The sequence below is a fragment of the Mesorhizobium sp. WSM1497 genome, assembly GCF_001672455.2.
Lineage (GTDB): Bacteria > Pseudomonadota > Alphaproteobacteria > Rhizobiales > Rhizobiaceae > Mesorhizobium > Mesorhizobium ciceri.
This window is the reverse complement of the sequence record NZ_CP021070.1, coordinates 6112645-6169884: the sequence shown is the minus strand read 5'-3', so window position 1 is coordinate 6169884 and position 57240 is coordinate 6112645. Positions and strand designations below refer to the sequence as shown.

Sequence of the window (57240 nt, the reverse complement as noted above, 5' to 3'; positions counted from 1 at the left end):
CGGTGAGCACCCGGCTGAATATCAGCCCCGGAAGCCCCCAGCACCCCAAACCGATCGAAATCACCGGTATGCGGACAAGAAGCATCTGTGTATCACGCACGAACAGGGTCCGGGTCTGCCCCAGGCTGCAGCCCCATTCTGTCGGTGTCCTCTATGCCCAACTGCTCGGCACCGCGCCTGTCTCGCCATGGATGCGATCAAAGCTTCCTCGCGCTAGAACGGCGTGACTTGCGTGGGACCCGCCAACGCACCTCTCGCCAAGTCTCAGCACCACGGAGTTCCGGAATTTCCGGCCCGAGTCGCTGCTCGCGGACTTTGTCATCGCGTGTCTTCAATCGCGCGACCTCGTCTGGCCGCGAGCAGCACGCCACGCTGATTTTCGACATTTGCTGGAGCGTCCCGTTGCTTAAAGATAATCTTTGCGGATTCCGTTCAGCACCTCACCAAAGCGACTTTTCAAGCCGTCGAGCGAGCCATCGGGACTAAGCTGCGGTTCCCCGCGGCTGCTTCCCACAACCAGCTTGTGCACACCGCGCGGAAGCAGGCCCGAATTCAGGACCGTGCCGACGCCCACGAGCATTGTTTGTTGGTGCACCTCCCGGAATCCAGGCAACAGAAAGTCCCATAGCCAGAGATTGAGGTCGTCACCAAATTGCCGTGGCTCGATTCCCAATGATATGGAGTCATTTCGCCTCCGCAAACTTAGCTGTCCCGAGTTCCCTCAGTGTCAGCAGCAACTCAGGGTCACGCCACGCCCAACGCGCGAGCAGGCCGACGTTTGGCACTTTGCCGCGACGAAGAAGTCCGGCCTGGCTCCAAAGCGCCTGGCGACGCGCTCTGCCCTTGGAGGGTGGCGATTGACTCAACTTCCTCTGGCCGTCAGGCAAAGCAAGCTTCGAGCGCGTCGAGCGCTGCCCAGGTGTTGAATTGCTGCTGCAGGAAGCGGCGCGATGTGCGGTCGATGCGGTGAAAGATATTGACGCCCAAGCCGCGCACGACGCCCGGATCACCGCAGAGCAGGCTGCGCCGAGAGGCGAGGATTGTATCGCAGAAGAAAAGCACGTCCTCTGCGGCGCGCCGAAGAGTGGCGTCGAAACGGATTTTTTTGAAGATGGTACGGCCGATCACCATTCCAGAAAGATGGAGAAAGCTCCAGTCCTTCAGCATTGCGCTTGCAAGGTCAGGAACTTCGATGACAAGCGGCTGCTCCCCCAATCGAATCACCCGTCCGCCCCTGCAAGTTCGGATATTGCGAGGTGGTAATAGAACTCTTCGCTCGCTTGAATTGAGGCCCAGTAACAGTCCCCTCCGAAGCACAACATGCTCTCAAAAGCGTTGTGCAGATGATGTGGCAGCCAGGTGTCGTCTGAATCGAGGAAAGCGACGAGACGCGTCGAAGGCGAAACGTTCTCAAGCCCGGTGTTGCGAGCGCCACCAGGGCCGGCGTTGGCCTGCCTTATGACCGTGATGCGCGACCTCTGATCGGCGTCAAGCGCTTCCAGCTCGACCTCAGCCGGAAGAGGGGACTCATCGTCGATAACCAGAACCTCAAAGCCCGTATAAGTCTGCTCAAATACGCTCTGTAGCGAACGGCGAAGAATCCCCGCTTTTTTCTGATAAAAAGGGATGACGATTGTGAAAGAGGCCAATTCTCATCCATGCCTTCGGGAGGTCTGTGCGAGGCCCGAGTAACGCATTCGGCAATGGTTGGCCAAAGTGATTGTATGGATGATGATCATCCATGGCGTGGATAGGCCGTCTGCGGCGAGCGTGGCGTCATCTATGGCACCAATCAGCTCGGGTCTCGGGCGCACTCTCGTTTGCCCGTTCCCGTTGGCCCGGGGCGGCTGCTTCGACATGGCTAGCAGGCCAGCAGGAACACCGAATCCAGGGTTGAGCAAGCCGAACTACTGCCCCGGAACGTCGGCGGTGATCAGCCCCACTGGGTGGCGCGGGCATGGTCGGCGCAGTCGATCAGACCATGTTGCGGCGGTCAGTTTGTTACGACTTGATCGGACCCGGTTGAGCCACCATATACCGCCTCCGGCCGCTGGTCTTAGGTGCCTCATGCACCAGACCTCCAGGCTGAATTGAGTCAATTCATTTGACTGTCCGGGTCCAGAGGAACTCTCCCGAGGTGCCGGGCATCTTTGCTCTTCTTCGAGGTGTTTATGAAAGATTCACGCATTCCCGAGCCGGTGTTGACGGCCATGTCGGCGGGGACCCACATCACCCGTGCTTATCGTGAGCACCTTGGATATTCCGTCGAGGACCTGGCAGTGGCGTGCGGGCTTGCCGCTGAGGAAATCCTGAACATTGAGTCCGGTCTGAGATACAACAAGGGTTATAGGGACCGGATCGCAAAATCGCTGTCCCTACCCGCCGGAATTCTTGAGACGGAGGCGGACATATTGGACGCTGCCTGATCGGTGGAAGGCCGGTTTCCCGTTGGTTGCCGGGAAACAGGTCTCTCGTTTTCGCATTGTTGGAACCCAGCGTTTGCGCCACAGGTCCGTTTGCCCAGGATATCACCAACGCGAGCAGCAGGTGCCATACGCGCCCGGAGAGCCTAGCTCGGGCGCCGCTCGCGGCGCGTTCGGGGGGAATGCAGGATCACACATGCATTCCAGTCACGCTAACTGCCAAGCAGATGACCGGCATTTCGTAGGGCGGCGAGGAAGGGGCCGGCATGGACGGTGATATCGATCTTTGCCTGCGTTGAGAGGGGCATGCTTGTCCAGTTCTCCAAAGGCGCCATCAGATCTGAGAACGTGTCATTCACCATGCAATAGTGGGTAAGAAGGCCCTGCCTGTCCAACGCGACCACGCCAGTTTGTTCGCCTCGATACCGGATTGCCGCGATTCGCTGCACCTGCGGGTCATCGTCGACCCGCACGTCGAAAACCAATGTACCCTGGCTCCTCGCGGCTATCTCCGCGGCTCTTTCGCTGAAACTTGATGAGAGAGAGCGGACGCTTTCGACCGCCATCTGGAAAATCGCCCAATCCAGTTCCTGCGAGGCCATGTCGGCAATTGCGCGTAGTAGAGGGGTGATTGCAACGACGCATGCGGCTTGTTCACAGATGTCGGCTGACGACCGATCCTAACCGGGGTTCTGCCGCCCATCGTGCTGTCCGATTCGGACTGATGCTGAAGCGAGGGGGCACGCCCACTGAACTACCTCTCGGCACCACGCTCACTCCCTTGCTCTTGTTAGGCAGCGCGTGGCCTCCGCAGCCTCCGCTCTCCCACGAGTACGGGAATTCTTCCCAAGCCATATCGCGAGGCTTCGCATTTGTGATTCTAAGCGTATGCCCGGGTTTGAACATTGACCTAAGGAGGCTGCGCGGTGTCGCGACCCAGCCGCACCCTCGGCGAGTCAGCGCCACAGGGTTCACAAAGTTGACTGGCTGGGCTAGGGGGAGCGCAGAGAAATCTCCGGTCGCAGCCTTACCCGGTCAAAACAAGGATACCACGATGAAGACTCTCGTCATCTGCTCCGGCGGATTGGACTCCGTTTCCCTTGCCCACAAAGTGGCAGCGGAGCACGAACTTGTCGGGCTGCTGTCCTTCGACTACGGCCAGCGGCACAGCAAAGAACTGAAATTCGCCGCGATGTGCGCGCAGCGATTGGACATTGCGCATCAGATCATCGACATCCGCCAAATCGGCCGCGGCCTTTGCGGCTCCGCGCTCACCGATGGTGTCGACGTGCCGGACGGCCACTACGCCGAAGACACCATGAAGATCACGGTGGTGCCGAACCGAAACGCCATCATGCTGGCCATCGCCTTCGGACTCGCCGCCGCGCAGCAGCTCGAAGCAGTGGGGATGGCCGCTCACGGCGGAGACCATTTCATCTATCCAGACTGCCGTCCGGCCTTCATCGAGGCTTTCCAGACGATGCAGAACCGAGCGCTCGACGGAGACGCGCAGATCCGTCTTTATACGCCTTATGTGAACCTCACCAAGGCGGACATCGTCGGCGATGGAGCAAGGCACGGGACCCCATTTGCGCAGACCTGGTCCTGCTACAAGGGCGGCGAACGTCACTGCGGACGGTGCGGGACCTGCGTCGAGCGGCGCGAAGCGTTTCATCTGGCGCAGCACGCCGACCCGACCGACTATGAGGACACCGATTTCTGGCTTGAGGCGCTGCGGAGGCGGAGCGCCTGATGTTCCGCATTACCAAGGAATTCCACTTCTCGGCCTCGCATCAGCTCACCTCCTTGCCACCCGAGCACCAGTGCGCGCGACTGCACGGGCATAACTACATCGTCGTAGTGGAGCTCTCGGCCAAGGAGCTGAACTCGCACGGCTTTGTGCGCGACTATCACGATCTGGCGCCGCTCAAACACTATATCGACGAGAGCTTGGACCACCGGCACCTCAACGACGCGCTCGCGCATGAGCAGGTCACAGCGGAATACCTGGCCAGGCATTTCTATGAATGGTGCAAGGCACGGCTGCCGGAAACCGCCGCCGTGAGGGTGAGCGAAACCCCTAAAACCTGGGCGGAGTACCGGCCGTGACCGACACGCGGCCCGCAATCCGGGTCAGCGAGATATTCGGGCCGACGATCCAGGGCGAGGGCGTGCTCATCGGTTTGCCGACCGTCTTCATCAGAACCGGCGGGTGTGACTACCGCTGTTCCTGGTGCGACAGCCTCCATGCGGTTGACAACCAATTCCGCGATGAATGGAAGATGATGCCAGTGGACGCGGTGTGGCAAAACGTGGTTGCGCTTTCCGGCGCCCGGCCAGTTATGGTGTCCCTGTCGGGCGGCAACCCCGCCATTCAGCCCTTCGGCGGCCTGATCGAGCGGGGCCATGCTGAAGGTTACCGCTTCGCGCTGGAAACCCAAGCTTCGGTGGCCAAGGACTGGTTTGCCGAGCTTGACGTACTGGTCCTCAGCCCAAAGCCGCCGTCGAGCGAAATGAGGACCGATTGGGTTGCATTCGAGGCTTGCATCGAAGCGGCGCGGGAGAAGCCGCAAGTCGTGCTCAAGCTCGTCGTTTTCGACGAGAGTGACTACGCCTTCGCCAAAGACGCCGCCGCCCGATTTCCACGTCTCCCGGTCTATCTGCAACCCGGCAATCACACGCCACCGCGCCGTGGCGAGGAAGACGCAGCTGTCGACCTTGCCGGAATCATGAGGCGCATGGAGTGGCTGATCGAAAAGGTGACGCGAGACAGATGGTTCGAAGCCCGCGTATTGCCGCAGCTGCATGTTCTGCTCTGGGGTAACAAGAGGGCCGTCTAGGTCTCGCTCGCCGGTGTGGGAACTGCACCAATCTTATCCTCGGCCAGAATCTGGCGCCGTCAGCGCCGGACGGAACTAGAGCCCGTGCGCCTGTCGCGCCGCTGCTATGGCTTGGGTAAGCCCCCTCACGCCGACGTCAGCACCTTCTGGACCGCAGAAGGTGAACACCGGGCCTCTTTGGCTGCCTCACAGACCGTCCCTCGGCCTTCAGGGCCTTGATCAGGTCATGGTCTAGCGTCACCGGCCTGCCGGTCTTCCACGGCTCGCTTCAGCTATTTGACCGGGCCGCCTTGTGAGGCTGACGCGGCGCCAATCTTTACGGGCCTCTACGATGCGGCAGGCAACAAGGTCTACCGCTTAGTTGAGCGTCGGCCAGTTGGCTTTGTTTGGCGCACCCAGAGGTTGACCACTTTGTGCTACGCAAGCTCTGACGCCGCAACTTAACCTTTGGTTTTTCGTGGGTCTGCACCGTAGGTGCGTTCCTCGCGAATTGTTCCCTTTGCCTTGTGCAAAACCGCTTGGGCGAGGCCGCCAGCCTTATGAACAGCGCGACCTGCGGCCGTTGCGGCGGCCTCAGATGCTTTCTGGGTCTTGTGATCGGATACGGTGTTTCCGCCTTGCGTCACCTTCCAACCGCTCTTTGACGGCGACGAGTGAAATACAGTTCGTTTTGCCATTCGCATACTCCCATAGATGAACCGGCAAGCGCCGGAGTTTCGCGTGCGTAAACGTACGCACGCCAGAGCCGACTGCGGTGGAGTTATTTGTGGAAGACTAGTGTAAGAGGTTACTTCTTAGGTGGCTTGGGCGGTGGCGGCGGCGCAGGCTTGGGTGGCGGTGGCGGAGAAGGTCTGGGGGCCTCGTGCCTAACACCTTTGCGTTCTCCCGGCGGTTTCTCAGGTTGAAATTCGAAAGATGGAATCATGGCTTCCTCACTTAGTTCTCGCCTCGAAAAGGCAGACAACGATACGCTAAAGGAAATCTTGCGGGAAGCTGAGAGCCGACTTGATGCACAACTAACAATGGCTTTGGCAGCAGATTTGAGGGCGATGACGTTGCTCGGTTTCATGGTTGCGGTTGTCGCCGTAGTCGTCGCTGGCACGCTTGCTATCTATAAGTCCGAACACGTCGACATCTTCTTTGGTGCCGTTGGACTATTTGCGACGTTTGGGATGTCGGTTTCATCCTTTTACGCTTTTGAGGCGGCCAAGCCGATAGACTTTGATGCTGTGGGCAATTATCCCTCCGGCTGGGCATCTGATGCAGAAAGTGGGAAGCCGCTCCACATCGCCCTAGCTGAAGTCTGCGCCCATTACGATGAGATGCTGAAATCCAACAAGGCTGCCATGAAGAGCAGTAGCGAACACTTGCTGTGGTCCTCGCAAGTCGCACTAGGAACGATGTTTGTGTCCGCCTTTTTGGTGGCATGTCGTATCTTGCACCTGTTTCCCTACTGAAGGAGGGGAGGGCTGGGTACGATCTTGATGAACTAGATGCGACGAGAAGCGCGCAAGACCTAATCCGAAAGTTATGTTTGGAAAGGTAGGATCTGGCCCACGGTGTAGGGTGGTCGGATATCTAGGGCCGATGGTCCTAAGGACCGGTGGTGGCTGCAAAAAGCGTTGAGCAATTGCGGCTTTCCGGGACGCTTGCCAAGAATCCGGATACGTCAATCACTTCGAGCCGCCCGACGATCGGCCGATCGGTGAGCCATACGAATGGCTGTCGGCGCCAGGGCAAGCGGCCTGGAAAGAGATGGCGCCGACTTTGCTGCGGTATTGCCGCCGCGGGATTGTCGGTCTTACCGCGCTACTAGTTGGGAAAATGCGCAGCGGAGATCTGGGTGTTGCGGGCCTGAGAGCGCTCAACCAATGCCTGGGCTCACTTGGAGCCACGCCGGCGTCGTTCCCAAAGGTAGGTTGGGCGCCGCCTTCGGATGACCACGACGATTCTGCAGCCGAGTACTTTCGATAGGCGCGTTCAAGGGAGAATGTTCGGCGGCTCAACGTCAACGCAGCCATAGGCGCGGTCCGTCGCCAAGCCGCCTTCCTGCCTATATTCTGCCTTGAAGCAAAAGCGAAATGACTTCGGCTTCACGTCAGTTCTCCACCCACATCTAAAGGGTATGACCAGTTCATGCGGCACAGCGTTCATCCCGCATCCCTTCACACGGTGCGGGATTGCAAATTTCTTTGTTCGCCCGCCTTGTTTGACTGCCTCGATGATAGACCCAATCACACCGGTCAGGTCGTCATGATCGGTAAACACGATTACATCGTCCGGGTATTGAAACGACAACTCATGGACAAGCAACGCTCGTCTGTTGTGGTTCAGAATCTCGAATTTTAGGCTAGCCTGCCGTGAATACTCAACATACTCAGCCTGGTAGACGCCAAACGTAGGATTCACCTCACCAAGCACGGCGTCAGCTTGCCGTTTGGCTTGTGCGGCCGACAGCCATGCTAGCAGGGCGGAGATCAAAGAAACAGCGACCGCGACAGCGGCAATCCAATCAGAAGTCACCATGCCGAGGGCTTTCTCTATGCGGCTAACCGGGCGTTTTCTTAGGGTCGCGATCGCGGGGGAACGTTCTCTCCTCTTCATATCCGCCGCGCTTTTTCTCAATCCGGACAGAGCCGCCATCTTTCCCAATCGCGCTGGATAGAACGCCGCCAGCGGTGGCATCCGCTTTAGTTTCGAACCGCTTAGTAGCGCGGTCGGCACCATCTTTATGCAGTTTCCAGTCCTGTTTTTTCTTGTCAAACGACAGAGTGTATGTCGGCAGTTTGGTCATAGGATAATCTCCGAGAAGAAAGTGATGGCGGGCCGAAACCCGCCATCGTTAGAGCGTTACGGACACTCAGGAAGCGCCAGCAAATTATCGTTCCACTGGCCATCCGCGTGAGTGCGGACGTATTTCTCGTTGGGGCCATTGACCACAGCGACGTTGGCGCGCTTTCCGCCTACCGATGTGTAGAAAGTATGCGTGCCCGCTTCGATCCATTGGATCACTTGTGATCTCGACCATTTCCCGGTGGAGTTGCCGAGGTTTGTAATAGCCTCGTGCTTGTTCTCACGTGGGACTTTGTTGATGCAAGTTACCTGCACGTCTGCCATTGCAATTGCTCCTTTCGAGCGCTTTGCGGAGCAATTGGGAATGGCAGGGCTTGGGAGGATGTCTGACCATTACGTAGCTCCTGTGGCTTGTCAAAAACGCCTCAGGACGCTAGTTACCGACCTGCTATGGAGCGGACACGCGGTCTTGTTCGTCCACTCGGCACCACAAGACCGTGAGTACGCAACAGACAGAGGCAGACGGCGAATCACCGTCTGCCTCTTTTTTATGCAAAAATGGCATTCCAGTAAATGGCCAGTAACGTTTTGTTAACAATATAGTGACGCTGAGATAGTCAGCTTTGCTGTCGTATCGTCACTACCTCGTGGTCCGCCCAATCCTTTGAACGCGGCGCGCCATCATTTCCTTTTTACAGCAATCCGCAGATGTCAAAATACCCACCGCGCCCGGCGCGATCGACCGCCATGGAGTAAGCAATGGCTGCAAGTAGCGACGACCTGCTAATTAGCATTTCGACCGACCTCTCTACGCTGCAGGCGCGCATCAACGACATGGTCGGTATCGGTGCGAAGGGCCAGCAAGGAGCGGAACGGCGTCCTAGCGGACCAGGGGCGTGAGCTTGAGGCTCTGCGAACGAAATACAGCCCGCTGTTTGCCGCCCAGCAAACATACTTGGGAGTCTCAAAAACATTAAGATGGCGCAGGCGATCGGCGCAATTAGCGCGGATGAGTCCGCAGCTGCCATCGCGCGCGAGAAGGCTTCCTTTGCTGCGAACGTTGTTGCCATCAATACCGTGGCGAGCGCTCACCAAGCGCAATGCGCTCTCCCTTAACGCGTCCGCTGACAACTATCTCTTCTTGCATGCCGAGCTTGGCGTAGCGTTCGCCTTTAACGGTGGGACGGAACCATCGCTCCCGTGGATCGGCCCGTTCTCGGTCGCCAATGCCGTCGCAACCGGCGGCGTCAGCAGCATCGTGCAGGGGCGTTACGGTGCACAATACCAATCCGGCAATTCCGATCATCAAGCAACAGCCGTTCTTCTAGGCCTCCTTGGGCCATGCGCACATGATTTCGGTCCTCTCCCGCGTCCCACATCGGACTTGTATGCTGCACCGGCCGCCCAGTATTGTTGCGAAGGGGCGGGGCCACCGAAATGGAGCCTGAGGACGATCTGAAATCCCGTATCGAGGCTGCATTGGTTCGCGGCCACCTTAGCCAATGGCAGCGCCAGTTCCTCCTCGATATGCGTGACCGATTGGTGAAATACGGCCCGCGCACGCGGTTGAGCGCGAAGCAGTGGGCGAAGCTCTATGAGGCGATAGGACCCGCACATCCAGGCACCTACAAGCCCCCATCGCCGCGTTGGCGACCGCGCCGTTGGCGCAACCCACTCGTTCGGGAGGTTCGATACTTGGCAGGCAGGTTCGTCAGAACCTTTGGGATCGCTCTCGCATTGGTCGTCGGGTCCCTGATCTATTCGTTCGTTGTCAAGGGCGGCCAAATCACTTGGCCAAGCATGCCCTCCTTCGCGAGGTCAGACGCAGCAGGCTACAGGGTGCCACTTGCCAGAACCCAGTTCACCGTAACGGACGGAGATACCATTCGGCTCAACAGTTCCGCGAAGGGGACCCGGCTGGTTGGCTTCAACGCACCCGAAAGCATCGAGCCAAGGTGCGACTCTGAGGGAAACCTCGGGCGTCGAGCGAAGGCACGCCTCAAAGAGTTGGTTGCTGCGGCGAAGCTTGAGCTGAAGATGGTTCCATGTTCCTGCCCGGCAGGCACTGAGGGCACCGACAGGTGCAACTACGGGCGAAGTTGCGGCTCACTCTTTGCCGATGGCCAAGATGTGGGCGACATATTGGTGTCAGAGGGGCTGGCCGTCCCGTTCGCCTGCGGCTCTACAAGCTGTCCGCCAACGCCCCGCCCTTGGTGCGGATAGGATAAGACGCCTTCTCGCACAATGGTGTCCCAGCTCTGGCCCTTCCGCAGCATGTCCATGATCGCCTCGCTACGCTCGGCGTCTTCGGGACGGACCTTCATGTGACCCTCGGCCTTTGCCTTGGCGATCCCCTTGAGCCTGCCTGCGCGTCGGTCGTCATAGTACTTGCGGACAATGGCCGCGAGCATGTCGACCAGCATCCCGTTGATGGCGTCGAACATGGGTCCGGTGAAGGCGTCCTCGGTCTTCAGCATCATGTGCGAGGTCGGCAAGTCCAGCGCACCTTTGGAAACCCATCATTTGGCGTTGGCAATTTTTAGGAAACCCATGTGAATTACCCTGATCTTCCGTATCGTGGGCTCGGGGAGCGTATTTTTGGACAAGCTTCAAGTCATGCTATCGAAGGGCTACTTTCCAAAAGAGCTGCCGCCCCCTTTATAACCGAGGATTTCGGCGAGTATGCGCGGGAATTGTTGGCGATATGGGCCGCGAGCGGCCCGCTGAAGCCCAGCCATGCAAAGCATCAGAAATTTTGGGAGATAAGCGAGACTGAACCCGAACTCTACTCGACGCCAAAAGCGAAGAACGAGCGTCGACAACTGCACATTACAAACCCAGTGCCCCAGCTTCTGCTCGCTTCGGTTATGACAAGGAACTGGGCGACTATATCTCGCTGGCTGGACCGGCAGCGATTTAGCTTCTCCAGAACCATGATCTCATCCAAATCGTACAGGGCGATTGAGGAGCCCGACTTCAAGAGCAACGCGGTGCACAAACAACTCATTCGAGCTACCTACGATGTAGAGGTCAAATCAGACGTTCTTCGCTTCTATCCATCCATATACACCCACTCGGTGCTTTGGGCGGCCTATGGTAAGGAACGGGTCAAGAAAAACCGCAAGAAGTATAACGACAGCTTGGGTGATCGAATCGACGTACTTCTCCGTAAATGTAATCGAGGTCAGTCCGTGGGCATCCCGATAGGGCCCGATACATCCCGTATAGTCGCGGATATTCTCTCAGGCTACATCGACAGCAGACCGATGCTGAGGACCGGTCTTCAGCGCGGCGCAGCCGATCGCCTGCAGGATGATTGGGTAATAGGAACTGAAACTGTTGGTGATGCAGAACGACTGCTTTCTGCGTTACGGACGACCTACCTTGAGGTAGGTTTAGAAATTCACGGAGGAAAGACATCAGTTATCGGTAAGACCGTATGTCCGCTTCTGCCGGTGAGGTGGCTCACCCTACACTGCGCGTCCGAGGGTTGCTCGGGCGGTCCGAGCCGATCCTCATCACAGGAGGACGAGCCGTGGCAGATTATAGGGAAGCATTTGTCGGAATCGATGTCGCTAAGCTGAGGAACGCCATCGCGATTGCGGAAGCCGGCCGGGAGGGAGAGGTTCGGTTCTTCGGCGAGGTCGACGCATCGGATACGAGTATGCGCCGCGTTATCCAACGGATCGCTGCCAAGTTCGATCGCATCCACCTATGCTACGAGGCGGGCCCAACCGGCTATGGCCTTTACCGGCTGATCCGTTCCCTTGGCCATGAATGCACCGTGGTCGCGCCATCGCTGATTCCAAGGAAGCCTGGCGATCGGGTGAAAACGAACCGCCGGGATGCTCTTTCATTGGCAAGGCTGCTGCGCGCCGGCGAACTGACGGCGGTATGGGTTCCCGATGAAGATCACGAAGCCATGCGAGATCTCGTTCGCGCCCGGGCAGCCGCGGTCGAGACGCTGCGGGTCCATCGCCAGCAGGTGAGCGCTTTCATGCTCAAGCATGGTCGTGCCTATCCGCGCACGAAGAACTGGACCATGCGCTACCTGCGTTGGTTGCAGGAGCAGCGGTTCGATTATCCTGCACATCAGATCGCGCTCCAGGAAATGGTCGAAGCGGTGCGCGTCTCGAAAGAGCGTGTGGAACGGCTTGATCGCGTGATCGAAGAGTTCATCCCGAACTGGTCGCTGGCGCCGATCGTGCGAGCGCTCCAGACATTGCGTGGGGTCGATCTGATCGTCGCCGTGACGTTCGCCACCGAGGTCGGCGACGTAAGCCGTTTTGAGAGCCCTCGCCAGCTCATGGGCTATCTCGGCCTCGTTCCCGGCGAGCGGTCGACTGGAGAGACAATCAGGCGTGGCGGCATCACCAAGGCAGGCAATGGCCGCGTTCGCCACATGCTGGTTGAGAGCGCCTGGACCTATCGACATCCACCCCGGATCGGCAAGGCGAAGCTGTACCGGTTGGAGCAGGCACCGCCGAAAGTCCGTGAGATCGCATGGAAGGCTCAGGCCCGCCTGACGACCCGGTATCGAAAGCTGGTTGCGCGAGGCAAGCGAACGACGGTGGTCTGCACGGCGATCGCCCGCGAACTAGTCGGCTTCATGTGGGCCGTCGCCAGGGAGGCACGCTCCACCTGATCGCTCGCCGCGGCAGTCTACACCTCGCGCATGGGCGGAGGCGGGACCACGGCAGGGGAATGCCCGTCAGACGCTTTGTGGCCGGCAAATTGACCGACGCCCGCAGTAAGATAGGAACAGCCCCGGACGCACAATCGGGAATGCGGTAGCCAACCCGCGCATCAGAGCTTGATCACCGACGTCCTTCAGTTCCGCCTCCACCCATGCGCGCTCATCAGAATGAGCAGCCGTTCCTCGGATCGGGCGACCTTCTGCGTTCCAAACCTTGACAGCGGACATCAGAGCGATGTTCTCAGGCCACTGCGCTGAGTTCGTGAGCCTGGATGTAGGCCCATGGCAAGAGGTCGTCGATCTGGCTGTTCGGGTGGCCATTGACGATCCTGGTGAGGACATCGGCGAGATAGCCGAGGGGCTCGACGCCGTTGAGTTTGCAGGTTTCGATTAGCGAAGCGACGACGGCCCAGTGCTCGGCGCCGCCGTCCGATCCGGCAAAGAGTGCATTCTTGCGGTTTAGCGCGATAGGACGGATCGAGCGTTCAACAGTGTTGCTATCGATCTCGATGCGGCCATCATCGAGGAAGCGCGAGAGGCCTTCCCAACGCGACAGCGTGTAGCGGATTGCCTCGGCGAGCTTGGTCTTCTGGCTGATCAGCCCGAGCTTCTCGCGCAGCCAGGGCTCGAGAGCGACGGTGATCGGCAGGCTCTTTTCCTGGCGCACGGCACGACGCTGCTCCGCCGATCGTCCACGGATGTCGTCTTCGATGCGATAAAGTTCGGCGATCTGTCTCAGCGCCTCGCAGGCGATTGGCGCGGGACCGGCCGCGGCGAGTTCGTAGAAGCGCCGGCGCACGTGCGCCCAGCAGAAGGCGAGCGTCACGCCGCTCTTGTCGGCGAGCACGCGATAGCCGCCATAGCCGTCCACCTGCAGGATTCCTGTGAAGCCCGCGAGATGAGCGATCGGACGCTCAGCTTTGCGGTCGGGCGCGTAGACATAGGCGACGCCGCGCGGATCGGCTCCGTCCCATGGCCGATCATCGCGGGCATAGGCCCAGAGCTGGCCGGTCTTCGTTTTGCCGCGACCGGGATCGAGCACCGGCGCCGTGGTCTCGTCGGCGAAGAGCTTTGGCGAGGACTTCAGCTTCGCCAGCAGCCGTTCGTGAACCGGACGCAGGTGCCAGGCGGCACGGCCAACCCAGTCGGCGAGTGTCGAGCGGTCGAGATTGATGCCCTGCCGGGCGTAGATCTGCGCCTGGCGATACAGCGGCAGGTGGTCGGCATATTTGGAGACCAGAACCTGGGCAACCGTCGCCTCGGTCGGCAGGCCGCCTTCGATCAGCCGGGCGGGCGCGGGAGCCTGAACGATCACGTCTTCGCAGGCTCGGCAGGCATATTTGGGTCGGCGCACGACGATCACACGCAGCTGCGCCGGAACGATGTCGAGCCGCTCGCTTACGTCCTCGCCGATCCGATGCAAGTCATTGCGGCAGCACGGGCAGGCATGGTCCTCGATGTCGACCACCATATCCGTGCGTGGCAGATGGGGTGGCAACGCACCGCGGTTCGCCCGACGCTTGGTGACACGCGCCTGACGCTCCATGGGAGCAGCCTGTTCGTTCTCCTCCTCGCCGGCCGCCTCGATCTGCTCGGCTTCTTCAAGTCCCAGCAGCAGCTGGTCTTCCGGCAGCGTCTCAGCACGACGGCCGAAGCGGTGGCGCTGCAATTCCTTGATGATCTGGATCAACCGGGCGTTCTCGACGTCGCGCGCCAGCACCATCGCCTTCAGCGCATCCGGATCGTCGGGAAGCTGGTCCGCCGTCATCGCCATGAGTGGATCAGACCATATTCGTCGACAGCCCGCGACAGCGGAATCCAGGCTGATTCACTTGGTCGCGGGTCAGCCCGCCTGGGCTGGAACACGGGTCCGGCGCGCCTCGTGGACGCGCCGCCAGTCGAGTCCTTCGAGCAGCGCCGAGAACTGCGCCGCCGTCAGCTGCATCACGCCATCCTGAACCTTTGGCCAGCGGAACTCCCCGTCCTCCAAGCGCTTGGCATAGAGGCAGACGCCGGTGCCGTCCCAGAAGATCAGCTTGATCCGGTCAGTCCGCTTCGCCCGGAAGACGTAAACGGCCCCGCTGAACGGATCGGCCCCCATCGTCTCTCGCACCAGCGCCGCCAATCCCTCCGCACCCTTGCGGAAGTCGACCGGCTTCGTCGCCACCATGACCTTGACCGCACCCGTCGGCCCGATCACGACGTCGCCTTCAGCGCGCGGATCACCGCCGCCACCGTCTTGGCGTCGGCGCCACGGCCGACCCGCATGGCGACGCCGTCGATCTCCAACTCGATAACGCCGGCGTCGCGGGCAGCTTTCCGTTTGCGTTGTGGCTGTTGTTTCCCCGTCGGTTCCGGCTTCGGAGCCGGCACCACTGCCGGCACGAACAACGGTTCCGGTGCCAGCGCTTCCGCCAACGGCACACGAGCAGCCCGACGCCAGGCGAACAACTGCTGCGGGGACAATGCATACCGCCGGGCCACGGCACTCACGGTCTCGCCGGCATCGTAACTTTCAGCCACGATCCGGGCTTTCTCTTCCGGCAGCCATTCGCGCCGCCGACCGGAACCCGTGAACACCTCGAAACGGCGCGCGGGCTCAAGATTGCTGGATTTAAGCGTAAGCTCTGAAATCGTCATGTGTCGAAGCCCTCAAAGGCTCCGAACATCGTTCCTCACGACCACGCGCGAAAGGTGCCACCAGAACAGCGCTTACAGTTATCGGGATAGTCGACAACGTTGGAACACCTTGGGTTCACACCCTCCAGGTGGCGGCGCGAATAGGCCCCGAGCTGTCCGGCATTGCTTTGCAAAACTTCTGTGAGGTCGCTCTCGATCTACAAAAACAAAACCCTGTAGATCGACCTCTTCGCTACGCGCTGTCGTTGATACAGGGTTCTGAAATCAAGGTGCCCGACGCGTTATACCTGCAAAGTTTCCTGATGCGAGCCCTGATGGTCGATCCGAGAAACATCGACCTAGTGTCAGCGCTTCTGATCAACATGCGCCATGAGGGGCGGACGATACACGAAAGTCTCATCACCAAGCGCTTGACGTCGATTATAAAAGGCGGCTTGGAGCGCGGCGAGCACTATGAAGTTGCATGGGCGATCTTCCTCATGAAGGGCTTGGCACTGCCGCTGCAGTTGGGCGCCCAAGCTGCTCTTCTTGCGAAGATCGAATGTCCAGCGATCTGCTTGCTCATTCTCGACATGGCATCTCGCGGACTTGCTCCGGAGGCTCCAATCCGGGATTGGGAGCGCCGGGTGAAGGCCGTATCAGCCGACGGTCCCGACTGGTTGCTCGCCTACGAAGGAGTTCGGCATGGTTGGCTGGCAGACATCACTGGCGCTATCAGAGCCGATCCGATGTTGAAGCCCTTCTTTGACCGAAATATCGTCTTTTACGACGATAAGCGGAACGTGCCGACAACCAAGAAAGCGGTGAGAACGCGGCGCGCAAGATCGAAGAGGCTGACAACAGCAATGCTCTGGCGGATCATTACGTCCAAGTACATATAGATCCGACCACCCCGCCAGGGAAACCCAAAGACTGCATCAGGTCGATGCTGGGCTCACATTTTTCCGTCAGAAATTTGGCGCTCCGCATCAGAGTGGTGCGCCGAGTCATCTGGAGGGATGAGCGGTGAACCCGCTGCCTCGTGACCTCATGCAAAGGGAACTGTCGACTCAGCGCATACGGCGCTATGATACGTTGGGTCAGCTCAAAGACTTGCCGGAACCAAACAACCGTTAGCGTGAAGACGATGGACAAATTCAAGAGCTTATCCGACATCGCCACGGGCCAAAGTGATGGGCCGCTCGATCGACTGAGTCGCGGGCTAGAGCTGTCGACCCTCTCAACGGCCATCAGCAACCTTCCGGAATCGACCCTGTCGAAGGCGATCAGCGGGCTGGAGGTGTCGCCGTTCTCGCCGACCATTGCCGAGCTTCAGGCAAAGGGATCGGCCCTATCGCAGACCTTCGCCGAGCTGCAGGCAAGGGGATCGACCCTATCGCCGACCATCGCCGAGCTTCAGGCAAAGGGATCGGCCCTATCGCAGACCTTCGCCGAGCTGCAGGCAAGGGGATCGACCCTATCGCCGACCATTGCCGAGCTTCAGGCAAAGGGATCGGCCCTATCGCAGACCTTCGCCGAGCTGCAGGCAAGGGGATCGACCCTATCGCCGACCATTGCCGAGCTTCAGGCAAAGGGATCGGCCCTATCGCAGACCTTCGCCGAGCTGCAGGCAAGGGGATCGACCCTATCGCCGACCATCGCCGAGCTTCAGGCAAAGGGATCGGCCCTATCGCAGACCTTCGCCGAGCTGCAGGCAAGGGGATCGACCCTATCGCCGACCATTGCCGAGCTTCAGGCATCGCCTGGCATGGCATTGATTGCGCGCGCCACCCAGTGGGCAAGCCAACTCGCTAGCACGGGTACGCTCGCGGTGCACATGCCGACTGGCACGCCAAACAAAGAAATCGAGCTAATCCAGCGGGCCGCTACTGGCGTCTTGAGCCTCTCGGCTGAGGTAGGCCGCTTGCGTCTGAGCGCTCTGGGAGCGGAAACTCTGTCCGCTGGGCTGCAGACAACCCGGTTGAAGCTCTCCGCACTGGCTGGTGCTGGAGACGTGCTTGGCTTCGCGGCGAGATCAAGCTTCACAGCCTATGAGGAGCTATTCGGCAACTGGCACACGCGGTCTGATCTGCCAAACCGCTTCTGGAGCGATCCAGAAATGCGCCAACGACACTACCGCGAAGCCAAGGTTGACCCGGGTCTGATCGAGACCACGTCAACTGGTGCGATCGAGGTTGTCATAGAGAGCGGTTTCGCGGCCGGCGCTTCGGAAGCTGGTAGGTCCGTCGCGCTGCTGGACGTTGCGGGGCTGTCCGTTCAGATACGGTCGGCCAATCCCAGAAATGATGCCTTCAGCGCGATAGGCTTCTTTGAGCGCGCGTTGCGGTCCTTCATCTCGAAGAAGATGGAAGCGGTGGGCGGACCGCAGTGGTTCAAGCAGAGGGTTGGGGGCGAAATCCGTAACAAGGCGCGTGATCTTCGCGCGGCGGCGATGGCGAATGGCGAGCGGGATGAAGCGTTGCTTTCTTATCTCGATCTTGGCGACCTGATGGCGATCGTGCTTCGCGCGGATAACTGGAATCAAGCGTTCGGGTACGTCTTTCCAAACGAACAAAGGCTGCGGCTTGACCTACAGGCGCTTATCGCCACTCGCCGTCCGACGATGCATACGCGCGATGTCGATGCGGTGCGTCTCGTCGAGCTGATTTGCATTATCAGCCGCCTTAGCCAATTTATGACCGGCGACGGCGAATGGAAGCGCATCGCCGACTCCGAGGATTGAGGGCTGCTGTTCATCGGTTGGGCGTCCGCACTGTCTAGAGCAAACGTAGTTGGTCACCGGGTGTCGAGCCCAGCGGAAACTTGATCTGCGTGGCGGGCTTCTCGACAATCACCAAAGCGTCGTCCGGTGCCGGATACGGCTGCCAATGAAAGTAGTTGGTCTTGCGAATGTTGGTGGTCCCGTAATCGGCTTTGCCTGTCACTCGCTCCGAAGGTGACGGCATTCCCCTCAGGAGATAGGCCAACTCTCGCCCCCTTCGAGAGCGTTTCGGACCACGGGGCCGGGCCAGTTGGGATAGATGTCAATGGACGGCTCAAGGTTGCCCAAGATGTTCCGCAAGGTACCGGTCCACTGGCGGATGGCCTCTTGCGAAGTGGTGAGGTTGTAGAGGTTACACATCGTTTTAATGTTCCCAACAGACATTGAATTTCAACCAGTTCTCTCATCGCCAGTTGCCCCGGTCCAGTTGCCCCTTGAAATAGATCTTTAAGTGGCTCTTAGTTGAGGTTGGTGGGTTTGGATGTTGGGTTATGCGTTCGGTTGTGAAGTTTCTCGCTGTCGCGTCAGTTATTGTCGCCACATCAAGTTCAGCTAAGGCTCTGGAATACAAGCCGGTATCGTCGCCGGGCGAGCTTCCGTTTCTCATCGTCTCTGGTGAATTTGGGGTCAACGAACCTCTGAATGAGTTTAGCCACGCTGTCACAAGCAGTGGGGCTAGGGTGGTCGTATTCGACTCGCCGGGCGGCAGTATCGGAAGTGCAATGCAGCTTGGACGTTTGATCCGGGCAGCCGGCCTTGATACGCTTCAAGTCCGACAGTTGCAGTGCGCGTCGGCTTGCTCGTTAGCTTACATGGGTGGCGTTCGCCGTGTTGCCGACCCGGGCTCTATTGGTGTTCATCGCTCATCCTTCGCCCCAGAGAACGGAATGTCTACCGACGAGGCTGTGGCCAACGTTCAAGCCGTAACTGCCGATATCATGTCCTACATGTCCGAGATGGGCGTTGACCCCAAGTTGATGGCCGTAGCATTGAGTTACGACAGGTTTGATATGCGATATCTCTCCGCCAGTGAGATGGCTGAACTGCGCGTAACCAACGTTTCTACCACGCCGCCGTCCGTTGACACGTCGCGTGTGTCGCCAACGCCCAGTCCGGCCCCCGCTGAAGCCAGCGCAGACGAGCGGCAGCTAGAGAGCGCGGCGGTAGCATTTATCAAGGGGCTCATCGAGCACCATGGCGACAACGCAGATTTGGCGATCGCTCAGGTTCAAAATTCGTATGCTGGCATCGTCGATTATTACGGAAAGCCAACGGACCTAAGCTCGATCATCGCCGACAAGAGAAGCTATTTCCAACGATGGCCGGAACGGGGATACAATCTCCACGACGAGAGCGTCATAGTCACCTGTGCCAATGAGCGATGCATGGTGTCGGGCACTTATGACTGGGTCGTCCGCAGCCTGCCAAGGCACAAGCAGGCAAAAGGTGTGGCGCGCTTCAGTTACACGATTGCGATTGGGCAGAACCCCAAAATCATCGCTGAGACCAGCAAAGTCATGCGCTGAAAGTTCCGTCAGATTAGTGCCTTCTCAAGCGCCCGTCTCGCAACCTCAAGCCGCGCCTCGTCGCCCCATAAGTCCTCACCAACGCTGCCCGATGAGTGACCCAGAACAATGTCTTGGTCCGACTTTGTGACGCCGGCCAAGCGTAGTCGGTCTTTCATGAGGTGGCGAAGCGAGTGGGTGGTAGCCTTTGGGTCCGTCACGCAGGCCCGAACGTGCTTGCCCAAGGCAGCAGATGCTGAGGAGGCGCCTTTGGGACGCCCGTAGGTCGGAAAGAGCATCGTTGCGCTGCCGGCAGCCTTGACGGCTTCCTTTGCGGCCTCCAGCGCGCGACCTCTCAACGGCACATTCCGCCGCGATACGGCATTCTTAATGCGGCGGTCATCGTGCCACTCAACCGTGATGTGCGGGACGACGTGGTCAACATGCACGTCCGCAACGCGAAGACCTGAGACCTCGGCGAGGCGGCATCCGGTACCAGCGAGGATTGCCCAGATGTGTTGAAGGTCTGCCTTCGCATGGTACGCAATGCGGGCGGTTACCCCGCAGTGTATCGCGCGGTGTATCTCTGGGGAAGCGGAAACCCGGGCAATCCTTGGGTTTCAAGACATTTCTGGATTAAGTGGCTCCCCGGGCCGGAGATGAACTAGCGCTTGCAAAGCGAGCCACAGTGGAGGACTCGGCTACAGTTCGAGTTTTGTGGCCGCGCTCTGTGAAATTTCACAGACCTATTTTCTGCAAAGTGCACAGGAAGCGCCGACAAATCCCCGCCAGTTGTTTGAACGGTTCCCGACCTTATGTCGCGAAACCGCCGCCGGTTGCGCCATCTTATGGTGCGCCCGTCGAGCGAGGCCACCCAGCCTACGAAGTCAGCTGTGAGCCACAGTGATCTTCAATGCACGATGGCCCACGCTTTCCGCGGCGCAGCGCTGCGTGAGCTCCTGCTGCGGGCGGCGATGGCACGGGAATTGCGGCACGGGGGGTGCGGCGCTTGACCGGAGAGCCGCGACGGGAGAAGCGCCGCAACGTGCCGGGGGTGCCGGCGCCGCGGGCGTCCTGCCGTTCATGTTTGATTGGAGCCCACCCATGTCCAGGCTGAATGCCGCCCTTGTCACAGTAATCGCTTTGTTGGCCCTAGCTTTGTTCGCGCTGGGAGCGCTGAAACAACATCTGGATACGGCCGAGGACCTGCAATGTGTGGAGGACCAACGCCTGATAGCGGCTGACTTGCGCATACGCATTCCACAGCGGCGCGACGCCCTCCTCAACGACCCAGCCTCGCCAATTGCGGGCAATCCGGATGGCGATATCGCTGTGGTCTCGTTCTTCGACTACAACTGCGGCGTTTGCCGGGCGGCAGCTCTCGATCTACAGGAGGCCCTCAGCAATGATCCCAATGTGAAGCTTGTGTTCAAGGAACTCCCAGTCCTGGGGCCAGCATCCAAATTTGCAGCGCGCGCAGCGCTCGCGTCGTACAAACAGGGGAAGTATCAGGCGTTCCATCTCGCCCTCATGGCTTTCCCCGGCTTCCTCAACCAGCGCACCACCTTAGCCGTTGCAGAGCGGGTGGGCCTCGATCTCGAGCAGCTGAAGCGGGACATGCAAGACCCAGCCATCGCAAATGCCATCACACGCAATTTCGCACTCGCCAAAGATCTGTATATCGAGGGCACACCGGCGTTGGTGGTCGGCGACGAAGTAATCCCAGGGGAAGTGGGGATGGCCCGACTGCAACGCTCCATTGCTGATGCCCGCGCCTAGGCAAATCTTCGACAGCTGCAAAAGTGCCGTTCTGACCGAGGGTCTCGGGATCGTCTTTGGGAGCTGGGGTTTTGATGTGCTCCTGAGCGCCTTCTTCGCGGTTGGCTTCTTGACCAGACCGGAACGCGGGGCGCGAGCGCGACGCCGGACATGGCGCCGTCTCCCGGCGTGCGGCTATCACCCAAGATTCCGGCGGCCGCGATCTCGCTCCTGGACGCTCTCCCCGTTACGCGGCAAGGGGCGCCGAGAGGTGGAAATTCACGGCTCTGCGGCGTCGACCATATCCACGCGTCCAGGCGCAAGGATCGATGGTATCACATCAGCTGCGGTGCCGACCACCAGTCCTGAATCCCGCGCGCCTGAAGGCGCGCGCCGGGTGCTCGTGCACCGAGCCCGCTTTTCTTCGCAAGGCTCAGGCGGTCTCGGCCATCCGGCTTCGCCCCCTGGCTTGGGCCGCCTTTCGGCTGCGCACGGCCGCCGGCCGATCGGCCGGCGTGGTCTGTCTTTTAGGCCGTCCCCGGGTGCGCGCGGTGGGCGGCTCTCCCTTCTAGGCCCGCCGCGGCATCCCGCAACCCTTCGCTGCGCTTCGGGTCCTCCTCTGCGTTCCGGTCCTTCGGATGCGGTCCGCCTTTCACGGCGGGCCTTTCCGGTCGTTTTCGCCGCCCACCCCGCTTCCGGGGGAGGGCGCGATTTGGCGAGCGGAGGACCAGGGCATGCGTTCAACCAACAAACGTTCCGGCAGCCGAAAGGCTGGCGCAAGCAGGGGCGGGCGCGCAGGCGCCAGCCTTTATCAAGAGATCACGGACCGCATCATTGCCGAGCTCGAGCGCGGCATCGTGCCATGGGTCAAGCCCTGGGGAAACGCAAAGGCAGGCCTCGGCCTGCCCAGGAATGCGGCCACCGAGCGCCGCTATTCCGGCATCAATATCCTGATCCTGTGGGGCGCGGTCATCGAGCGCAGCTATGCCTGCCAGAACTGGCTGACCTTCCGGCAGGCGCTTGCCCTTGGCGGCAATGTCAGGAAAGGCGAGCGCGGCACGACCATCGTTCACGCCGACCGCTTTGTTCCGCAAAACGAAAAGGAACGCGCCAAGGTCGATGGCGACGAACCACAGGCGGTGCCCTTCCTGAAGCGCTTCACCGTCTTCAACGTCGCGCAGTGCGAGAACCTGCCCGGACATCTCCATGCCGCCGCCGAACCGCTGCCGCAGCGCCAGATCATCCCGCAGGCCGAGGCGCTCATTCGTGCAACCGGCGCTGATGTCCGCATCGGCGGCGATCGCGCTTTCTACATGCCGGACTGCGACTTCATTCAGGTGCCGCCGCAACCGGCCTTCTTTCAGCAGATCAACTATTACCGGACCTGCTTTCACGAGCTTGGCCACTGGACCGGCCACCCGACGCGCCTTGCGCGCGACCTCTCCGGCTCGTTCGGCTCCAAGGCCTATGCGCGCGAGGAACTGGTCGCTGAAATCTGCGCAGCCTTCGTCTGCAGCACTATGGGCATCGAGCCGACCGTGCGCCATGCCGATTATATCGGCTCATGGCTGAGCGTGCTGCGCGAGGACAATCGCGCCATCTTCCGCGCCGCCAGCCATGCCTCGAAAGCCGCCGATCTCCTGCTCGGCTTCAATGCCGACGTGGAAGGCGAGGCGGATGCCGAGATCGCCGCATGAGCGCGCTTCGTCGCCCTACGCGAGAGCCTTGCGCTTCTGACGGCGCGCGATGCGGCCGCGCGGAAACCCCTTGAATACCGGCCTGTTGGTCAACCCGCCGTCAATCACGAACCGTTTTGAAGGAACGCCGCAATGATCCTCATCACTGACGAACTGCGCCTTCTTCTGCTCGCCAATGGCGCTGCCGAGACCGAAGCCGACCATGTTCCGGTCGTGAAACTGTTCAATCCGCTGGGCGCCGCCACCTGGCTCCTGAGCGAGCTCGATGCTGATGGCGATACACTCTTCGGCCTCTGTGATCTCGGATTGGGCTTCCCCGAACTCGGCAGCGTCAGCCTTGCCGAGCTCCAAACCGTGAAGGGACCGCTTGGCCTCGGCATCGAGCGCGACCTTTATTTCAAGGCGCGGTTTCCGCTCTCGGTCTATGCCGAAGCCGCTCGCCTATGCGGCCACATCACCGAGGCCGAAGGGCTCTTGCGGCAGGCCGCCGCCGCCCTCTCGCTTTCCCTTCCCGAGCTTCCGTCCGACCGGGCGGAACAATAGCGCCCTCCGGCGCAAAACCGTCGCGCCGCTCGGCCAGCGGCCTCGCGGTCAGGCAATTTCGGCCATAGCAAAGGAGAAAGACCATGCAGCTTGCCCACGTTTCCATCGACCAATTGAGCATCGCCGCCGCCAACATGCGGCATTCCAAACGCGCGCCCGACATCGCCGACATCCTGCCCTCGGTGCGGGCGCGCGGCGTCCTTGTTCCGCTTCTGGTGCGGCCCAACGGCTCGCCCGACACCTTCGAGATCGTCGCCGGGCGCCGACGCTATTTCGCGGCCAAGACCGTTGCCGACGAGCGCGGCAAGGCCGCGCCGCTGCCATGCGCCATCATGGAGGATGGCGACGACGCCGACGCGCTCGAAGCCTCCCTGATTGAAAATATCGCCCGCCTCGATCCCGACGAGGTCTCGCAATGGGAAACCTTTTCCCGCCTCATCAGGGAAGGTCGCACAATCGCCGATATCGCGGCCACGTTCGGCCTCACCGAGCATCAGGTGAAGCGGATTCTGGCGCTCGGCGAGCTTCTGCCCAGGATTCGCGAAGCCTATCGCCGCGAGGAAATCGACGCCGAGACGGTGCGCCATCTCACCATGGCCTCGAAGGCGCAGCAGAAGGACTGGCTGGCGCTCTTTGCCGATCCCGACAACCGCGCGCCGCGCGGCTGGCAATTGAAGCAATGGCTGTTCGGCGGCCAGTCGATCTCGACCAAGGTGGCGCTGTTCGCCATCGAGGACTATCCCGGCCTGATCGTCTCCGATCTGTTCGGCGAGGAAAGCTATTTTGCCGACGCCGACCTGTTCTGGCTCAAGCAGAATGAGGCGATAGCCGCCACGCGCAACGCCTTTCTTGAGGCCGGATGGAGCGAAGTGATCGTGCTCGAACCGAGTCAACATTTTCACGCATGGGACCACGAAAAGACGCCGAAGAAGAAGGGCGGCAAGGTCTTTATATCAGTCTCGCATCGCGGCGAGGTCGCGTGTCACGAGGGCTGGCTGTCGCACAAGCAAGCCCGCCGCGCCCGAGCCAATGGCGAGGCCGCAGAGGCCGAGACCCCGGACAAACCCTCGCGGCCCGAAGTCACTGGACCGATGCAGAATTATGTCGATCTGCACCGTCATGCCATCGTGCGCTTGGCGCTCCTTGACCGTCCGGCCGCAGCCCTTCGCCTGATGGTGGCACATGCGATTGCCGGCTCAAGCCTGTGGCAGGTGCGTACCGAGCCGCAGCGCGCCGCCAACGAAATCGTGGCGGCAAGCCTTTCAGCCTGCAAGGCCGAAACCGCCTTCACGGATAAGCGGCGCGAGGTCCTGGCGCTGCTTGGAGAACCGGACGAGGGTGGCGCGGTCGCTGGCCGCAATGGCGGCGACTTCGGCACGGCAAGCCTGTTTGCGCATTTGCTGACGCTGTCCGACGATGATGTGATGCGCGTTCTCGGCATCGTCATGGCCGAGACGCTTGAGGCCGGCAGTGCCGTCATCGAGGCGCTCGGCAATCATCTCAATGTCGACACCGCCGCTTGCTGGCAACCGGACGACGCCTTCTTCGACCTGTTGCGCGACAGGGAAATTGCCAATTCGATGCTTGCCGAAATCGGCGGCAAGCATGTCGCGGACGGCAATGTCGCTGAGAAGGTGAAGACGCAAAAGACAATCATCCGCGACTTTCTGTCCGGCGAAAACGGCAGGCAAAAGGTCGAGGCCTGGCTGCCGCGCTGGATGAAATTCCCGGTCGAAAGCTACACGGATCGAGGCGGCTTGCGCACCGCCGATCAATGGGCACGGGTCCGCTCCCTGTTCGACTGCCAATAGCCCGTCAAGCTGGGCGGCGGCTGCCAGGATGGCCGCCGCTCGGCATCGCACCCCGGTCGCAATGGCCGCATGTTCGTGACCTTTGCCCCCCGTTTCCAGCGGCACAATCCAGCCCGGCAAACCACCTTGGTCCCGCAGGTCGTTCAGCCCGTCGGATGCCTGCCCTGGCGCCCGACCCGTGGGGCACGATCTCGATCGGCATGGCGCGGCATCAGCCGCAGTCCCGCAATCCTCTCCTGCTTGGCTTGGCTGCAGCGACCGCGCTCGCCACGATCTCCATGCTCCCTGCCAGGACCATCCCCTGCGGCTGGCTTGTCGACCTATGGACGGGTCCGGCCGCCCGAAACCCTCGCCAGCAGCTTTTTTCCCCGCCGCCTGCGGCGGCTTCCTCGCGCCGCTCCGCTTCAAAAAAGCCGCCTGCTCGGGTCCTCCGCTGGCGCTGCGGCCCTGTCAGGTTCAGGCGCTCCGGACGCATCCATCACGGTCCGCCATCGCAGGGGATGGTCCCCGGCGACAGCAAAAGGAGACTTCGAAATGACCGCGATCGGTTACGTCAACAAGCAGGAAAACGGCGCCTACAAGGGCCAGCTCAAGACCCTCAGCGTCCGCGCCGACATCGACATCATCCCCAACCAGGCCAAGAGCGCCGACAACCATCCCGACTACAGGGTGCTGACGCAAGGGGTCGAAGTTGGCGCCGGCTGGATCCGCACCGGCGAGACCTCCGGCAAGGATTATGTGAGCCTGTCGATTGCCGCGCCGGAGTTCGGACCGCGCAAGCTCTACGCCAATCTGGGCCGCGCCGCCGGCCAGGACGATGACGACACCTACGCCATCATCTGGAACCCGGCCGACTGATCGGGCTCATCGGAGCCCCGCGCCGCAGCCGGCGCGGGGCTCTTGCCACAGAGCGGCGAAAACTCGCCCCCAACTCTTCGCCCGTCCCCAAGACGACCTCGCCCCCCCATCCTCGTCTCGCTCGCAAGCCAAACGAGGATCATCATGGACAACGAAAACGAACGCGCCGCCCGCGCCAAAAAGGGCAGTCCGTTTCTCAACACAGCCCAAGCCGCCTTCTACATAGGGCTCTCCCAGCGCACGCTGGAAAAGATGCGGCTCAAGGGCGGCGGCCCGAAATTCCGCAAGCATGGCCGCTACGTCCGCTACCACATCGACGAGCTCGACGACTGGTCGAAAGGCCGCCATAACCAGACCCATTCCAACGATGGAGGCCGTTCATGAGCCGGCCTCCTTCCATCGGTCTGACCGGCAGCCGCCTGCGCCGTGCTCGGGCGACAAAGGCGATCGCCGCGACCGCGATTGCCCTTGGCCTGGTTGCCTTCGGCCCCCTTGCAAACCCATCGCCCTTCTTGATCTGGAACGCCTCGGCGAGCGCGCCGGTTGGCCTCTATCGCGTCGTGGCGGGAGCGCCAGCACGCGGCGACCTGGTGCTCGCCGGCGCACCGGATGCCATTGCCGGCCTCGCTGCCGAACGCGGCTATCTCCCGAACGGCGTTCCCCTTGTAAAGCACATTGCCGCGCTGCCGCACGAACGTGTCTGCGCCTTCAACGAGGCGATCATCATCGGCGGCAAGATCGTCGCACGTCGGCTAGTTACCGACACCCAAGGCCGTCCGCTGCCCTGGTGGAGCGGCTGCCGCGCGCTCGCTGACGACGAATTCTTCGTGCTGAACGGCGAGGCACCGCGCTCTTTCGACAGCCGCTATTTCGGGCCGGTCCGAGCCACCAACATCATCGGGAGGCTCGCGCCGCTATGGACCGAGTAGCCCTCCTGATGCTTGGCATGATCGCTGTCGCGCCATGCGCCTGTTCCGCCTCGACCGGCGCTGAGCCGGTCGCCATCTCCCATAGTCCGCAGCTTGGAAAATGGCGGCACTTCGTTGCCGAAGCAAGCAAGCGTTTCCGTGTTCCCGAGGCCTGGATCTACGCGGTGATCGATGCCGAAAGCGGCGGCAAGACGATGCTCCACGGCCGGCCGATCACCTCGCGCGCCGGTGCCATGGGCCTCATGCAGGTGATGCCGGAAACCTATCAGGACATGCGCGCGCAATACGGACTGGGCGCCGATCCCCACGATCCGCACGACAACATTCTGGCCGGCACTGCCTATCTCCGCGCCATGTATGACCGCTTCGGGTTCCCCGGGCTGTTTGCCGCTTACAACGCCGGACCCGAGCGCTACCAGGCGCATCTGAAGCGCGGCACGCCGCTGCCGAAAGAGACCGTCGACTACCTCAAGCAGCTCCGGGCTGCCGGAGTTTCGCGAACCGACATCGAGCAGTTCAAGGGCAAATCTGTCGCTCCGGACAGGCAAGATGCACCCTCGGGGCGCTCGCTGTTTTTCCCGCAAAATGGTGGTCGCGCTTTTGCGCGAAACGGCGATCTCTTCGTGCCGCTGGGGAGGGATGTCGCACATGTCAAAGAGCCGGAACGCTAGCAATGGGGGGCCGGACGCGTCCAAAGGGGTGGGGCGCGGAAGGCAAGATAAAGGCACCGCCTCCCAGGGCCGGCGAAGTGTCTGTCTGCACATCATTTTTGCCGGAGGCACCCTCCAGCGTCAGGAGAACTTCGGAGCGCAAATGGCTGATTCGACTCTGTTCCAGGCGCAGGCCAAGCATGAGGGATGACGAGTTCAGACCGAAGCTCGGGAAGATTGGCTCCCGTGGTTCGAAGGCCGGCAAACGCTTTGCCGGCCAGGTGCGGGCGGCGATCAACCGAGCTGGTGGCCGGCCCCAGCGTGGTGGGCGCTTCGCGGGCAGCAGGATAGGCCGGGGTGGGGCGACGGCCGCGCTGCTGAAATCACGCGATCGCCATGCAGCCTTCCGCCAGCGCCGGGTCGTCGTCAAGGCGCGTGTCGTCAAGCTGGCCGGCAAGAGCGCGGACGGGGCGCGTGCGCATCTGCGCTACATCCAGCGCGACGGCGTCACCCGGGACGGCGCGCCTGGCCAGCTCTACGGCGCCGACAGCGATTGCGTCGCTGGCAAGGACTTCCTCGATCGTGCCGATGGCGATCGCCATCAATTCCGCTTCATCGTCGCACCCGAGGACGGCATCGAATTTGACGACCTCAAGCCACTGACGCGGCGGCTCATGGCACAGATGGAGGAGGATCTCGGCACGAAGCTCGACTGGGTTGCCGTGGACCATTTCAATACCGGCCATCCGCACACCCACATCATCGTGCGTGGCAAGGACGATCGCGGCGAGAATCTTGTTATAGCGCGAGAATACATCTCGAGCGGCATCCGCGAGCGCGCCGCCGAGCTGGTCAGCCTCGATCTCGGTCCGCGCACCGACCACGAGATCGAGCATCGCCTGCGCCAGGAAATGCAGCAGGAACGCTTCACCAGCATCGACCGCCGCCTGCTGCAGCTGCGTGACGACAGTGGGCTGGTTTCGCTGGATAGCCGCGACGCGTTTCGACAGACCTTGCACCAGGGGCGCCTGCGCAAGCTCGAGCGGATGCATCTGGCGGAAGAGATCGCCCCGCGCCGCTGGCGGCTCGACGACGGGCTTGAAGCGACGCTGCGCCGCATCGGCGAACGCGGCGACATCATCAAGACCTTGCATCGCGAACTGACGGGCAGGGGGATCGCCCGCAGTGCCGCCGACTGCGTGATCCACGATGGATCCGGCGAGCAGGCCGCCCCTGTCGTCGGCCGCGTTGTCGCGCGCGGGCTGGCCGACGAGCTCAGCGACCGGCATTACCTCATCGTCGACGGTGTGGATGGCAAAACCCGATACATCGACATCGGCAAGGGCGAGGCGACAGAGCCGACGCCCGACGGCTGCATCGTGCGTGTCACGCCGAGGAACACACAGCCCAGGCTGGTTGACCGCACAGTGGTCGAAATCGCGGCTGCCCATGACGGCCGCTACAACATCGACATTCATCTGAAGCACGATCCGGCCGCCACCGACCGCTTCGCCGATACGCATGTCCGCCGGCTGGAGGCAATCCGGCGCGCTATCGGGGGCGTGGAGCGCGAGCCCGACGGCACCTGGATCATCGCGCCGGATCATCTCGATCGTGTCGTCGCCTACGAGCGCCAGCAGGCCAGGACCCAGCCGGTCACGGTCGACAAGCTCTCATCGATGCCGCTGGAGCGGCAGGTTGGCTTTGACGGCGCGACCTGGATCGACAGCCAGCTTGTCTCCGAGGCATCAGAGAGGTTGCGCAATTCGGGCTTCGGCCGTGAAGTGCAGGAGGCGCGGAGCCGCCGGCAGCAGTGGCTGATCGCGCAGGGCCTTGCTCATGAGGAGCAGGATCGGATCATCTATCGCGCCAACATGGTTTCGATCCTCCGCCAGCGGGAGTTGAACCGTGTTGCCGGTCAACTGTCGGAAGAGCTTGGCCTGTCCTATGCCGAAACGCGGCCCGGTCATCGCGTAGAGGGCACGCTCCGCCGGTCAGTTGAACTCGCCAGCGGCAAATACGCCGTTATCGAGAAATCGCGAGAGTTCACGCTCGTACCATGGCGGCCGGTTCTCGAGCGGCATGTCGGCAAAGAGGTTTCCGGCCTGGTGCAGCGCGAGGGCATCTCTTGGAACATCGGTCGGCAAAGGAGTGGGCCCAACGTCTCGTGACCTGCGCAGCTATACGAACGCGGTCTGCCTTCGATCGGCCCGGGCAAGACTTCGACAAGGTGCTCCGAGCCTGCTTGCATCGGCAGCGAAAAATGGGGCTGATAGCCACCCGATTCGCATCGGCATCGATCTTTGATGCACGATCCCAAATCGACTGACGCAGACGACGGGAATGCGCTGGGCAGCAGAGGAAGGTAGCAATGCAAATGATCCTTAGGGCCATCGGCAGAGCCTGGCATTCGGCCTTGTCTAAGATCGACACAGCGCGGTTGCGGCGGCAGCGTCGGCGACTCGGCGACGTTGCCACGGCTGAATTTCAGCGGCCGAAACTCCGCACCGCCGAACACTCCGCGACTAAGTCGGCCACCGGGCCATCCTCTCCGCGACACGCGGCGGTCCCCATGATGGACAGCTTGCAGGGACAATCTGCGCGGCCGCGAAGGTCGAAAAAGCACTGAACATGGCCGCAAATTGCGCCAATCGCTGACGAATTTGACAGCTTACTAACTCTCCGAGACGGGTGAGTTGAGGTCAGGAGACCTGCAGAGCCGAGATCAACGATCCGTCTCGCCGGATGTCAAAAGACATGCTCGCCTATCCGCTGGCTGGATGGCAGCTATCCCAAAAATCGATTTTACCTGTTTTGCAGAATTCTACTACGGAGGCTGAGCGCTTGGCGCGTTCCCTTCGAGCCGACTGAGGCTACCGGGAAGAATTCGGAGACGAAGTCATGTGCGGGATTGTTGGCATTGTCGGGCATCAGCCGGTGTCGGAGCGGTTGGTCGACGCGTTGAAGCGGCTCGAATATCGCGGCTATGACTCAGCCGGCCTTGCCACCATTTGCGAGGGCTCGCTGCACTCCCGGCGCGCGAAGGGCAAGCTTGTCAACCTCGAGAGAAGGTTGAAGGAAGAGCCGCTGAGTGGGATCGTCGGCATCGCACACACGCGTTGGGCGACCCACGGCGCACCCACCGAGCGCAACGCGCACCCGCACATTGCGGAGGGTGTGGCCGTGGTTCACAACGGCATCATCGAGAATTTCGCCGAGTTGAAGGATGAACTCGCGGCGGCGGGCGCCGAGTTCCAGACCGATACCGACACCGAGGTTGTCGTACATCTCTTGGCACGATACCGCCGTGAGGGCATGGGGAGGGGTGAGGCAATGCATGCCATGCTGAAGCGCGTCAGGGGTGCCTATGCGCTTGCTGTTCTCTTTGAGGATGATCCGTCCACCATCATGGCGGCGCGCAATGGACCCCCATTGGCGATCGGTCATGGCGTCGGCGAGATGTTCCTGGGCTCCGACGCGATCGCGCTTGCTCCCTTCACAAATGCGGTCACGTATCTCGTCGACGGCGACTGGGCCGTTATCGGCAAGACAGGAGTCGACATCTTCAATTTCGATGGCCATCCCGTCGAGCGTCCGCGCCAGACTTCCCTTGCCGGGGCATATCTGGCTGATAAGGGCAAGTATCGCCATTTCATGGAGAAGGAAATTCATGAGCAGCCCGAGGTTGTCGCCCGTGCGCTCGGTTATCACACCAGCTTCGAAGGGAATCGCGCCGACACGACGTCTTGCATAGATTTCGCCGGCATCCCGAGCCTGGCGATCTCGGCTTGCGGCACCGCCTATCTGGCTGGACTTATCGCAAAATACTGGTTCGAGCGCTATGCGCGCCTGCCGGTCGAAATCGACGTCGCGTCCGAATTCCGCTACCGGGAGATCCCGTTGCCGCCGCAGTCGGCGGCTCTCTTCATTTCGCAGTCCGGTGAAACCGCCGACACGCTCGCATCCCTGAGATACTGCAAGGCGCGTGGGCTGAAGACCGGCGCTGTCGTCAACAGCCGGGAATCGAGCATCGCGCGGGAGGCCGACGCCGTCTTCCCGATCTTCGCCGGCCCGGAGATCGGCGTTGCCTCCACCAAGGCGTTCACCTGCCAGCTTGTGGCTCTAGCCACACTCGCCATTGGCGCTGCCAGGGCCCGTGGAACGGCAACGCAAGATGAGGCAAAGGCGCTCGTCACGAGTCTTGCCGAAATGCCGGGCGTCATGGGCCGGGTCCTGAACAGCATCAAGCCAGATGTCGAGCTCCTATCGCGCGAACTGTCAAAATTTCATGACGTCCTGTATATCGGCCGCGGCACCAGTTTCCCGCTGGCAATGGAAGGTGCGCTGAAGCTCAAGGAGATATCCTACATCCATGCCGAGGGATATGCGGCTGGTGAATTGAAGCATGGTCCGCTCGCACTGGTCGACGAAAACATGCCAGTGATCGTCATCGCGCCACATGATCGCTTTTTCGACAAGACCGTCTCGAACATGCAGGAAGCGGCCGCCAGAGGCGGTCGGATTATCCTCATCACGGATGAGAAAGGGGCCGCTGCTTCGAAACTCGACACGATGCACACGATCGTGCTGCCGGTAGTCGACGAGATTATCGCGCCAATGATCTTTGCGCTGCCGATACAGCTTCTTGCGTATCACACGGCGGTCTTGATGGGCAAAGATGTCGACCAGCCGCGCAATCTCGCAAAATCGGTTACCGTCGAATGATGGTCACGGCCCTTCGATAGAAATGCACTTCGGCTGAACGAGCAGTCGGACGTTATCGTCGAGGCCTTAATAGCTCCGGCTAATCCTTGTGACGAGCCCGGCGCTGCTCCTCATCGCACCTGGTCGTGCGTAGTGTGCATTTCAGTTCACATCGCGGCGCGCGATGCTTGCCCCGGTGTTCGAAACAGCGGAGCAAGCCAATGACGCCCACGAAGTTGCTGATTGGGCAGATCGTCGTCGTATTCGCAATCGTCATGCTCGGCGTGTGGACGGCCACGCAGTGGTGCGCGCACATGCTGGGCCATCAGCCGCCACTCGGCGCGCCGTGGTTTGTTGCGGCTGGCTGGCCGATCTACAAGCCGTGGAAACTGTTTGAATGGTGGTACCATTTTGACGCCTATGCGCCCGAGGTCTTCGATAAGGCCGGTGCGCTCGCCGGCGCGAGTGGGTTCGTGGGCTGTGCCGCCGCCATCGGCGGTTCGCTGTGGCGCGCGCGACAGCTCGGATCGGTGACGACCTATGGCTCGTCAAGGTGGGCAACGACTCAGGAGATCGTGACGGCAGGGCTGTTTCGGCCGGCCGGGGTTTTCCTAGGCAAGCTGAAGGATCGCTATCTGCGACATGACGGGCCCGAGCACGTCATGGCCTTTGCCCCAACACGTTCAGGCAAGGGCGTCGGACTGGTTGTTCCAACTCTTCTGTCCTGGACCGGTTCGGCGGTCATTCATGATATTAAGGGCGAGAATTGGCAGTTGACCTCCGGCTGGCGGTCGAAATTCTCCTATTGCCTTCTATTCAATCCAACTGATCCTAGGTCGGCGCGCTATAACCCGCTGCTTGAGGTACGAAAGGGTCCACAAGAGGTCCGCGATGTTCAGAACATCGCCGACATCCTGGTAGATCCGGAAGGCGCGCTGGACCGCCGGAATCACTGGGAAAAGACAAGTCATTCCCTCCTCGTCGGCGCCGTTTTGCACGTGCTCTATGCCGAAGAGGAGAAGACGCTTGCCCGCGTCGCCACTTTCCTGTCGGACCCGCAACGTTCCTTTTCCGCGACGCTGCAGCAGATGATGACCACCAACCACCTGGGCACGCCCGACAAGCCTGAGGTCCATCCGGTCGTGGCCTCGGCGGCACGTGAGCTGCTGAACAAATCGGAAAACGAGCGTTCTGGTGTTTTGTCGACCGCCATGTCATTTCTCGGGCTCTATCGCGACCCGACGGTCGCGGCGGCAACATCGACCTGCGACTGGCGCATTGTCGATCTCATGGATGCCGAGCGACCGATATCGCTCTACCTGGTCGTGCCGCCGTCGGACATCTCGCGCACCAAGCCCTTGGTGCGCCTGATCCTGAACCAGATCGGCAGACGCCTGACCGAGCGCCTTGAGGGCGATCCAAGCAGGAGTCGCAAACATCGACTCCTCATGATGCTCGACGAATTCCCGGCGCTCGGGCGGTTAGATTTCTTCGAGACCGCGCTCGCCTTCATGGCCGGCTATGGCATTCGCGCATACCTGATCGCGCAATCATTGAACCAGATATCCAAGGCCTATGGCGAGAACAGTGCCATTCTCGACAACTGCCACGTGCGTATTGCCTTTTCCTCCAATGACGAACGCACCGCCAAGCGCATTTCGGATGCGCTCGGCACCGCAACGGAGCTTAGATCGATGCGCAACTATGCCGGCCACCGGCTGGCGCCCTGGCTGTCGCACGTCATGGTCAGCCGGCAGGAAACGGCCCGACCGCTGCTCACTCCTGGCGAGGTGATGCAGCTGCCCCAAACCGACGAGCTGGTGCTGATTTCAGGGCTGCCGCCGTTGCGCGTCCAGAAGCTGCGCTATTATGAGGACCGGAATTTTACCGAACGCGTGCTACCTTCCCCGGTGCTGCGGGACAGCCCTTACGCAGACCGTCCGGCTTCCCGCACGGACGACTGGACTGGACGGGTGCGCAGCGTTGACGGTCGTCTGGCTGCAGGCGACGAAATTGCCGACGCGGCGATCGGGGACGAGGGCGGCGTCCAGCAGCAGCGCCATCCAGCTCTACCGGAACATCAAATCGTGCTTTCTCAAGAAGCTGAGCAGGACGATCTCTTCAAGTCTGTTGACGATGATAGCGAGCCGGTCGCCGACAAACGTGTCATGGATCGGACTTCGACGGCGGCCCGGGTCTACGGCCTCAATGAAGGAAGGGGCGACGACAAGGACATCGTGCCCGGCTTCTGAACGCTGCTTCCTGACGGCGTACCTCAGCGTAGGTAAGGGCGATAAGCGTTTTTGGGCATCTGGAGGATGCTTGTTCCCGTCGCCGGCGCGTAGCGCTGGCTGTTGGAACAAGCCACATGAAGCCCCGCCGCATTCGTCACCAGTTTCTGCTTGAGTTTGAGTTAAGCGAGAAGCTGGACAAACTCAGTCGTGATCCTTCGACCACCAAATCGGCGATCGTCGCCAAGGCAGTAGAAGCCTTCATCGAGCGGCGTGGCAAGAACGAGCTCGACCAACGCTACGGGGTAAGGCTCGACCGTCTTTCTCGCGACCTCGCTCATGTCAGGCGCGACGCCGAGATGACGATGGAGAGCCTGGCGCTCTTCATCCGCTTCTCGATCACGCTTCACGCCCACACGCCGGCCCCGGACAGGGTAACGCAGGCCATCGGCCAGGAGCGCTTCGACAAATTTGTCGAGCAGGTCGGCCGGCAGATCGCTTCCGGGAAGCGGTCGCTTGGCAAAGACAATGGCGGGGGAGAGGAAGGGTGAACTCTCATCCGGAAGCCGATCATCGCCGCCGCGCCATGCTGCGCACCGCCATGGGCCCGGCGATCACCAAAGCGCTTTCAGACCCATCGATCATCGAGGTGATGGTCAATCCCGACGGAGCACTGCGCATCGATCGGCTCGGGGAAGGCTTGGTCGACACAGGCGTGCACATCCATCCTACCGAGGCGGAGCGCATTGTCCGCCTCGTCGCTTCCCACGTGCGCGCCGAAGCGCATGCGGATAATCCGATCGTAAGCGCCGAACTGCCCTCGGGCGAGCGGTTCGAAGGCCTCCTGCCACCTGTGGTGTTGGCGCCATGCTTTGCCATTCGCAAGCCCGCCGCAAAGCTCTACAGCCTAGCCGATTATGTCGCCGACGGGGTCATGCTGCCGCTGCAGGCTGATGCGTTGAAGAAAGCCGTCCGCGAGCAGCGCAACATCCTGGTCGCGGGCGGCACTTCATCGGGCAAGACAACCCTTGCCAATGCGCTGCTGGCCGTGGTCGCCGACTGCCACGAGCGGGTGATCCTGATCGAGGATACGCGCGAACTTCAATGCGCAGCAAAAGACTGCGTTGCGCTGAGGACCAGGCGTGGTTCTGTCACGCTCGCCGATCTCGTGCGTTCGACACTGCGCCTCAGACCCGATCGCATCATCGTCGGCGAGATCAGAGGCGCGGAAGCGCTCGACATGCTGAAGGCATGGAACACTGGTCACCCAGGCGGCATCGCCACCGTTCACGCGAACTCGGCGCGGTCCGCCCTCTACCGCATCGAGCAGCTCGCACAGGAAGCCGTGGTCACCGTTCCCCGCCGGCTCATCGCCGAGGCGATAGACCTGATCGTCTTCATCGCCGGCCGCGGATCCTCGCGCCGCATCGAGACGATCGCCGAGGTCACTGGCCTCGACGGCAGTGGCGACTACGCCGTCACCCAGCTCACGCTTCCGCAACTCCAGCAACTCTGAAAGGTCACTTCATGCGCAAGAAGCTTCGCTTTCTCTGGGCCACCACGCTCGCGTTTCTTCTCACGTTTCCGGCATACGCCGCCGGCTCCGGAATGCCCTGGGAGCAGCCGCTGCAGCAGATCTTGGAATCTGTGCAGGGGCCGGTCGCCAAGATCATCGCGGTCATCATCATCATTACCACCGGCCTGACACTCGCCTTCGGCGACACGGCAGGTGGGTTCCGTCGGCTCATCCAGATTGTCTTCGGCCTGTCGATCGCCTTTGCCGCATCGAGCTTCTTCCTCTCCTTCTTCTCCTTTGGCGGCGGGGCACTCGTCTGATGTTGGCCGGAGAGCACCATATCGAGGGCTTTGAGGTTCCGGTTCACCGCGCACTGACCGAACCGATCCTGCTCGGCGGCGCGCCGCGAGCGGTGGCCATCTTCAGTGGCACCGTTGCCGCGGCCGTCGGGCTTGGCTTGCAGCAGTGGATTGCCGGATTGGTGCTGTGGATCTGCGCGCACACGGTGGCTGTCTTCGCGGCCCGCCGCGACCCGGATTTCGCCAGCGTGCTCGTCCGCCATCTTCGCCTGAAGGGGTGGCTCGCATGCTGAATCTTTCCGAATATCGGGGCAAGGCCGACCGACTTGCCGATCATCTGCCTTGGGCCGCACTGGTGGCACCGGGCATCGTGCTCAACAAGGACGGAAGTTTCCAGCGCTCATTTGGATTTCGCGGGCCTGATCTCGAGAGTGCAACAGAAGCCGAACTCATCGGCATCTGCGCGCGGGCCAACAATGCGCTCAGACGGCTCGGCTCCGGCTGGGCATTGTTCTTCGACGCCGAGCGCATCGAGGCGCTGGGCTACCCAAGCTCGCGTTTCCCCGACGCTGCGTCATGGCTGGTGGATGAAGAACGGCGCGCGGCCTTTCAAGGCAAGGTCGCGCACTACGAGAGCCGCTATCACCTAACGCTGACGTTCATCCCGCCGCCAGACAGCCAGGCGCGGGCGCAAAGCGCTCTGGTCGACTCGCATCATTCAGGAGGCGAGAGAGAGTGGCGCCAGGAACTGACGCGGTTCCGGGACGAGACCGGCCGCGTGCTGGATCTCCTGTCGGGCTTCATGCCCGAAATACGCGCACTCGATGATGCCGGGACGCTGACTTACCTCCACGGCACGATCTCCACCCGCCGCCATCCAGTCGCCGCGCCAAAAACACCCATGTATCTCGACGGCATCCTGGTCGATGCGCCGCTTACTGGCGGATTGGAGCCGATGCTTGGCAACCACCATCTGCGCACGCTCACCATCCTCGGTTTTCCGAATGTCACACGGCCCGGAATTCTCGATGCGCTCAACAATCAGGATTTCCCCTACCGCTGGATGACGCGCTTCATTCCGCTGGATAAGACCGAGGCCACCAGGACGCTCACGCGGTTGCGGCGGCAGTGGTTTGCCAAGCGCAAATCGATCGTGGCCATCCTGCGCGAGGTGGTGACCAGCGAACCCGTCCCGCTCGTTGACACCGACGCCGAAAACAAGGCGCTCGATGCCGACGCCGCAATCCAGGCGTTAGGCGGCGATCATGTCGGGTTCGGCTATCTGACGACGACGGTAACGGTTTGGGACGAGGACCATCAAGCCGCTGCGGAGAAACTCCGCGCGGTCGAGCGCGTCGTCAATGGCCTCGGCTTCGCCACGATCCGTGAAGGCGTGAATGCGGTCGAGGCCTGGCTCGGCTCGTTGCCCGGCCATGTCTATGCCAATGTCCGTCAGCCGCTCGTTCACACATTGAATCTCGCCCACTTGATGCCGCTTTCCTCGGTGTGGGCCGGCCCGGCGGCGAACGAGCATCTCGCCAAAGTTACACAGGCAGAGGCCCCGCCGCTTCTCTTCGCCTCAACCAGCGGGTCGACACCGTTCCGGCTTTCCACCCACGTCGACGATGTCGGCCACATGCTGATCGTCGGACCGACCGGCGCCGGCAAATCGGTTCTCGTTGCCCTCTTCGCTCTGCAGTTCCGACGCTATGCCGGCGCGCAGGTGTATGTCTTCGACAAAGGCAATTCAGCCCGGGCCGCAATTCTTGCCATGGGTGGCGAGCATCACGCGCTGCGCGCCCACGGTGCGCTTGCCTTCCAGCCGCTGCGCAAGATTGACGATCCGGCGATCCGCAGCTGGGCAGCCGAATGGATCGCCGGGCTGTTCGCCCATGAGAACGTCACCGTCACCCCGGAGGCGAAAGAGGCAATCTGGTCGGCACTCACCAGTCTTGCAACGGCGCCAGCGCAGGAACGCACACTCACCGGCCTGTCGGTCTTGCTTCAGTCCAACGCGCTGAAGTCCGCTTTGATGCCCTACACGCTCGACGGGCCCTTCGGCCGGTTGCTGGACGCGGACGACGATCGGCTGGCCTTGTCGGATGTGCAGTGCTTCGAGACCGAAGAGCTGATGCACAGCCAAGGCGCTGTGCTGCCGGTGCTCACCTATCTTTTCCATCGCCTCGAGGCGCGGTTCGATGGACGACCGACATTGCTCATGCTCGACGAGGCCTGGCTCTATCTCGACAATCCGCTCTTTGCGGGGCGTATACGCGAATGGCTGAAGGTGCTGCGCAAGAAGAACGTCTCTGTCATTTTCGCCACGCAGTCACTGGCCGACATCGCTGGCTCTGCAATCGCACCGGCCATCATCGAGAGCTGCCCACAGCGCATTTTTCTTCCAAATGACCGTGCCGTGGAACCACAGGCACGGGAAGCCTACGAGCGTTTCGGCCTGAACGAGCGGCAGATCGAACTGGTCGCGCGCGCCACGCCGAAGCGGCAATATTATCTGCAATCGCGCCGCGGCAACCGGCTGTTTCAGCTGGGCTTGGGTCCAATTGCGCTTGCGCTATGCGGCGCCTCCGATCCGGCCAGCCAGACCCTGATCGACAAGATCCTGTCGGAACGCGGACAGGACGGCTTTGCCTTTTATTTCCTGAATGCCCGCGGGCTCGATTGGGCCGCCGAGCTTCTCCGCCAATTCCCTCAACCAGACATGGAGTAATCGTCATGATGCGGCGCCGTTTCCTTTCCGGCCTGATCACCCTTTCCCTGATGGCCAAACCGATGGCCGACTATGTCCAGCCAGCCTACGCGCTCATTGTCTTCGATCCCTCGAACTACACCCAGAATGTGCTGACGGCGGCACGCTCACTGGAGCAGATCAACAACCAGATACAGTCGCTCCAGAACCAGGCGACCATGCTGCAGAACATGGCGCGCAACCTTCAGAGGCTGGATTTTTCTTCGGTAGGCCAGCTCACCGGTTCGCTGCAGCGGATCGACGGGCTCATGGACCAGGCGAGTGGCCTGAGTTTTGATCTGGACAAGCTGCAGGACCAGTGGCGCAATCAATATCCCGAAAGCTACGACGCCACGATCAAGGTCAGCGATGTGGCAAGCGCAGCGCGCGAGCGCTGGCAGAGCGCCATGCAGGCGTTCCGGCAGACGATGGGTGTCCAGTCGCAGATCCTCGAGAACGTCCGGGGCGATCGCGACCTGCTTGCTGATCTCGTCAACCGCAGCCAGGGTGCTGCCGGTGCGCTTGAGGCAAGCCAGGCCACCAACCAACTGATCGCGCTGTCAACCAAGCAGCAGATGCAGATCCAGACGCTGCTCGCGACGCAGTTTCGCGCGGAGGCGGAGGATGCGGCTCGCAAGGCGCAGTCCGAAGAAGCCGCACGCCAGACGACAAAGCGTTTCCTCGGCACCGGCACGGCCTATCCCGGCAACTGATCACCATATCTGTCACGAGGAAGGCGCAATGAACGACCTCGGGGTCATCGATCGCTTCATGGAGACTTTCATCCGCTATATTGACAGCGGGTTTGGTCTGCTGTCGGGCGATGTCGCCTTCCTCACCACGACCCTGATCGGCATCGACATCACGTTAGCCGGGCTCGCCTGGGCATTCGCCGGCGAGCCCAACATTCTCGGCCGCTTCATCCGCAAGGTGCTCTATGTCGGCGTCTTCGCTTTCATCCTGAACAATTTCAAGAATCTCGCCGACATTATATACCGCTCCTTCGCAGGGCTGGGCTTCAACGCTTCGGCCGCCAATCTGTCGCCCGACAGTCTCCTGCGGCCCGGACGTATTGCCGCCACAGGCTTCGAGGGCGCGTGGCCGCTGCTGGATCAGGCGAGCCAGCTTCTTGGCTTTCCCGAAATCTTCGGCAACGCGCTCACCATTTTCGTGCTGCTCGTGGCCTGGTTCCTGGTCATCATTGCCTTCTTCATTCTTTCCATCCAGCTCTTCATCACCATTCTGGAGTTCAAGCTCACCACTCTCGCCGGCTTCGTTCTGGTGCCCTTCGCAGTCTGGAACCGGTCGGCGTTCCTGGCCGAGCGCGTGCTCGGCAACGTGATCTCGTCGGGCATCAAGGTGATGGTGCTTGCGGTCATTGTCGGTGTCGGGTCCACGCTGTTCGGCGAGTTCGCTTCGGCGCTGCAAGGCAAGGAGCCGGATTTGGCCGCCGCCATGTCACAGGTGTTGGGGGCGCTGGCGCTGCTTGGGCTAGGTGTTTTCGGGCCTGGAATAGCGTCCGGTCTCGTCTCGGGTGCCCCGCAGCTTGGTGCGGGCGCTGCACTGGGTACGGCCGCGGCCGCCGCCGGTGCGTCACTCGTTGCCGGAGGCGCTGCGATCGCCGGGGTGCGCATGGCAGCTGATGGCGGGCTTGCCGCAATTCGCGCCGGCACCACGATCGGTTCGGCAGCTTCCTCTGCCTGGCAATTAGGGCGCGCAACCTCGCCTGACTCCGGCCTGTCCGGTGTGGCTGCCGGGATGCAGGGCGTGGCAGGTGCCGCCAGTGGCGCCGCTGTGCGAGCGGCACGATCTGCCGCGGAAACCTTCGGGCGCAGCGCTGATGCCGGGCGCCAGGCCGCATGGACCGCGACCGGCGGGTCTCCCATCGCCTCGATGACCGAAACTCCTGCGGGTCCGACCACCGATGCTGCCCCTAGCTGGGCCAGGCGCCTGCGTTCCCAGCAGTCTGCGCGAGCCCACCGCCACGCCACCATGCAGGCGGTGCGCGATGGTGACAGACCGGGCGGTAGCGCCAATCCCTCTCTCAACGACAAGGACGACTAGATGCTCTTCAAGCGATCCGTTCAACGCTACGGCAAGACACCCGAGCCCATCACACCGTACCAGAAGGCGGGCCAGCTGTGGGATGAGCGCATCGGCTCATCGCGGGTGCAGGCCCGCAACTGGCGGCTGATGGCTCTTGGCTGCCTGGCATTGGCAACCGGGCTCTCCGGCGGGCTCGTTTGGCAGTCAATGCAAAGCCGGGTTGTGCCCTACGTCGTCGAGGTCGACCGCTTCGGCGAGGCGCGCGCCGTAGCCTCGGCAATCCGGGACTACGAGCCGACGGACGCCCAGATCGCCTGGCATCTTGGCCGTTTCATTCAGAATATCCGTTCCGTTTCCACCGATCCGGTGTTGGTGCGGCAGAACTGGTTGGCCGCCTATGACTTTGCCAGCGACCGCGCCGCGCTCTTCCTCAACGAATATGCCAAGGCGAGCGATCCTTTCGGTCAGATCGGAACGCGAAGCGTGTCCGTCCAGGTGACCAGCGTGGTGCGGGCCTCCGGTAGCTCGTTCCAGGTCAAATGGACCGAGCAGGTCTTTGAGCGCGGCAGCCTTGCCAGCACGACCCGCTGGACGGCGATCCTCACCATTATGATCCGGCCGCCAAGCAATACAGACCAACTGCGCAAGAATCCGCTCGGCCTCTTCATCAACGCCATCGATTGGTCGCGCGAGCTCGACAGTGCCGCGCCGACCTCCGTTTCCCCCAAGGAGCCCGCCAATGACAAATAAAGCCCCATCGCTCCGTGCCGCGCTGATCCTGTCGGCCTCGGCAGCGGTGCTGTCCGCCTGCGCATCCAAGCCGGTGCCGCCGCCCGAGATTGCCTATGACGCTGCCGACTTCAAAGCAGCGTCGATCGAGAAGCCGCCAGAGAAACCGGTTAAAATCGTCGAGGTGCCAAAGCCGCTACCGCTTCCCGGCCAGTTGCAGCCTGACCCAGTCAAGTTCGCCGAGGACAAGCGCTCTCCTGAAGAACGCGTTGCCGATGCCAATAGGGCCGCAACTCGGCAGCCAACCAGGTATGGCTATGTCAACGCGGTCCAGGTCTATCCCTTCACCGATGGCGCGCTTTATCAGCTCTTTGCAGCGCCGGAGCGCGTCACCGACATCGCTCTGCAGCCGGGCGAGAAGCTGACGGCTGTGTCCGCCGGGGACACGATCCGCTGGGTCATCGGCGACACCGTCAGTGGCACCGGTGACGGTCAGCGCACCCATGTTTTGGTGAAGCCGTTCGCGCCCGAGCTTACCACAAATCTGGTGATCACCACGGATCGACGCACCTATCACTTGCAGCTCCAAAGCACGGAGAAGACCGCAATGGCGGCCATCTCTTGGACCTACAGCGAAGACCAGATCCTTGCGCTCTCCCGGCGAAACGTTCAGGCCGACGCTGCAACGCCGGTCGCATCGAATGTTGCGCTCGAAAATATCCGCTTCCGCTATTCGATCGCCGGCGACACACCGCCCTGGAGACCGACACGGGCCTTTGACGACGGCAGCAAAGTCTATATCGAATTCCCGCGCCGCATCGATCAGGGCGAGGCGCCGCCGCTCTTCATCGTCGGTGCTGACGGCGGCAATCAGTTGGTCAACTACCGCATGCGCGGCAACTACTACATCGTCGATCGCCTGTTCGCCGCGGCCGAACTGCGCCTCGGCGCCAAGCCGCAGCAGGTCGTGCGCATCTCAAGGATGGACGGCCGGCAATTGCCGCGTCGGATGCCACTCTTTGCCGGTTTCGGCAGGTGAGGGGAAAAGGCTCATGACCTATACGTCCCACTCCAATGCGCCGCCGAAACTCGATCCCGACCAGCTGCAGCTGCGCGCCTCACCCCGCGGTGCTGTGCGCTTCAGGCGGGGGGTGATTGTCGCGATCTCTGCCGCCGGATGTGGTGCCATTCTGGGCGTCATGATCATTGCGCTTCAGGGGCCGGCATTGCGATTCAAAGAGCAGGCGGAAGACCTCTACCATCCTGACCACAAGCCCACCGCCGAGGGGCTCGACAGCCTGCCCAGGGACTATTCCGGCGTCAAGCCGAAGGCCCCGGTGCTCGGACCGCCGCTACCCGGTGATCTCGGCCGCCCCATCCTCGAGCGGCAGCGCCAACTCGGAATTGCGCCGGGACAGGAGGTCTCCGCCGAGGATCAACGCCTTGCCCAGCAGGCGATCGAAGCGCGCGAGTCGCAAGTGTTGTTCCGGATCGACAATCGGCCCAAACCGACAGATCTCGCTGGCGGCGAGGAGAGTCTACAGCAGCGGCCTGAAGCGCCGCAATCCGGAGCGACAGCCGGGTCGGCTTCCGTTGCACCAGCCGAGGGCGATCAGAACAACCAACAGCGCAAACTGGATTTTGTCAGTCAGCGGAGCACAAGCGGAATCTACAATCCGCATGCGCTGCAGACGTCTGCCTCGCCCTACCAACTGATGGCTGGCAGCGTAATCGCGGCAAGCCTCATTACCGGGATCAATTCCGACCTACCCGGCCTCGTCGTCGCGCAGGTCACAGAGAATGTGCAAGACACAGTCACTGGCAGCATCTTGCTCATTCCACAAGGTTCCCGGCTGATCGGCACCTATGACAGCGTGGTGGCGTTTGGGCAAAAGCGCGCATTGCTGGTCTGGCAGCGAATAATCCTGCCGGACGGGTCCTCGATCGAGATCGATAATCTGCCGGCGACAGACACCGCCGGATATGCGGGGCTTGAGGACAAGGTGGATTTCCACACCTGGCAGCTGATCAAGGGGGTTGCGCTCGCGACCTTGCTTGGCGTGGGCACCGAATTGAGCCTCGGAGACAATGAAAGCGATCTGGTCAAGGCGATCCGCGAATCCGCCCAGCAGAACGTCAGTCGAGCCGGCCAGCGCATAACTGAGAAAAATCTCAACGTTCAGCCCACCATAACGATCCGACCAGGCTGGCCACTGCGCGTCATCGTGCACAAGGATCTCTTGCTGCGGCCATACAAGATTGAACGGGAGTGATTATGGCCAACTTGAAACTTGGCAAGCTTCCAGACCGAACGCCCTTGAAGATTACCATCACCGTCAGCGCGGACTTGAGCCAAGAACTCAACGCCTATGCTGCGCTCTATCGTCAGACTTACGGCGAGTCTGAAACAGTCGCGGAACTCATTCCTTTTATGCTGGCGGGATTTCTGGACGGCGACCGAGCGTTTGCCAAGGCCAGAAAAGAAGGTCTGGCGACGGCCAGCATCTCAGACGAATCGCGGTCTTTGAAAGCCTCAGATTCCGAATGACCGAAGCAGAGAGTCAGTCAAGTGCAATTGTGGCGCACCGTGCCTGTCAAACAAGGGTGTGCGCGGGCAACATCGTCTGGCAAATAGGTCACCGATGATGGGCCCTGCGCGGACCGCGACGCACTCGCTGGCTCAAACTGCCACGGAGTGCCTGGCCTTTCCCGTTTTGAGATATTTGTCGAACTTCGCAGCGACGCATCTGACAAAGGGACGACTTTCCAGCGGTACGACGAAACGATCGCCGTCGAGTTCAAGTCGGACCGACTTGTCGAGGGCCACGGTACTCGACCGAAGAAGGAGCTTCTGGCCGGCTTTGCCGAAGCGTTCCACCAAATCGACTGCCGAGAAGCCGAAATCGCACATCAGGCGCTCGATGATCCAACCGCGAGCGCGGTCGTCGTCGGAAAAAGCAATTCCGCGGACCGAAGCCAACCCACCGTCATCCACCATGCGGCCATACTCGGCGGTCGAAGGCATGTTCTGTACATAGCCTTGTCGGAATTGGCTGATGGATGACGGGCCGAGGCCGATCAAGGTTTCGCAGCGATCCTCGGTGTAGCCCTGAAAGTTGCGACGCAACATCCCCGCATGCGCGGCAAGCGCCAGCGCATCCCCCGGTTTGGCGAAATGGTCGAGCCCGATTGCTTCGTATCCTTGGTCGAGTATGGCGCGAGCTGCCAGTTGCGATTGGGCAAACCGCTCCTCCGGGCCTGGCAACCAGGCCTCGTCGATCATTGTCTGATGTTTCTTGAACCATGGCACATGCGCATAGCCAAAGAGGGCGATCCGGTCGGGCTCGAGCGTCAGCGCCTGCCTGACGGTGGACAAGACGCTCTCCCTGGTCTGGTGCGGCAAGCCGTAGAGCAGGTCCAGGTTAACCGACTCGACGCCGCGTGCCCGAACGCCGTCGACGACTGTCTTGGTCTGCAAGAAGATCTGTTCGCGATTGATGGCCTTCTGCACCTTCGGATCGAAATCCTGGACCCCGAGGCTGGCCCTCGTCATGCCGATTTCGGCAAGTGCGTCGAGGCGCGCTTCGTCCATATCGTTGGGTTCGATTTCGCCGCTGATCTTGGCGCCGGGAAGAAATGAGAAGCTGTTGCGCAGAACGGCTCCGAGCGCCACCATGTCCTGTGGTTTGAGCATCGTCGGTGAGCCGCCACCGAAATGGACGGCACGCACCCGGCCCTTGCCTCCGGCGAGACATGAGACGGTGGCGATCTCCGCATGCAGCGATCTCAGATATTTGGTGACCGGTTCATAGTGGCGTGTCTGCTTGGTGTGGCACGCGCAGAACCAGCAAAGCTTGGCGCAGAAAGGGATGTGCACGTAGAGCGATATCTCATCGTCCTCGCCGAGCGCCTCCAGCCAGCCACGATAAGCCGCAGCATCGACGCCCACGTGGAAATGCGGTGCGGTCGGATAGCTGGTATAGCGAGGGACGTTTTCGACAATCCGAGCAAGCTACTTTCGACTGCATGTCGTGGTCACCATGTGCACCGCTGGAACTCTTGACTGGTTGGCCGGCCAACGCCCTGATTTCGATCAAGTGCAGCTCGGACAAACTGCCGCAAGGATTTTTCTACCCTGGATTGCTACCCTGTCGGTGCTTGGAAGAGGATAGAGCGAGCGCATGACATTACGGCAGGGCATTCACAGTGCCGGCATTCCCGTTCTTTGCCGCTCTTGCGAGGGAAGGCGTCGCGGTATTTGCGGCGCGCTCGATCCAGACCGTTTGGCTGCGCTTGCCAGGAGTTCATCGCGGCACAAGATCGAGCCAGGAGTCGAACTGGTCGGCGACTGCGAGGCCGTCAACAGCTATTCGAATGTGCTTTCAGGCGTGGTCAAGCTGACGAAGAGCCTTTCGGATGGGCGCCAGCAGATCGTAGGGCTCCAGTTTGCACCGGATTTTCTGGGGCGACCCTTCAAGGTCGAAAGCGAGATCAGTGCGGAAGCGGCAACCGTTGTCACGCTGTGTTCGTTCCCCAAGGCAGCCCTCGAACGGATGGTGAAGGAATCACCGGAACTCGAGCATCGCCTGCTCAAGCAGGCGCTGGACGAACTTGACGCAGCACGCGAATGGATGGTGACGCTCGGGCGCAAGACGGCATCGGAAAAGGTGGCGAGTTTTCTTGTCATGCTCGCCCTGAACATGGATTCCAGTGTTGATCCGGCCGCTATCTCGGCGTCCTTCGATCTGCCACTGACTCGTGCCGACATCTCTGATTTCCTTGGCCTGACGAATGAGACCGTGAGCCGCCAGCTGACTCGATTGCGAGCTGAAGGCGTGATCCGGATCGACAACAAGCGCCATGTGAGGGTGGAGAGCGTCGGCCGGCTGGAGCAGCGTTGCGGCGGCCGAAGGCCGCGGCAGTTTGGATAAGCCCAAGCGGCGGGCTCTGCGCCGCCAACTCGAATCCGCGGCAGGACATGCTGCGTTCGAGCACAATGTATTGCTGTAGCCTCGAGAACCCCGGTAGCATAGACCCAAGAGCATCAGCGACCCTTGTCGGATAGCAAGGCAGCCGGCAAGAGTTCCGCAAAGCTCGCCGGCCGCGCTTCGACATACCCGCCCGCCCCAACGTCCGCTCTGATTTGCGCAAACTCGATTCTACCAAACAAACCTGGCACCTGACATGGATCAGGGCGGGCAGAGGGCAGCTGCGCAATTGATGCCGAGCGGATTTGGCGTGCGCCCGATTCGGGATCAGGATTTGCGATGAAATTCGGCACAGCGATCGTCGTGGTGGGCTTTTTTGCCTTTGCAGCCCTGGTGGCTGCTGGCTTCGGCATTGATGGACCTTTCCGCCAGCATATGGGGGTGCTGTCTTTTGCCCTTATTGCCTTTATCGGGATCTTGTTGCGCAACTCGGAGTTCAAGCCGGCCGCTCCGATCGACCCGTCCGCCTATATGGACGGTCCGATCCGCTACGGCGCCATCGCCACGATGTTCTGGGGCGTCGTCGGCATGCTGGTCGGCGTCGTTATCGCGCTGCAGCTGGCCTACCCCGATCTCAACGTTCAGCCTTGGTTCAATTTCGGCCGCTTGCGGCCGCTGCACACGTCCGGGGTCGTCTTCGCCTTCGGCGGCAACGCGCTGCTGTGCACGTCATTGTACGTCGTGCAACGCACTTGCCGCGCTCGCCTGTTCGGCGGCGATCTCGCCTGGTTCGTCTTTTGGGGCTACCAGCTTTTCATTGTCATGGCCGCGACAGGCTACCTGCTCGGCATCACCGAGAGCCGCGAATACGCCGAACCGGAATGGTATGTCGACGTCTGGCTGACCATCGTCTGGGTCGCCTACCTCATCCTGTTCCTCGGCACGATCCTGAAGCGCAAGGAACCGCACATCTACGTCGCCAACTGGTTCTACCTCTCCTTCATCGTGACCATCGCGATGCTGCATGTGGTCAACAACCTGTCGATGCCGGTCTCTTTCCTCGGTTCCAAGAGTTACTCCGCCTTTTCCGGCGTCCAGGACGCGCTGACGCAGTGGTGGTACGGCCACAACGCCGTCGGCTTCTTCCTCACCGCCGGCTTCCTCGGCATGATGTATTATTTCGTGCCCAAGCAGGCGAACCGGCCAGTCTATTCCTACCGGCTCTCGATCATCCATTTCTGGGCACTGATCTTCCTGTACATCTGGGCCGGGCCGCACCACCTGCATTTCACCGCTCTGCCCGACTGGGCACAGACGCTCGGCATGGTGTTCTCGATCATGCTGTGGATGCCGTCCTGGGGCGGCATGATCAACGGCTTGATGACGCTGTCCGGAGCCTGGGACAAGTTGCGCACCGACCCGATCATCCGCATGATGGTGATGGCCGTCGCCTTCTACGGCATGTCGACCTTCGAAGGCCCGGTGATGGCTATCAAGGCGGTCAACTCGCTGTCCCATTATACCGACTGGACAATTGGTCACGTGCACTCCGGTGCACTCGGCTGGGTCGGCATGATCTCGTTCGGCGCGATCTACTACATGGTACCGAAGCTCTGGAACCGTAACCGGCTCTATTCGCTGCGGCTGGTTACCTGGCACTTCTGGCTGGCGACGCTCGGCATCGTCGTCTACGCCGCCGCCATGTGGGTGTCCGGCATCACGCAGGGCCTGATGTGGCGCGAATACGACGGGCAGGGCTTCCTGGTCTACTCCTTCGCCGAGACCGTCGCTGCCATGCGCCCCTACTACGTCATGCGCGCCATAGGCGGCGCCATGTATCTCTCGGGCGCCCTGATCATGGCCTGGAACATCGCGATGACAATCCTCGGCCGTCAACGCGAGGAGAGGCCGATGTCGGGTGCCGCGCCTGTCATTCAGCCTGCCAGGGAGCCAAACCAATGGGCTTGATCGACAAACATGCCATTATCGAGAAGAACGCCACGCTTCTTCTCGTAGGCTCCCTTCTTGTCGTGACTGTCGGCGGTATCGTCGAAATCGCGCCGCTCTTCTATCTCGACAACACGATCGAGAAGGTGGAAGGCATGCGTCCGTACTCGCCGCTCGAGCTCGTCGGGCGCAACATCTATGTGCGCGAGGGCTGCTACCTCTGCCACAGCCAGATGATCAGGCCGTTCCGCGACGAGGTCGAGCGCTACGGCCACTACAGCCTGGCCGCCGAGTCAATGTACGATCACCCCTTCCAATGGGGATCGAAGCGGACGGGGCCGGATCTGGCCCGGGTCGGTGACCGCTACTCGAACGCCTGGCATGTCGCCCATCTTTCGGATCCGCGTTCCGTTGTGCCGGAATCCATCATGCCCAGCTACGCCTTCCTGAAGGACGCGCCGATCGAGGTGAAGGACTTCTCGACGCATCTGGTCGCCAACCGGCGGGTCGGCGTTCCCTACAACGATGACATGGTCGCCAACGCCAACGCCGATCTGATGGCGCAGGCTGATCCCAACGCCGACACATCAGGTCTTGAGGCCCGTTATCCCAAGGCCAAGATCGGCGACTTCGACGGCAACCCGCAACAGGTCACCGAAATGGATGCGCTCGTTGCGTATCTGCAGATGCTCGGCACGCTGGTCGATTTTAAGAACTACGACGAAGGCGCCGGTTACCGCTGAGGAGTTTTCCATGAATTACAATCTTATGCGGGAGTTTGCCGACAGCTGGGGTCTGGTTGCCATGGCGCTTTTCTTTGCGGGGGCAAGTGTCTTCGTCCTGCGTCCCGGCAGCCGTAAGTTGGCGGACGAAGCTGCCCGAATTCCGCTTCAGGACGAGTGATCATGAGCGAGGAGCACATCGATGAAGTCTCTGGGGTCTCGACCACCGGCCACGAATGGGATGGCATCCGCGAGCTGAACAACCCGCTTCCGCGTTGGTGGATCACCATCTTCTACGTCACCATCGTGTGGGCGATCGGCTACACAATCGCCTATCCCGCATGGCCACTGCTGCATTCGGCGACGACGGGTGTTCTCGGCTATTCGAGCCGCAATGACGTCAAGAACGAACTGGCGGATGCGGAAGCAGCGAAGAGCAAATACCTCGCGGCGGTGAAGTCGAAAAGTGTCTCGGAGATCGCTGCGGACGATGCCTTGCGCGAATTCGCCATCGCCGCCGGCGGCGCCGCATTCAAGGTCAACTGCACGCAGTGCCACGGCTCCGGCGCCCAAGGTTCCAAGGGCTTTCCCAACCTAAACGACGACGACTGGCTGTGGGGCGGCAAGGCCGAGCAGATCCAGCAGACGATCACCCATGGCATCCGCTTCGCTTCGGATCCGGACACGCGCCTGTCGGAAATGCCGGCGTTCGGGGACATCATCACCGCCGACGAGATCAAGCAGGTTAGCGCATATGTCGTCAGCCTCTCTGGCAAGGTCGCCGATGCAAGTCTGATCCAATCCGGTGCCAAAGTCTTTTCCGACAATTGCGTCGCCTGTCATGGTGAGAACGCGGAAGGGAACAGGGAATTTGGGGGCCCCAACCTCACCGACGCCATTTGGCTGCACGGGGCCGGCGAGGCAGCGGTCGCAGCCCAGGTCCGCGCGCCAAAGGAAGGTGTCATGCCGGCCTGGCTCGGCCGTCTCGGCGAGATCAAAGTCAAGGAGCTTGCGGTTTATGTCCATTCGCTTGGCGGCGGAGAATAGGAAGGCAAGGCCTATTCTCGGCCTCCCCCTGCCAAGCGACGGGGCCCGGCGCAAGCCGGGCCTCGACACCATTTCGGCTGCGCCGCTCGTCGATGCGGCACGAAATCCCCTTCTGACTTCGGATGGGAGTGGTACGCACGTGCGCAATGATACGCGAACTGAACGGCTCGAAGGCTCGGCCCCAAATTCCTCGAATACCCGCCAGCCGCATTATGCCAGACGCAAGAAAGTCTTCCCAAAGCGCGTCTCGGGCAACTTTCGCCGCTTCAAATGGCTGGTGATGGCGATCACGCTCGGCATCTACTACCTGACGCCTTGGCTGCGTTGGGATCGCGGTCCATTTGCTCCGGATCAGGCCGTGCTGCTCGACCTCGCCAACCGGCGCTTCTACTTCTTTTTCATCGAGATATGGCCCCAGGAATTCTTCTATGTGGCCGGCCTCCTGGTCATGGCCGGCGTTGGGCTTTTCCTGATTACCTCGACTGTCGGCCGTGCCTGGTGCGGCTATGCATGTCCGCAGACCGTATGGGTCGACCTGTTTCTTGTCGTCGAACGTGCGGTCGAGGGGGACCGTAACGCCCGCATGAAGCTTGACGCTGGTCCCTGGACCGCCCGCAAGCTGGTGCTGCGCCTATCGAAGCACACGATCTGGCTGGTCATCGGCGCGGCCACCGGCGGTGCTTGGATCTTCTATTTCGCCGATGCGCCTAGTTTGGCTCGCGAACTTTTCACCGGTACCGCCGCGCCTGTCGCCTACATCACCATCGCCGTGTTGACGGCGACCACCTACACGTTCGGTGGCCTGATGCGCGAACAGATCTGCACCTATATGTGCCCATGGCCGCGCATCCAGGCAGCCATGCTCGACGAGAATTCGCTTACCGTCACCTACAATGACTGGCGCGGCGAACCGCGCTCGCGTCACGCCAAGAAGGTGCAAGCGACAGGGCAGTCCGTCGGCGACTGCGTCGACTGCAATGCCTGTGTCGCGGTCTGCCCGATGGGGATCGACATTCGCGACGGCCAGCAGCTCGAATGCATCACCTGCGCGCTGTGTATCGACGCCTGCGACGGCGTCATGGACAAGCTCGGCAAAGAGCGCGGACTGATTTCCTACGCAACGCTCTCCGATTACAACGCCAACATGATGTTGGCGACCGCGGGCGGCTCCAGTTCAGTCAACCCGTCGCTGGTCAGGACCGCTGATGGCCTGTTCTCCGACAAGGTGGCGCATTTCCATGTCAGCAAGATCTTCCGGCCACGCACCTACGTCTACATGGGTCTGTGGTCGCTGATCGGCCTGGGTCTGCTCTATTCGCTGCTGACGCGCGACAGGCTCGAAGTCAATGTGCTGCACGATCGCAATCCGCAATTCGTAACGTTGTCCGACGGCTCGATCCGCAACGGCTACACCGTCAAACTGCTCAACATGATCCCCGAGCCGCGGATCATTGTTGTCACCATGCAGGGCTTGCAAGGAGGCGAAATGAGCGTGGTCGGGGACGACATCAAGGCGGGCCGCTCGTTTGCCATCCCGGTCGAGCCCGATCGCCTGAAAACGTTGAAGGTCTTCGTTCGCCAGCCGGCGGACCAGATCCACGCTCCGGCACAGACCTTCAAGTTCCGTGTCGAGGACAGAGCGAGCTCCGAGTCGAACGAGTACACCGCAACATTCAACGCGCCAGAGGCCGCCAAATGACCGCCAATGCCCAAAAGCCTCGCGAATTCACCGGCAGGCACATGCTGGCCATCATTCTCACCTTCTTCGGCGTGGTCATCGCGGTCAATCTGACGATGGCCACGCTCGCCAACACCAGTTGGACCGGCCTTGTCGTCGAGAACACATATGTGGCGAGCCAGCAATTCAACAAGGAGGCCGAGGCCGGCCGCGCCCAAGCCGCGCTCGGTTGGACCGGCAAGCTGACCATCGCATGGGGCGAAGTCCGCTACAGCCTCTCCGACGCGGCCGGCAAGCCGGTTCCTCTGCACGGCGTCAAGGTGCTGTTTCGTCATCCCGCCTACGAGAAAGACGACAAGTCCGTCACGCTCGCCCTCGCCTCAGGCAAGGAATTCGCAGCGCAGCAGATGCCGAAGGACGGCGTCTGGATCGTCGAAGTCGACGCCGATGCCGGCCTGGCACGACCCTATCGCGACGTCAGCAGGATCATGATCTCTCATGGGGCTCTGCAATGAGCTGTTGTGCACCGGGCGCTGAAACGGCGCTGGATCTGAACGGCGCCACATGGGTCCTGCCATCCAGCCAGGAAATCAGGTTGGCGAGCCGATCGCTTGGCGACGATCTTCGGCAGACCGACCTTTCAGTGCCGACGGTTCATTGCGCCGCCTGCATCCAGACGATCGAGGCGGCACTTGGAAAGCTCGATCACGTCGAAAGCGCGCGCGTCAACCTGTCGACGAAACGGGTCGCGGTCCGGTGGCGTGGAGACGAGGTGCCACCGTTCGTCGCCGCGCTTGGCAGGCTTGGCTACGAGGCGCATCTGTTCGCACCCGAGATCGACGACAAGGACAAGACGCTTGCCGAACTGATCCGCGCCGTCGCTGTTGCCGGTTTTGCGGCGGGCAACATCATGCTGCTTTCGGTCTCTGTCTGGTCCGGCGCCGAAGGTGCTACCCGCGACCTGTTTCACTGGGTCTCGGCGCTGATCGCCATTCCTGCCCTCGCCTTCGCCGGCGGCATCTTCTTCCGGTCGGCCTGGAACGCCTTGCGTCATGGCCGCATGAATATGGACGTGCCCATCGCGGTCGGTGTTTCGCTCGCCTACGCCATGAGCCTCTATGAGACGATCAATCATGGCGACCACGCCTATTTCGACGCGTCGGTATCGCTGCTGTTCTTCCTTTTGATCGGACGCACGCTGGATCATGTGATGCGGGAGCGTGCCCGAACTGCCGTGAAAGGCCTGTCTCAGCTGGCCGCGCGTGGCGCCATGGTGCTGCGCGGCGATGGCGCGCGCGACTATCTGCCGGTCGGCGAGATCGAACCAGGCATGCGGATGTTGATCGCGGCCGGTGAGAGGATCCCCGTCGACGGCAAGATCATCCAGGGAACGTCGGATCTCGACTGCTCGCTGGCCTCAGGCGAAAGCACGCCGAAAAACGTAGCGCCGGGCGAAGCGGTACAGGCCGGCGTGCTCAATCTTACCGGCCCGCTGACGATTGAGGCGACAGCCGCCGCAAAAGATTCATTCCTGGCGGAAATGGTCCGGTTGATGGAGGCCGCCGAGGGCGGCCGCGCGCAATATCGCCGTATCGCCGACCGCGTTTCGGCGCTCTACGCGCCCATGGTTCATCTCACCGCCTTCGTGACATTCCTGGGCTGGATAGTGGCGACCGGCGACTGGCACCGGGCGATGACGATCGCCATCGCCGTTCTCATCATCACGTGCCCCTGCGCGCTTGGCCTCGCCGTGCCGATCGTGCAGGTGGTCGCCGCGCGGCGCCTGTTTGAGAACGGCATTATGGTCAAGGACGGCTCCGCCATGGAACGCCTGGCAATTGTCGACATTGCCGTGTTCGACAAGACCGGAACGCTGACGCTTGGCCAGCCCCGGCTCGTTAACGCGCCGTCGATCGATCCGGCCATGCTGGCAGTCGCAGCCGACCTGGCGGCGCACTCGCGTCATCCGTTTTCAAAGGCCATAGCCGGCTTTGCCATTCCTGGCGGGCAGCTCAAATTCGATGCCGTCACCGAGCATCCGGGATTCGGAATCGAGGCCACTGATGCGGGAAGCACCTGGCGACTGGGCCGACGCGGATGGGCTGGATGGAAGGCTCGAACCGGCGGCGAAGCCAAACATGGCTACGGCGGAACCGTTCTCACGAAGAACGGGATGATTGTCGCTTCCTTCGCTTTCGAGGATGCGTTGCGGGTCGACGCCAGAGCGGCCATCGATCAATTGAGCGACGCCAGGGTTCCCGTGGAAATGCTGTCAGGCGATACCGCGGCGGCCTGTGCCGAGGTTGCGAAGTCACTCGGAATCGACAACTTCGTTCCCTGCCTGCTGCCATCCGGCAAGCTCGAACGCATCGAGACCCTCGCGAAAGTGGGGCACAGGGTTCTGATGGTTGGCGACGGCCTCAATGATACGCCGGCGCTGAGCGCAGCGCATGTCTCGATCGCACCGGCCACCGCCGCCGATGTTGGCCGCAACGCCGCGGATTTCGTCTTCCTGCGCGAAAGCCTCCTGGCGGTGCCGCTCGCGCTGGACGTCTCGCGCAAGGCAGGAAGCCTGATCCGCCAAAACATCGCCGTCGCGACTCTCTACAATACCATCGCTGTACCAATCGCTATTCTAGGGCACGCCACTCCGCTTATCGCGGCGATTGCTATGTCTGCGTCATCACTGCTGGTGATCGGGAATGCATTGCGCCTGGAAGGCTTTGTTCGGCACGCACCAGCGGAAACTGTTGCCAATGATAGACACTCCAACAATGGCGGACGGGTACAGTTGTAATGAGGACGCTTGCCTATTTGATACCTGGGACCCTGCTCCTCGGCGGGCTTGGGCTGTCTGGCTTCCTATGGGCATTGAAAAGCGGTCAGTACGAAGATCTCGACGGGGCAGCAGAGCGTATCCTTGTCGACCAGGAAGACAAGCCAGAACGCTGATTCAAGCCGCTCTGCAGACGACTGTTGGGATGCCGGTGATAAGCCGAGTGGAACTACTGCTGAGGTTGCATAGGCAGCTTCACCTGCCGCCGGTTGACGCTGATCTGTGAAAAGCCTGTGTCGCTCGAAAGATTACGTCGCCCATTCCGCCCAATATGCAGGCGGGTGATCGTCGAACCGCGGTCGCCGGATTACTCACACCGCTTGACCTAGATCAGGGTTATCTACTCATCGGCGTGGTTTCATCGGCCAGTCCTTCAGGGAGAGAATCCATGCCTACGTCGACGAATCGCGCCGCCGAACGCCTCGGCGATCGGTTTGAATCAAGACCCACACGAAGAACGGCCAAAGCCAAAAGTGGGCCGAAGCGTGGCTGCGCAAGGCGGCGGCCGGATTCTTGTGAGCAAAGGCTGAACGCGACCTCCGGCGGCAACGATCAGATCGCCCAGGGTGCGTGCGACCCGCTCTGCGAGATGGCTCGCTAATACATGCCGATGTAGCCCTCGCTAGTTTTGAGAACGTTGTGGAGCTTGCGGCGCGTCCGCAACTGACAACCGTCGATGTGAACCCAAGGCGCTCGGACGCGAGGCTGCTGACCGCGTGCTCAAGACATCGCGGGACGGCAGCAGAGCGGCGTCAGACGCTGGCCATGTTCGCTGGTCCTGCGGGCATGGTGGCATCACCGGGCAACTGCGTATGCCAAAGTTTTGTTTGCAGGAGTGTATAGATGTCGCGATTTCGCCTATTGACGATCTTCATGTCGGGAATGCTGGGAACGGCGACGTTGCCGGATCAAGTCGCCTCGGCACCAGTCCTCAACTCCGCCAATCGCAATGCGCTGGTCGAGCAGAACCAATTACTGATGCTGGAGAACAGGCTGCGGCGGCAGCAATATCAGCAGCAGCAGCAGCACTTCCGTGGCCAGGATCGCGAGATCGCGCCGCAGCAACGGCCCGATCGACCGCTTACTTGCCAGCATCAGCGGTCAAGCAACGGCTTTGTGAGCATCTGCCGCTGATAAGGCGGCTTGCCACTTATTTAGGCGGCCATAGCTTGCGCGCGTCGTGCTTAAACTAGCATCAAAGGCGTTTTTGATTTCGCAATTCGTGCCTGAACACTGGAGAGCCGACCCGATGGCGCCACGCTGATGGCCGTCTCCGATAACAGCTTCGACATCATTGTCGTTGGCGCGGGGCCGGTCGGACTTTCCTTCGCCGCCTCGCTTGCCCAGAGCAAACTCAAAGTGGCACTTGTTGAAGCGCAGGCCCGGGAAAGGCTCGCGAATCCGGCGTTCGACGGTCGCGAGATCGCGCTGACTCATGCCTCGATCAGAATCCTTCGGGAGCTCGGCGCCTGGGATATCATTCCCGCTTCGGACAAATCACCACTTCAAGGCGCACGCGTCCTCAACGGATCGAGCGCTTTCGCTCTGCGTTTTAATGCTCCAAGAGCGTGTGGAGAGCCCCTCGGAATTTTGGTCCCGAACTGCCGCATTCGCGATGCGCTGTTCAAAATCGTTCGGCTGCGTGATCAGCCAGAGCTGCGGTGCGGCCACTCGGTCGTCCATGCAAGGACCAGCCACAAAGGAGCAGTGGTTACGCTTTCTGACGGCATGCAGTTGAGCGCCAGGCTTGTTGTTGCCGCAGATTCGCGCCTGTCTCCCACGCGTGATCTGCTCGGCATCGGCGCCGACATCAATCGGCTTGGCCACTCGATGCTGATCTGTCGGGTGCGGCATGAACGCGCCCATCACCATGTGGCAACCGAATGGTTCGATCACCATCAAACGAT

55 protein-coding genes and 2 pseudogenes (2 of these 57 cut by a window edge) are annotated in these 57240 nt (G+C 61.3%); 44 read left to right on the top strand and 13 right to left on the bottom strand.

Annotated features, from left to right (window positions below):
• The 3 genes and pseudogenes from A9K65_RS30220 to A9K65_RS30210 form a co-directional block, all read right to left on the bottom strand.
• Positions 1-85, bottom strand: the start of a protein-coding gene (locus tag A9K65_RS30220) for a hypothetical protein (RefSeq protein WP_064993288.1). 323 nt of this gene lie to the left of the window's left edge; 85 of the gene's 408 nt are visible here — the first part of the coding sequence; it begins with the start codon at positions 83-85; the stop codon falls past the left edge of the window.
• A 420-nt stretch (positions 86-505) separates the two neighbouring features.
• Positions 506-687: pseudogene (locus A9K65_RS30215) on the bottom strand (polysaccharide pyruvyl transferase family protein); the annotation flags it as partial.
• Positions 684-1649 (bottom strand): annotated as a pseudogene (locus tag A9K65_RS30210) (glycosyltransferase family A protein). The pseudogenes A9K65_RS30210 and A9K65_RS30215, both read right to left, overlap by 4 nt.
• A 522-nt stretch (positions 1650-2171) precedes the next feature.
• Here A9K65_RS30210 and A9K65_RS30205 point away from each other — a divergent pair.
• Positions 2172-2426: a helix-turn-helix transcriptional regulator gene (locus A9K65_RS30205; protein WP_064993353.1), complete on the top strand. Its 255-nt coding sequence runs from the start codon at positions 2172-2174 to the stop codon at positions 2424-2426.
• 209 nt (positions 2427-2635) lie between these two features.
• On the opposite strand, the gene A9K65_RS30200 is transcribed toward A9K65_RS30205, so the two are convergent.
• Positions 2636-3025, bottom strand: coding sequence for a hypothetical protein (locus A9K65_RS30200; RefSeq protein ID WP_064993287.1), 390 nt, complete (start codon positions 3023-3025; stop codon positions 2636-2638).
• Positions 3026-3477: 452 nt separating this feature from the next.
• Between A9K65_RS30200 and queC the strand changes: the two genes are divergently transcribed.
• Genes queC through queE form a run of 3 tightly spaced genes read left to right on the top strand, consistent with a single transcriptional unit; the run spans position 3478 to position 5263 of the window.
• Positions 3478-4176 (top strand): 7-cyano-7-deazaguanine synthase QueC, encoded by a 699-nt coding sequence (gene queC / locus A9K65_RS30195; protein WP_064993286.1) that lies wholly within the window; start codon positions 3478-3480, stop codon positions 4174-4176.
• Entirely contained in the window at positions 4176-4532 is a 357-nt protein-coding gene (queD, locus tag A9K65_RS30190) for a 6-carboxytetrahydropterin synthase QueD (protein ID WP_013533306.1), read from the top strand. Before queC ends, queD begins: the two co-directional genes overlap by 1 nt.
• Positions 4529-5263, top strand: coding sequence for a 7-carboxy-7-deazaguanine synthase QueE (gene queE / locus A9K65_RS30185; protein ID WP_064993285.1), 735 nt, complete (start codon positions 4529-4531; stop codon positions 5261-5263). The genes queD and queE overlap by 4 nt, the downstream gene beginning before the upstream one ends.
• A 440-nt stretch (positions 5264-5703) precedes the next feature.
• Here the strand turns inward: queE and A9K65_RS30180 are convergent, their stop codons facing one another.
• On the bottom strand, positions 5704-5940 hold the full coding sequence (locus A9K65_RS30180; RefSeq protein ID WP_086081356.1) for a DUF2188 domain-containing protein: 237 nt from the start codon (positions 5938-5940) through the stop codon (positions 5704-5706).
• Positions 5941-6186: 246 nt separating this feature from the next.
• On the opposite strand from A9K65_RS30180, the gene A9K65_RS30175 reads away from it, so the two are divergent.
• Positions 6187-6720 (top strand): hypothetical protein, encoded by a 534-nt coding sequence (locus A9K65_RS30175; RefSeq protein ID WP_064993284.1) that lies wholly within the window; start codon positions 6187-6189, stop codon positions 6718-6720.
• 523 nt (positions 6721-7243) lie between these two features.
• On the opposite strand, the gene A9K65_RS30170 is transcribed toward A9K65_RS30175, so the two are convergent.
• Genes A9K65_RS30170 through A9K65_RS30160 form a run of 3 tightly spaced genes read right to left on the bottom strand, consistent with a single transcriptional unit; the run spans position 7244 to position 8380 of the window.
• Complete coding sequence (locus tag A9K65_RS30170) at positions 7244-7789, bottom strand: hypothetical protein (protein WP_086081355.1); 546 nt, start codon at positions 7787-7789, stop codon at positions 7244-7246.
• 22 nt (positions 7790-7811) lie between these two features.
• A complete protein-coding gene (locus A9K65_RS30165) occupies positions 7812-8057 on the bottom strand; it encodes a DUF2188 domain-containing protein (protein ID WP_084015674.1) in 246 nt (81 codons plus the stop codon).
• A 56-nt stretch (positions 8058-8113) separates the two neighbouring features.
• Complete coding sequence (locus A9K65_RS30160) at positions 8114-8380, bottom strand: DUF3892 domain-containing protein (protein WP_064993282.1); 267 nt, start codon at positions 8378-8380, stop codon at positions 8114-8116.
• 1113 nt (positions 8381-9493) lie between these two features.
• Here A9K65_RS30160 and A9K65_RS36660 point away from each other — a divergent pair.
• The 3 genes from A9K65_RS36660 to A9K65_RS30140 all read left to right on the top strand — a co-directional run bounded on the left by A9K65_RS36660 (position 9494) and on the right by A9K65_RS30140 (position 12701).
• A complete protein-coding gene (locus A9K65_RS36660) occupies positions 9494-10279 on the top strand; it encodes a thermonuclease family protein (protein ID WP_176479564.1) in 786 nt (261 codons plus the stop codon).
• Between the two features lie 329 nt (positions 10280-10608).
• Positions 10609-11640 (top strand): RNA-directed DNA polymerase, encoded by a 1032-nt coding sequence (locus A9K65_RS30145; RefSeq protein ID WP_086081354.1) that lies wholly within the window; start codon positions 10609-10611, stop codon positions 11638-11640.
• Positions 11592-12701 (top strand): IS110 family transposase, encoded by a 1110-nt coding sequence (locus A9K65_RS30140; protein ID WP_064995672.1) that lies wholly within the window; start codon positions 11592-11594, stop codon positions 12699-12701. The genes A9K65_RS30145 and A9K65_RS30140 overlap by 49 nt, the downstream gene beginning before the upstream one ends.
• A gap of 292 nt (positions 12702-12993) precedes the next feature.
• Here A9K65_RS30140 and A9K65_RS30135 read toward each other — a convergent pair whose 3' ends face one another.
• The 3 genes from A9K65_RS30135 to A9K65_RS30125 form a co-directional block, all read right to left on the bottom strand.
• On the bottom strand, positions 12994-14526 hold the full coding sequence (locus tag A9K65_RS30135; RefSeq protein ID WP_064993412.1) for an IS66 family transposase: 1533 nt from the start codon (positions 14524-14526) through the stop codon (positions 12994-12996).
• A 69-nt stretch (positions 14527-14595) separates the two neighbouring features.
• Entirely contained in the window at positions 14596-14952 is a 357-nt protein-coding gene (gene tnpB, locus A9K65_RS30130; RefSeq protein ID WP_064993413.1) for an IS66 family insertion sequence element accessory protein TnpB, read from the bottom strand.
• On the bottom strand, positions 14949-15392 hold the full coding sequence (locus A9K65_RS30125; RefSeq protein WP_064993414.1) for a transposase: 444 nt from the start codon (positions 15390-15392) through the stop codon (positions 14949-14951). Before A9K65_RS30125 ends, tnpB begins: the two co-directional genes overlap by 4 nt.
• 128 nt (positions 15393-15520) lie before the next feature.
• Here A9K65_RS30125 and A9K65_RS30120 point away from each other — a divergent pair, with 128 nt between their 5' ends.
• Both A9K65_RS30120 and A9K65_RS30115 read left to right on the top strand, forming a co-directional pair.
• Complete coding sequence (locus tag A9K65_RS30120) at positions 15521-16273, top strand: hypothetical protein (protein WP_064993415.1); 753 nt, start codon at positions 15521-15523, stop codon at positions 16271-16273.
• Positions 16274-16518: 245 nt separating this feature from the next.
• Positions 16519-18114 carry a hypothetical protein gene (locus A9K65_RS30115; protein ID WP_086081353.1) on the top strand — a complete coding sequence of 532 codons (1596 nt, stop codon included), beginning with the start codon at positions 16519-16521 and terminating at the stop codon, positions 18112-18114.
• 34 nt (positions 18115-18148) lie between these two features.
• On the opposite strand, the gene A9K65_RS36180 is transcribed toward A9K65_RS30115, so the two are convergent.
• Positions 18149-18358, bottom strand: coding sequence for a hypothetical protein (locus A9K65_RS36180; protein WP_224655926.1), 210 nt, complete (start codon positions 18356-18358; stop codon positions 18149-18151).
• Between the two features lie 286 nt (positions 18359-18644).
• Between A9K65_RS36180 and A9K65_RS30105 the strand changes: the two genes are divergently transcribed.
• The 23 genes from A9K65_RS30105 (at position 18645) to A9K65_RS29980 (ending at position 44723) form a co-directional block, all read left to right on the top strand.
• A complete protein-coding gene (locus A9K65_RS30105) occupies positions 18645-19679 on the top strand; it encodes a hypothetical protein (protein WP_064993418.1) in 1035 nt (344 codons plus the stop codon).
• Positions 19680-20762: 1083 nt separating this feature from the next.
• Positions 20763-21437 (top strand): DsbA family protein, encoded by a 675-nt coding sequence (locus A9K65_RS30095; protein ID WP_064993420.1) that lies wholly within the window; start codon positions 20763-20765, stop codon positions 21435-21437.
• Between the two features lie 713 nt (positions 21438-22150).
• A complete protein-coding gene (locus A9K65_RS30090) occupies positions 22151-23113 on the top strand; it encodes a zincin-like metallopeptidase domain-containing protein (RefSeq protein ID WP_064993421.1) in 963 nt (320 codons plus the stop codon).
• A gap of 132 nt (positions 23114-23245) precedes the next feature.
• A complete protein-coding gene (locus A9K65_RS30085; RefSeq protein ID WP_064993422.1) occupies positions 23246-23656 on the top strand; it encodes a DUF2958 domain-containing protein in 411 nt (136 codons plus the stop codon).
• 83 nt (positions 23657-23739) lie between these two features.
• On the top strand, positions 23740-25467 hold the full coding sequence (locus A9K65_RS30080; protein ID WP_064993423.1) for a ParB/RepB/Spo0J family partition protein: 1728 nt from the start codon (positions 23740-23742) through the stop codon (positions 25465-25467).
• Positions 25468-26001: 534 nt separating this feature from the next.
• A complete protein-coding gene (locus A9K65_RS30075) occupies positions 26002-26325 on the top strand; it encodes a DUF736 domain-containing protein (protein WP_013533279.1) in 324 nt (107 codons plus the stop codon).
• A gap of 144 nt (positions 26326-26469) precedes the next feature.
• Positions 26470-26709 (top strand): helix-turn-helix domain-containing protein, encoded by a 240-nt coding sequence (locus A9K65_RS30070; protein ID WP_064993425.1) that lies wholly within the window; start codon positions 26470-26472, stop codon positions 26707-26709.
• A complete protein-coding gene (locus A9K65_RS30065; RefSeq protein WP_064993426.1) occupies positions 26706-27254 on the top strand; it encodes a S26 family signal peptidase in 549 nt (182 codons plus the stop codon). Before A9K65_RS30070 ends, A9K65_RS30065 begins: the two co-directional genes overlap by 4 nt.
• Positions 27242-27925 (top strand): lytic transglycosylase domain-containing protein, encoded by a 684-nt coding sequence (locus A9K65_RS30060; protein ID WP_064993427.1) that lies wholly within the window; start codon positions 27242-27244, stop codon positions 27923-27925. Before A9K65_RS30065 ends, A9K65_RS30060 begins: the two co-directional genes overlap by 13 nt.
• Positions 27926-28104: 179 nt before the next feature.
• Complete coding sequence (gene rlxS / locus A9K65_RS30050) at positions 28105-30075, top strand: relaxase/mobilization nuclease RlxS (RefSeq protein ID WP_064993429.1); 1971 nt, start codon at positions 28105-28107, stop codon at positions 30073-30075.
• Between the two features lie 730 nt (positions 30076-30805).
• Positions 30806-32629, top strand: a complete 1824-nt coding sequence (gene glmS, locus A9K65_RS30040; RefSeq protein ID WP_064993430.1) for a glutamine--fructose-6-phosphate transaminase (isomerizing) — start codon at positions 30806-30808, stop codon at positions 32627-32629.
• Positions 32630-32829: 200 nt separating this feature from the next.
• Entirely contained in the window at positions 32830-34860 is a 2031-nt protein-coding gene (locus A9K65_RS30035) for a conjugal transfer protein TraG (protein WP_064993431.1), read from the top strand.
• A 116-nt stretch (positions 34861-34976) separates the two neighbouring features.
• Positions 34977-35390: a CopG family transcriptional regulator gene (locus tag A9K65_RS30030; protein WP_064993432.1), complete on the top strand. Its 414-nt coding sequence runs from the start codon at positions 34977-34979 to the stop codon at positions 35388-35390.
• Positions 35387-36355 (top strand): P-type conjugative transfer ATPase TrbB, encoded by a 969-nt coding sequence (gene trbB / locus A9K65_RS30025; protein ID WP_013533270.1) that lies wholly within the window; start codon positions 35387-35389, stop codon positions 36353-36355. Before A9K65_RS30030 ends, trbB begins: the two co-directional genes overlap by 4 nt.
• Positions 36356-36366: 11 nt before the next feature.
• Positions 36367-36675, top strand: a complete 309-nt coding sequence (locus A9K65_RS30020) for a TrbC/VirB2 family protein (RefSeq protein WP_064993433.1) — start codon at positions 36367-36369, stop codon at positions 36673-36675.
• Positions 36675-36947, top strand: coding sequence for a VirB3 family type IV secretion system protein (locus A9K65_RS30015; protein WP_064993434.1), 273 nt, complete (start codon positions 36675-36677; stop codon positions 36945-36947). Before A9K65_RS30020 ends, A9K65_RS30015 begins: the two co-directional genes overlap by 1 nt.
• A complete protein-coding gene (gene trbE, locus A9K65_RS30010) occupies positions 36941-39382 on the top strand; it encodes a conjugal transfer protein TrbE (protein ID WP_064993435.1) in 2442 nt (813 codons plus the stop codon). The genes A9K65_RS30015 and trbE overlap by 7 nt, the downstream gene beginning before the upstream one ends.
• 5 nt (positions 39383-39387) lie before the next feature.
• Positions 39388-40113: a P-type conjugative transfer protein TrbJ gene (gene trbJ, locus A9K65_RS30005; RefSeq protein WP_064993436.1), complete on the top strand. Its 726-nt coding sequence runs from the start codon at positions 39388-39390 to the stop codon at positions 40111-40113.
• A gap of 28 nt (positions 40114-40141) precedes the next feature.
• Positions 40142-41464: a P-type conjugative transfer protein TrbL gene (gene trbL / locus A9K65_RS30000; RefSeq protein WP_064993437.1), complete on the top strand. Its 1323-nt coding sequence runs from the start codon at positions 40142-40144 to the stop codon at positions 41462-41464.
• The gene (gene trbF / locus A9K65_RS29995; RefSeq protein ID WP_064993438.1) at positions 41465-42196 is read left to right on the top strand and encodes a conjugal transfer protein TrbF; all 732 of its coding nucleotides are present in this window, start codon (positions 41465-41467) and stop codon (positions 42194-42196) included.
• Positions 42186-43214, top strand: coding sequence for a P-type conjugative transfer protein TrbG (gene trbG, locus A9K65_RS29990; RefSeq protein WP_064993439.1), 1029 nt, complete (start codon positions 42186-42188; stop codon positions 43212-43214). The genes trbF and trbG overlap by 11 nt, the downstream gene beginning before the upstream one ends.
• A 13-nt stretch (positions 43215-43227) precedes the next feature.
• On the top strand, positions 43228-44448 hold the full coding sequence (locus A9K65_RS29985) for a TrbI/VirB10 family protein (RefSeq protein WP_064993440.1): 1221 nt from the start codon (positions 43228-43230) through the stop codon (positions 44446-44448).
• Between the two features lie 2 nt (positions 44449-44450).
• On the top strand, positions 44451-44723 hold the full coding sequence (locus A9K65_RS29980; RefSeq protein WP_064993441.1) for a DUF2274 domain-containing protein: 273 nt from the start codon (positions 44451-44453) through the stop codon (positions 44721-44723).
• A gap of 132 nt (positions 44724-44855) precedes the next feature.
• Here A9K65_RS29980 and hemN read toward each other — a convergent pair whose 3' ends face one another.
• Positions 44856-46178, bottom strand: coding sequence for an oxygen-independent coproporphyrinogen III oxidase (hemN, locus tag A9K65_RS29975; RefSeq protein ID WP_064993442.1), 1323 nt, complete (start codon positions 46176-46178; stop codon positions 44856-44858).
• 178 nt (positions 46179-46356) lie between these two features.
• Here hemN and A9K65_RS29970 point away from each other — a divergent pair, with 178 nt between their 5' ends.
• The 11 genes from A9K65_RS29970 to ubiM all read left to right on the top strand — a co-directional run.
• Positions 46357-47106, top strand: coding sequence for a Crp/Fnr family transcriptional regulator (locus A9K65_RS29970; RefSeq protein WP_064993443.1), 750 nt, complete (start codon positions 46357-46359; stop codon positions 47104-47106).
• 336 nt (positions 47107-47442) lie between these two features.
• Positions 47443-49071 (top strand): cytochrome-c oxidase, cbb3-type subunit I, encoded by a 1629-nt coding sequence (ccoN, locus tag A9K65_RS29965; protein ID WP_064993444.1) that lies wholly within the window; start codon positions 47443-47445, stop codon positions 49069-49071.
• The gene (ccoO, locus tag A9K65_RS29960) at positions 49062-49793 is read left to right on the top strand and encodes a cytochrome-c oxidase, cbb3-type subunit II (protein WP_064993445.1); all 732 of its coding nucleotides are present in this window, start codon (positions 49062-49064) and stop codon (positions 49791-49793) included. The genes ccoN and ccoO overlap by 10 nt, the downstream gene beginning before the upstream one ends.
• Positions 49794-49803: 10 nt before the next feature.
• Positions 49804-49953 (top strand): CcoQ/FixQ family Cbb3-type cytochrome c oxidase assembly chaperone, encoded by a 150-nt coding sequence (locus A9K65_RS29955; protein WP_013533256.1) that lies wholly within the window; start codon positions 49804-49806, stop codon positions 49951-49953.
• A gap of 2 nt (positions 49954-49955) precedes the next feature.
• Entirely contained in the window at positions 49956-50819 is an 864-nt protein-coding gene (ccoP, locus tag A9K65_RS29950; protein ID WP_064993446.1) for a cytochrome-c oxidase, cbb3-type subunit III, read from the top strand.
• 139 nt (positions 50820-50958) lie between these two features.
• Entirely contained in the window at positions 50959-52518 is a 1560-nt protein-coding gene (gene ccoG / locus A9K65_RS29945) for a cytochrome c oxidase accessory protein CcoG (protein WP_064993447.1), read from the top strand.
• Positions 52515-53012 carry a FixH family protein gene (locus tag A9K65_RS29940; protein WP_064993448.1) on the top strand — a complete coding sequence of 166 codons (498 nt, stop codon included), beginning with the start codon at positions 52515-52517 and terminating at the stop codon, positions 53010-53012. Before ccoG ends, A9K65_RS29940 begins: the two co-directional genes overlap by 4 nt.
• Positions 53009-55294, top strand: coding sequence for a cation-translocating P-type ATPase (locus A9K65_RS29935; RefSeq protein ID WP_064993449.1), 2286 nt, complete (start codon positions 53009-53011; stop codon positions 55292-55294). The genes A9K65_RS29940 and A9K65_RS29935 overlap by 4 nt, the downstream gene beginning before the upstream one ends.
• Positions 55294-55449, top strand: coding sequence for a cbb3-type cytochrome oxidase assembly protein CcoS (gene ccoS / locus A9K65_RS29930; RefSeq protein ID WP_064993450.1), 156 nt, complete (start codon positions 55294-55296; stop codon positions 55447-55449). The genes A9K65_RS29935 and ccoS overlap by 1 nt, the downstream gene beginning before the upstream one ends.
• A gap of 727 nt (positions 55450-56176) precedes the next feature.
• On the top strand, positions 56177-56467 hold the full coding sequence (locus A9K65_RS29925; protein WP_084015713.1) for a hypothetical protein: 291 nt from the start codon (positions 56177-56179) through the stop codon (positions 56465-56467).
• Between the two features lie 129 nt (positions 56468-56596).
• A protein-coding gene (ubiM, locus tag A9K65_RS29920; protein ID WP_064993451.1) for a 5-demethoxyubiquinol-8 5-hydroxylase UbiM crosses the window boundary here: on the top strand, positions 56597-57240 show its 5' portion. Its footprint extends 538 nt past the window's final position; only the first 644 of its 1182 coding nucleotides appear in the window; it begins with the start codon at positions 56597-56599; its stop codon lies beyond the right edge, outside the window.

Coding starts and splice junctions, on each gene's coding strand:
- A9K65_RS30205 (WP_064993353.1), top strand. CDS start 2,172: ATGAAAGATTCACGCATTCCCGAGCCGGTGTTGACGGCCATGTCGGCG.
- A9K65_RS30200 (WP_064993287.1), bottom strand. CDS start 3,025: ATGGCCTCGCAGGAACTGGATTGGGCGATTTTCCAGATGGCGGTCGAA.
- queC (WP_064993286.1), top strand. CDS start 3,478: ATGAAGACTCTCGTCATCTGCTCCGGCGGATTGGACTCCGTTTCCCTT.
- queD (WP_013533306.1), top strand. CDS start 4,176: ATGTTCCGCATTACCAAGGAATTCCACTTCTCGGCCTCGCATCAGCTC.
- A9K65_RS30180 (WP_086081356.1), bottom strand. CDS start 5,940: ATGGCAAAACGAACTGTATTTCACTCGTCGCCGTCAAAGAGCGGTTGG.
- A9K65_RS30175 (WP_064993284.1), top strand. CDS start 6,187: ATGGCTTCCTCACTTAGTTCTCGCCTCGAAAAGGCAGACAACGATACG.
- A9K65_RS30170 (WP_086081355.1), bottom strand. CDS start 7,789: ATGGTGACTTCTGATTGGATTGCCGCTGTCGCGGTCGCTGTTTCTTTG.
- A9K65_RS30165 (WP_084015674.1), bottom strand. CDS start 8,057: ATGACCAAACTGCCGACATACACTCTGTCGTTTGACAAGAAAAAACAG.
- A9K65_RS30160 (WP_064993282.1), bottom strand. CDS start 8,380: ATGGCAGACGTGCAGGTAACTTGCATCAACAAAGTCCCACGTGAGAAC.
- A9K65_RS36660 (WP_176479564.1), top strand. CDS start 9,494: ATGGAGCCTGAGGACGATCTGAAATCCCGTATCGAGGCTGCATTGGTT.
- A9K65_RS30135 (WP_064993412.1), bottom strand. CDS start 14,526: ATGGCGATGACGGCGGACCAGCTTCCCGACGATCCGGATGCGCTGAAG.
- A9K65_RS30125 (WP_064993414.1), bottom strand. CDS start 15,392: ATGACGATTTCAGAGCTTACGCTTAAATCCAGCAATCTTGAGCCCGCG.
- A9K65_RS30115 (WP_086081353.1), top strand. CDS start 16,519: ATGGACAAATTCAAGAGCTTATCCGACATCGCCACGGGCCAAAGTGAT.
- A9K65_RS30105 (WP_064993418.1), top strand. CDS start 18,645: ATGCGTTCGGTTGTGAAGTTTCTCGCTGTCGCGTCAGTTATTGTCGCC.
- A9K65_RS30095 (WP_064993420.1), top strand. CDS start 20,763: ATGTCCAGGCTGAATGCCGCCCTTGTCACAGTAATCGCTTTGTTGGCC.
- A9K65_RS30090 (WP_064993421.1), top strand. CDS start 22,151: ATGCGTTCAACCAACAAACGTTCCGGCAGCCGAAAGGCTGGCGCAAGC.
- A9K65_RS30085 (WP_064993422.1), top strand. CDS start 23,246: ATGATCCTCATCACTGACGAACTGCGCCTTCTTCTGCTCGCCAATGGC.
- A9K65_RS30080 (WP_064993423.1), top strand. CDS start 23,740: ATGCAGCTTGCCCACGTTTCCATCGACCAATTGAGCATCGCCGCCGCC.
- A9K65_RS30075 (WP_013533279.1), top strand. CDS start 26,002: ATGACCGCGATCGGTTACGTCAACAAGCAGGAAAACGGCGCCTACAAG.
- A9K65_RS30070 (WP_064993425.1), top strand. CDS start 26,470: ATGGACAACGAAAACGAACGCGCCGCCCGCGCCAAAAAGGGCAGTCCG.
- A9K65_RS30065 (WP_064993426.1), top strand. CDS start 26,706: ATGAGCCGGCCTCCTTCCATCGGTCTGACCGGCAGCCGCCTGCGCCGT.
- A9K65_RS30060 (WP_064993427.1), top strand. CDS start 27,242: ATGGACCGAGTAGCCCTCCTGATGCTTGGCATGATCGCTGTCGCGCCA.
- rlxS (WP_064993429.1), top strand. CDS start 28,105: ATGAGGGATGACGAGTTCAGACCGAAGCTCGGGAAGATTGGCTCCCGT.
- glmS (WP_064993430.1), top strand. CDS start 30,806: ATGTGCGGGATTGTTGGCATTGTCGGGCATCAGCCGGTGTCGGAGCGG.
- A9K65_RS30035 (WP_064993431.1), top strand. CDS start 32,830: ATGACGCCCACGAAGTTGCTGATTGGGCAGATCGTCGTCGTATTCGCA.
- A9K65_RS30030 (WP_064993432.1), top strand. CDS start 34,977: ATGAAGCCCCGCCGCATTCGTCACCAGTTTCTGCTTGAGTTTGAGTTA.
- A9K65_RS30020 (WP_064993433.1), top strand. CDS start 36,367: ATGCGCAAGAAGCTTCGCTTTCTCTGGGCCACCACGCTCGCGTTTCTT.
- A9K65_RS30015 (WP_064993434.1), top strand. CDS start 36,675: ATGTTGGCCGGAGAGCACCATATCGAGGGCTTTGAGGTTCCGGTTCAC.
- trbE (WP_064993435.1), top strand. CDS start 36,941: ATGCTGAATCTTTCCGAATATCGGGGCAAGGCCGACCGACTTGCCGAT.
- trbJ (WP_064993436.1), top strand. CDS start 39,388: ATGATGCGGCGCCGTTTCCTTTCCGGCCTGATCACCCTTTCCCTGATG.
- trbL (WP_064993437.1), top strand. CDS start 40,142: ATGAACGACCTCGGGGTCATCGATCGCTTCATGGAGACTTTCATCCGC.
- trbF (WP_064993438.1), top strand. CDS start 41,465: ATGCTCTTCAAGCGATCCGTTCAACGCTACGGCAAGACACCCGAGCCC.
- trbG (WP_064993439.1), top strand. CDS start 42,186: ATGACAAATAAAGCCCCATCGCTCCGTGCCGCGCTGATCCTGTCGGCC.
- A9K65_RS29985 (WP_064993440.1), top strand. CDS start 43,228: ATGACCTATACGTCCCACTCCAATGCGCCGCCGAAACTCGATCCCGAC.
- A9K65_RS29980 (WP_064993441.1), top strand. CDS start 44,451: ATGGCCAACTTGAAACTTGGCAAGCTTCCAGACCGAACGCCCTTGAAG.
- A9K65_RS29970 (WP_064993443.1), top strand. CDS start 46,357: ATGACATTACGGCAGGGCATTCACAGTGCCGGCATTCCCGTTCTTTGC.
- ccoN (WP_064993444.1), top strand. CDS start 47,443: ATGAAATTCGGCACAGCGATCGTCGTGGTGGGCTTTTTTGCCTTTGCA.
- ccoO (WP_064993445.1), top strand. CDS start 49,062: ATGGGCTTGATCGACAAACATGCCATTATCGAGAAGAACGCCACGCTT.
- A9K65_RS29955 (WP_013533256.1), top strand. CDS start 49,804: ATGAATTACAATCTTATGCGGGAGTTTGCCGACAGCTGGGGTCTGGTT.
- ccoP (WP_064993446.1), top strand. CDS start 49,956: ATGAGCGAGGAGCACATCGATGAAGTCTCTGGGGTCTCGACCACCGGC.
- A9K65_RS29940 (WP_064993448.1), top strand. CDS start 52,515: ATGACCGCCAATGCCCAAAAGCCTCGCGAATTCACCGGCAGGCACATG.
- A9K65_RS29935 (WP_064993449.1), top strand. CDS start 53,009: ATGAGCTGTTGTGCACCGGGCGCTGAAACGGCGCTGGATCTGAACGGC.
- ccoS (WP_064993450.1), top strand. CDS start 55,294: ATGAGGACGCTTGCCTATTTGATACCTGGGACCCTGCTCCTCGGCGGG.
- A9K65_RS29925 (WP_084015713.1), top strand. CDS start 56,177: ATGTCGCGATTTCGCCTATTGACGATCTTCATGTCGGGAATGCTGGGA.